The 55,709-nt window shown below is 70.7% G+C and carries 55 protein-coding genes (3 of these 55 only partly in view); 36 read left to right on the top strand and 19 right to left on the bottom strand.

The window, feature by feature from the left end; all coding sequences use genetic code 11:
* Position 1, top strand: partial view of a PIG-L deacetylase family protein gene (locus Aph01nite_RS11320; protein ID WP_204040763.1) — a 1-nt sliver only. It extends 731 nt beyond the left edge of the window; only 1 of the gene's 732 nt is visible here; its start codon lies off the left edge, out of view; only part of the stop codon is in view: it crosses the left edge, with 1 base visible at position 1.
* Positions 1–726 carry the 3' portion of a 4-carboxy-4-hydroxy-2-oxoadipate aldolase/oxaloacetate decarboxylase gene (locus tag Aph01nite_RS11315; protein WP_204040762.1) on the top strand. It extends 3 nt beyond the left edge of the window, so 726 of the gene's 729 nt are visible here — the last part of the coding sequence; its start codon lies beyond the left edge, outside the window; the stop codon is at positions 724–726. Before Aph01nite_RS11320 ends, Aph01nite_RS11315 begins: the two co-directional genes overlap by 4 nt.
* A gap of 31 nt (positions 727–757) precedes the next feature.
* The gene (desA, locus tag Aph01nite_RS11310; RefSeq protein WP_204040761.1) at positions 758–2,152 is read left to right on the top strand and encodes a syringate O-demethylase; all 1,395 of its coding nucleotides are present in this window, start codon (positions 758–760) and stop codon (positions 2,150–2,152) included.
* A 14-nt stretch (positions 2,153–2,166) separates the two neighbouring features.
* Positions 2,167–2,529: a hypothetical protein gene (locus tag Aph01nite_RS11305; RefSeq protein ID WP_204040760.1), complete on the top strand. Its 363-nt coding sequence runs from the start codon at positions 2,167–2,169 to the stop codon at positions 2,527–2,529.
* 3 nt (positions 2,530–2,532) lie between these two features.
* Positions 2,533–3,375, top strand: a complete 843-nt coding sequence (locus Aph01nite_RS11300) for a class III extradiol dioxygenase family protein (protein WP_204040759.1) — start codon at positions 2,533–2,535, stop codon at positions 3,373–3,375.
* Positions 3,372–4,079 (top strand): alpha/beta fold hydrolase, encoded by a 708-nt coding sequence (locus Aph01nite_RS11295; protein ID WP_204040758.1) that lies wholly within the window; start codon positions 3,372–3,374, stop codon positions 4,077–4,079. The genes Aph01nite_RS11300 and Aph01nite_RS11295 overlap by 4 nt, the downstream gene beginning before the upstream one ends.
* Before the next feature lie 437 nt (positions 4,080–4,516).
* Positions 4,517–5,806, top strand: coding sequence for a phenylacetate--CoA ligase family protein (locus Aph01nite_RS11290; RefSeq protein WP_204040757.1), 1,290 nt, complete (start codon positions 4,517–4,519; stop codon positions 5,804–5,806).
* A 1-nt stretch (position 5,807) separates the two neighbouring features.
* Here the strand turns inward: Aph01nite_RS11290 and Aph01nite_RS11285 are convergent, their stop codons facing one another.
* Positions 5,808–6,683: an IclR family transcriptional regulator gene (locus Aph01nite_RS11285; RefSeq protein WP_204040756.1), complete on the bottom strand. Its 876-nt coding sequence runs from the start codon at positions 6,681–6,683 to the stop codon at positions 5,808–5,810.
* A 447-nt stretch (positions 6,684–7,130) separates the two neighbouring features.
* On the opposite strand from Aph01nite_RS11285, the gene Aph01nite_RS11280 reads away from it, so the two are divergent.
* Together Aph01nite_RS11280 and Aph01nite_RS11275 are read left to right on the top strand one after the other, a co-directional pair.
* Positions 7,131–7,982, top strand: a complete 852-nt coding sequence (locus Aph01nite_RS11280; protein ID WP_204040755.1) for an SDR family NAD(P)-dependent oxidoreductase — start codon at positions 7,131–7,133, stop codon at positions 7,980–7,982.
* Between the two features lie 168 nt (positions 7,983–8,150).
* Positions 8,151–9,437 (top strand): MFS transporter, encoded by a 1,287-nt coding sequence (locus tag Aph01nite_RS11275; RefSeq protein WP_204040754.1) that lies wholly within the window; start codon positions 8,151–8,153, stop codon positions 9,435–9,437.
* 101 nt (positions 9,438–9,538) lie between these two features.
* Here the strand turns inward: Aph01nite_RS11275 and Aph01nite_RS11270 are convergent, their stop codons facing one another.
* From Aph01nite_RS11270 to Aph01nite_RS11255, 4 genes are all read right to left on the bottom strand, one after another.
* Positions 9,539–10,264: a glycoside hydrolase family 25 protein gene (locus Aph01nite_RS11270; RefSeq protein WP_204040753.1), complete on the bottom strand. Its 726-nt coding sequence runs from the start codon at positions 10,262–10,264 to the stop codon at positions 9,539–9,541.
* Between the two features lie 334 nt (positions 10,265–10,598).
* Positions 10,599–11,468 carry an LLM class F420-dependent oxidoreductase gene (locus Aph01nite_RS11265; protein WP_204040752.1) on the bottom strand — a complete coding sequence of 290 codons (870 nt, stop codon included), beginning with the start codon at positions 11,466–11,468 and terminating at the stop codon, positions 10,599–10,601.
* Between the two features lie 108 nt (positions 11,469–11,576).
* Positions 11,577–12,842: a glycosyltransferase gene (locus tag Aph01nite_RS11260; protein ID WP_204040751.1), complete on the bottom strand. Its 1,266-nt coding sequence runs from the start codon at positions 12,840–12,842 to the stop codon at positions 11,577–11,579.
* A complete protein-coding gene (locus Aph01nite_RS11255; protein ID WP_275419115.1) occupies positions 12,839–15,055 on the bottom strand; it encodes a glycoside hydrolase domain-containing protein in 2,217 nt (738 codons plus the stop codon). The genes Aph01nite_RS11260 and Aph01nite_RS11255 overlap by 4 nt, the downstream gene beginning before the upstream one ends.
* A 204-nt stretch (positions 15,056–15,259) precedes the next feature.
* Here Aph01nite_RS11255 and Aph01nite_RS11250 point away from each other — a divergent pair, with 204 nt between their 5' ends.
* From Aph01nite_RS11250 to Aph01nite_RS11240, 3 genes are read left to right on the top strand one after another with little or no spacing between them, the layout of a single operon-like run.
* Positions 15,260–15,409, top strand: coding sequence for a GPGG-motif small membrane protein (locus Aph01nite_RS11250; RefSeq protein WP_204040750.1), 150 nt, complete (start codon positions 15,260–15,262; stop codon positions 15,407–15,409).
* A gap of 58 nt (positions 15,410–15,467) precedes the next feature.
* Positions 15,468–15,872, top strand: coding sequence for an ArsR/SmtB family transcription factor (locus Aph01nite_RS11245; RefSeq protein ID WP_204040749.1), 405 nt, complete (start codon positions 15,468–15,470; stop codon positions 15,870–15,872).
* Between the two features lie 43 nt (positions 15,873–15,915).
* Positions 15,916–16,863, top strand: a complete 948-nt coding sequence (locus tag Aph01nite_RS11240) for a cation diffusion facilitator family transporter (protein WP_239161583.1) — start codon at positions 15,916–15,918, stop codon at positions 16,861–16,863.
* A 16-nt stretch (positions 16,864–16,879) separates the two neighbouring features.
* Here the strand turns inward: Aph01nite_RS11240 and Aph01nite_RS11235 are convergent, their stop codons facing one another.
* Positions 16,880–17,875 carry a cellulose binding domain-containing protein gene (locus Aph01nite_RS11235; protein WP_204040747.1) on the bottom strand — a complete coding sequence of 332 codons (996 nt, stop codon included), beginning with the start codon at positions 17,873–17,875 and terminating at the stop codon, positions 16,880–16,882.
* 116 nt (positions 17,876–17,991) lie between these two features.
* The gene (locus Aph01nite_RS11230) at positions 17,992–18,693 is read right to left on the bottom strand and encodes a hypothetical protein (RefSeq protein WP_204040746.1); all 702 of its coding nucleotides are present in this window, start codon (positions 18,691–18,693) and stop codon (positions 17,992–17,994) included.
* A 193-nt stretch (positions 18,694–18,886) separates the two neighbouring features.
* On the opposite strand from Aph01nite_RS11230, the gene Aph01nite_RS11225 reads away from it, so the two are divergent.
* The 6 genes from Aph01nite_RS11225 (at position 18,887) to Aph01nite_RS11200 (ending at position 26,564) form a co-directional block, all read left to right on the top strand.
* Entirely contained in the window at positions 18,887–20,230 is a 1,344-nt protein-coding gene (locus tag Aph01nite_RS11225; protein WP_204040745.1) for a glycoside hydrolase family 43 protein, read from the top strand.
* 21 nt (positions 20,231–20,251) lie between these two features.
* Positions 20,252–21,685, top strand: a complete 1,434-nt coding sequence (locus tag Aph01nite_RS11220; RefSeq protein ID WP_204040744.1) for a family 43 glycosylhydrolase — start codon at positions 20,252–20,254, stop codon at positions 21,683–21,685.
* A 67-nt stretch (positions 21,686–21,752) separates the two neighbouring features.
* On the top strand, positions 21,753–23,231 hold the full coding sequence (locus tag Aph01nite_RS11215) for an RCC1-like domain-containing protein (RefSeq protein WP_204040743.1): 1,479 nt from the start codon (positions 21,753–21,755) through the stop codon (positions 23,229–23,231).
* Between the two features lie 113 nt (positions 23,232–23,344).
* Positions 23,345–24,373: an L-threonine 3-dehydrogenase gene (gene tdh, locus Aph01nite_RS11210; protein WP_204040742.1), complete on the top strand. Its 1,029-nt coding sequence runs from the start codon at positions 23,345–23,347 to the stop codon at positions 24,371–24,373.
* 30 nt (positions 24,374–24,403) lie between these two features.
* Positions 24,404–25,612: a glycine C-acetyltransferase gene (locus Aph01nite_RS11205; RefSeq protein ID WP_204040741.1), complete on the top strand. Its 1,209-nt coding sequence runs from the start codon at positions 24,404–24,406 to the stop codon at positions 25,610–25,612.
* Between the two features lie 4 nt (positions 25,613–25,616).
* Positions 25,617–26,564 carry a LysR family transcriptional regulator gene (locus tag Aph01nite_RS11200; RefSeq protein ID WP_204040740.1) on the top strand — a complete coding sequence of 316 codons (948 nt, stop codon included), beginning with the start codon at positions 25,617–25,619 and terminating at the stop codon, positions 26,562–26,564.
* Between the two features lie 147 nt (positions 26,565–26,711).
* On the opposite strand, the gene Aph01nite_RS11195 is transcribed toward Aph01nite_RS11200, so the two are convergent.
* Positions 26,712–27,407: a dihydrofolate reductase family protein gene (locus Aph01nite_RS11195; protein WP_204040739.1), complete on the bottom strand. Its 696-nt coding sequence runs from the start codon at positions 27,405–27,407 to the stop codon at positions 26,712–26,714.
* A 182-nt stretch (positions 27,408–27,589) separates the two neighbouring features.
* Between Aph01nite_RS11195 and Aph01nite_RS11190 the strand changes: the two genes are divergently transcribed.
* Complete coding sequence (locus Aph01nite_RS11190; protein ID WP_204040738.1) at positions 27,590–28,777, top strand: cytochrome P450 family protein; 1,188 nt, start codon at positions 27,590–27,592, stop codon at positions 28,775–28,777.
* A gap of 133 nt (positions 28,778–28,910) precedes the next feature.
* Here Aph01nite_RS11190 and Aph01nite_RS11185 read toward each other — a convergent pair whose 3' ends face one another.
* Positions 28,911–30,830, bottom strand: a complete 1,920-nt coding sequence (locus Aph01nite_RS11185) for an aminotransferase class I/II-fold pyridoxal phosphate-dependent enzyme (protein ID WP_204040737.1) — start codon at positions 30,828–30,830, stop codon at positions 28,911–28,913.
* A gap of 47 nt (positions 30,831–30,877) precedes the next feature.
* On the opposite strand from Aph01nite_RS11185, the gene Aph01nite_RS11180 reads away from it, so the two are divergent.
* On the top strand, positions 30,878–31,426 hold the full coding sequence (locus tag Aph01nite_RS11180; protein WP_204040736.1) for a CGNR zinc finger domain-containing protein: 549 nt from the start codon (positions 30,878–30,880) through the stop codon (positions 31,424–31,426).
* A gap of 121 nt (positions 31,427–31,547) precedes the next feature.
* On the opposite strand, the gene Aph01nite_RS11175 is transcribed toward Aph01nite_RS11180, so the two are convergent.
* Positions 31,548–32,405: a PaaX family transcriptional regulator gene (locus Aph01nite_RS11175; RefSeq protein WP_239161582.1), complete on the bottom strand. Its 858-nt coding sequence runs from the start codon at positions 32,403–32,405 to the stop codon at positions 31,548–31,550.
* Positions 32,406–32,494: 89 nt separating this feature from the next.
* On the opposite strand from Aph01nite_RS11175, the gene Aph01nite_RS11170 reads away from it, so the two are divergent.
* From Aph01nite_RS11170 to Aph01nite_RS11160, 3 genes are all read left to right on the top strand, one after another.
* Positions 32,495–33,361, top strand: coding sequence for an amidohydrolase family protein (locus Aph01nite_RS11170; protein WP_204040735.1), 867 nt, complete (start codon positions 32,495–32,497; stop codon positions 33,359–33,361).
* 108 nt (positions 33,362–33,469) lie between these two features.
* A complete protein-coding gene (locus Aph01nite_RS11165) occupies positions 33,470–34,801 on the top strand; it encodes an MFS transporter (RefSeq protein WP_204040734.1) in 1,332 nt (443 codons plus the stop codon).
* A 15-nt stretch (positions 34,802–34,816) separates the two neighbouring features.
* Positions 34,817–36,367 carry an acyl-CoA synthetase gene (locus Aph01nite_RS11160; RefSeq protein ID WP_204040733.1) on the top strand — a complete coding sequence of 517 codons (1,551 nt, stop codon included), beginning with the start codon at positions 34,817–34,819 and terminating at the stop codon, positions 36,365–36,367.
* A 29-nt stretch (positions 36,368–36,396) separates the two neighbouring features.
* On the opposite strand, the gene Aph01nite_RS11155 is transcribed toward Aph01nite_RS11160, so the two are convergent.
* Positions 36,397–37,098: a hypothetical protein gene (locus tag Aph01nite_RS11155; RefSeq protein WP_204040732.1), complete on the bottom strand. Its 702-nt coding sequence runs from the start codon at positions 37,096–37,098 to the stop codon at positions 36,397–36,399.
* Between the two features lie 386 nt (positions 37,099–37,484).
* Between Aph01nite_RS11155 and Aph01nite_RS11150 the strand changes: the two genes are divergently transcribed.
* The 7 genes from Aph01nite_RS11150 to Aph01nite_RS11120 all read left to right on the top strand — a co-directional run bounded on the left by Aph01nite_RS11150 (position 37,485) and on the right by Aph01nite_RS11120 (position 43,941).
* The gene (locus Aph01nite_RS11150) at positions 37,485–38,633 is read left to right on the top strand and encodes a hypothetical protein (RefSeq protein ID WP_204040731.1); all 1,149 of its coding nucleotides are present in this window, start codon (positions 37,485–37,487) and stop codon (positions 38,631–38,633) included.
* 163 nt (positions 38,634–38,796) lie between these two features.
* Positions 38,797–38,982: a hypothetical protein gene (locus tag Aph01nite_RS11145; protein WP_204040730.1), complete on the top strand. Its 186-nt coding sequence runs from the start codon at positions 38,797–38,799 to the stop codon at positions 38,980–38,982.
* Positions 38,983–39,222: 240 nt separating this feature from the next.
* Positions 39,223–39,759 (top strand): hypothetical protein, encoded by a 537-nt coding sequence (locus Aph01nite_RS11140; RefSeq protein ID WP_204040729.1) that lies wholly within the window; start codon positions 39,223–39,225, stop codon positions 39,757–39,759.
* 202 nt (positions 39,760–39,961) lie between these two features.
* Positions 39,962–41,317 carry a PepSY-associated TM helix domain-containing protein gene (locus Aph01nite_RS11135; RefSeq protein WP_204040728.1) on the top strand — a complete coding sequence of 452 codons (1,356 nt, stop codon included), beginning with the start codon at positions 39,962–39,964 and terminating at the stop codon, positions 41,315–41,317.
* 197 nt (positions 41,318–41,514) lie between these two features.
* Positions 41,515–42,078, top strand: coding sequence for an MFS transporter (locus Aph01nite_RS11130; RefSeq protein WP_204040727.1), 564 nt, complete (start codon positions 41,515–41,517; stop codon positions 42,076–42,078).
* Positions 42,079–42,182: 104 nt separating this feature from the next.
* Entirely contained in the window at positions 42,183–42,734 is a 552-nt protein-coding gene (locus Aph01nite_RS11125) for a copper chaperone PCu(A)C (protein WP_204040726.1), read from the top strand.
* The gene (locus Aph01nite_RS11120; protein ID WP_204040725.1) at positions 42,727–43,941 is read left to right on the top strand and encodes a Dyp-type peroxidase; all 1,215 of its coding nucleotides are present in this window, start codon (positions 42,727–42,729) and stop codon (positions 43,939–43,941) included. The genes Aph01nite_RS11125 and Aph01nite_RS11120 overlap by 8 nt, the downstream gene beginning before the upstream one ends.
* Positions 43,942–43,986: 45 nt before the next feature.
* On the opposite strand, the gene Aph01nite_RS11115 is transcribed toward Aph01nite_RS11120, so the two are convergent.
* Together Aph01nite_RS11115 and Aph01nite_RS11110 are read right to left on the bottom strand one after the other, a co-directional pair.
* Complete coding sequence (locus tag Aph01nite_RS11115) at positions 43,987–44,985, bottom strand: DNA topoisomerase IB (RefSeq protein ID WP_204040724.1); 999 nt, start codon at positions 44,983–44,985, stop codon at positions 43,987–43,989.
* Position 44,986: 1 nt separating this feature from the next.
* Positions 44,987–45,850: an SDR family oxidoreductase gene (locus Aph01nite_RS11110; protein ID WP_204040723.1), complete on the bottom strand. Its 864-nt coding sequence runs from the start codon at positions 45,848–45,850 to the stop codon at positions 44,987–44,989.
* A 148-nt stretch (positions 45,851–45,998) separates the two neighbouring features.
* Here Aph01nite_RS11110 and Aph01nite_RS11105 point away from each other — a divergent pair, with 148 nt between their 5' ends.
* A complete protein-coding gene (locus tag Aph01nite_RS11105; RefSeq protein WP_204040722.1) occupies positions 45,999–46,364 on the top strand; it encodes a hypothetical protein in 366 nt (121 codons plus the stop codon).
* Between the two features lie 70 nt (positions 46,365–46,434).
* The gene (locus Aph01nite_RS11100; protein WP_204040721.1) at positions 46,435–46,602 is read left to right on the top strand and encodes a hypothetical protein; all 168 of its coding nucleotides are present in this window, start codon (positions 46,435–46,437) and stop codon (positions 46,600–46,602) included.
* A 17-nt stretch (positions 46,603–46,619) separates the two neighbouring features.
* Here Aph01nite_RS11100 and Aph01nite_RS11095 read toward each other — a convergent pair whose 3' ends face one another.
* The 5 genes from Aph01nite_RS11095 to Aph01nite_RS11075 all read right to left on the bottom strand — a co-directional run bounded on the left by Aph01nite_RS11095 (position 46,620) and on the right by Aph01nite_RS11075 (position 51,446).
* Positions 46,620–46,769, bottom strand: a complete 150-nt coding sequence (locus tag Aph01nite_RS11095; RefSeq protein ID WP_204040720.1) for a GPGG-motif small membrane protein — start codon at positions 46,767–46,769, stop codon at positions 46,620–46,622.
* Between the two features lie 39 nt (positions 46,770–46,808).
* Positions 46,809–47,129 (bottom strand): plasmid stabilization protein, encoded by a 321-nt coding sequence (locus tag Aph01nite_RS11090; protein ID WP_204040719.1) that lies wholly within the window; start codon positions 47,127–47,129, stop codon positions 46,809–46,811.
* A gap of 129 nt (positions 47,130–47,258) precedes the next feature.
* Positions 47,259–49,853 (bottom strand): lamin tail domain-containing protein, encoded by a 2,595-nt coding sequence (locus Aph01nite_RS11085; RefSeq protein ID WP_204040718.1) that lies wholly within the window; start codon positions 49,851–49,853, stop codon positions 47,259–47,261.
* A 184-nt stretch (positions 49,854–50,037) separates the two neighbouring features.
* Positions 50,038–50,697, bottom strand: a complete 660-nt coding sequence (locus Aph01nite_RS11080; RefSeq protein ID WP_204040717.1) for a phosphonatase-like hydrolase — start codon at positions 50,695–50,697, stop codon at positions 50,038–50,040.
* Positions 50,694–51,446, bottom strand: coding sequence for a GntR family transcriptional regulator (locus Aph01nite_RS11075; RefSeq protein WP_204040716.1), 753 nt, complete (start codon positions 51,444–51,446; stop codon positions 50,694–50,696). Before Aph01nite_RS11075 ends, Aph01nite_RS11080 begins: the two co-directional genes overlap by 4 nt.
* A gap of 131 nt (positions 51,447–51,577) precedes the next feature.
* On the opposite strand from Aph01nite_RS11075, the gene Aph01nite_RS11070 reads away from it, so the two are divergent.
* The 4 genes from Aph01nite_RS11070 to Aph01nite_RS11055 all read left to right on the top strand — a co-directional run bounded on the left by Aph01nite_RS11070 (position 51,578) and on the right by Aph01nite_RS11055 (position 55,673).
* The gene (locus Aph01nite_RS11070) at positions 51,578–52,693 is read left to right on the top strand and encodes a TIGR03364 family FAD-dependent oxidoreductase (protein ID WP_204040715.1); all 1,116 of its coding nucleotides are present in this window, start codon (positions 51,578–51,580) and stop codon (positions 52,691–52,693) included.
* 30 nt (positions 52,694–52,723) lie between these two features.
* The gene (locus tag Aph01nite_RS42105; RefSeq protein WP_204040790.1) at positions 52,724–53,344 is read left to right on the top strand and encodes an ATP-binding cassette domain-containing protein; all 621 of its coding nucleotides are present in this window, start codon (positions 52,724–52,726) and stop codon (positions 53,342–53,344) included.
* Between the two features lie 182 nt (positions 53,345–53,526).
* Positions 53,527–55,080, top strand: a complete 1,554-nt coding sequence (locus Aph01nite_RS11060; protein ID WP_204040714.1) for a CARDB domain-containing protein — start codon at positions 53,527–53,529, stop codon at positions 55,078–55,080.
* An 80-nt stretch (positions 55,081–55,160) separates the two neighbouring features.
* A complete protein-coding gene (locus Aph01nite_RS11055; protein ID WP_204040713.1) occupies positions 55,161–55,673 on the top strand; it encodes a hypothetical protein in 513 nt (170 codons plus the stop codon).
* A 15-nt stretch (positions 55,674–55,688) separates the two neighbouring features.
* On the opposite strand, the gene Aph01nite_RS11050 is transcribed toward Aph01nite_RS11055, so the two are convergent.
* On the bottom strand, positions 55,689–55,709 hold the final stretch of the coding sequence (locus Aph01nite_RS11050; protein ID WP_204040712.1) for a RidA family protein. 360 nt of this gene lie beyond the right edge of the window; 21 of the gene's 381 nt are visible here — the last part of the coding sequence; its start codon lies off the right edge, out of view; it ends in the stop codon at positions 55,689–55,691.

The raw sequence follows: 55,709 nt of genomic DNA, 5'->3' as shown, positions 1-55,709 counted from the left end.
AGCGGCTTCAGCGACGGGCACGTCATCGTGCGCACCAAGGCCCGCCCGGACGCGGCGGCCGTGAAAGTCCTCGCCGAGGCCGGGGTGGCCACCGCGCACGAGGCCATGGGCCGGCGCGGGCTGCTCTCGCCGGCGCTGCGCCCGATCTACTCGGGGGCGCGCATCGCCGGCCGCGCGGTCACCGTGCTCAGCCATCCCGGGGACAACCTGATGATCCACGCCGCGATCGAGCAGTGCGGCGCCGGCGACATCCTGGCCGTGGCCACCACGTCGCTGTCCCACGACGGGATGTTCGGCGAGCTGTTCGCCACCGCGCTGCGCGTCCGCGGCGTGGCCGGGCTGGTCATCGACGCGGGCGTGCGGGACGTGCGGGAGCTGACCGCGATGGGCTTCCCCGTCTGGTCGCGGGCGGTCAGCGCGCAGGGCACGGTCAAGGCGAGCCCCGGCTCGGTGAACGTGCCCGTCGTGCTCGCCGGCGCGCGCGTCTGTCCCGGCGACGTCCTGGTGGCCGACGACGACGGAGTCCTCGTGGTGGCCCGCCGGGACGCGCCCGCCGTGGCCGGGGAGGCCACCGCGCGGATGGCCGCCGAAGCCGCCAGACGCGACAAGTTCCGGGAGGGCGTCCTGGGCCTCGACCTGTACGGCCTGCGCGCCACCCTGGACCGCCTCGGCGTCCGCTACGTAGACGCCGCCGACGCAGACGCCGATGACGCGGACCGGGACTAGCAGCGCCTCGCCTATCAGCAAGGAGAGACACATGACCCGCAAGAGCCTCGAAGACGTTCTCCACGGAGTCGCGAACCCGGCGGACCATCTGCGCAATCTCCCCGCCGGGCCGAACGTCTACCCCGGGGTGCCGCCGGAGTACACCAACTGGCGCGACGAGCAGCACGCCTGGCAGCACACCTGCGTCCTGTTCAACCAGTCGTACCACATGGCGGAACTGCTGGTCGAAGGCCCGGACGCCCTCAGACTGCTGTCGTCCCTGGGGGTGAACAGCTTCGCCAGGTTCCCGGTGAACACGGCGAAGCAGTACGTGCCGTGCACGCCCGACGGCTACGTCATCGGCGACGGCATCCTCTTCCACCTGGCCGAGGACACCTTCAACCTGGTCGGCCGCATCCCGGCCCTGAACTGGGTGCGCTTCCACGCCGAGACCGGCGGCCACGACGTGCGCGTGACCCTCGACGAGCGTTCCGCGGCCCGGCCGGATCCGTTCAACCGCACGTCGTACCGGTACCAGATCCAGGGGCCGAACGCGGCCAGGGTGATCGAGAAGGCGACCGGCGGGCCGGCCCCGGACCTGAAGTTCTTCCACATGACGACGGTCACCATCGCCGGCCGACCGGTGCGCGCGCTCCGCCACGGCATGGCCGGGCAGCCCGGCTACGAGCTGTTCGGGCCGTGGACCGAAGGCGAGGAGATCCACCGCGCGCTCGTCGAGGCCGGCCGGGAGTACGGCATGCGCCTGGTGGGCGGCCGGGCGTACTCCACCAACACCCTGGAGTCCGGCTGGATCCCCTCGCCCCTGCCCGCGATCTACACGGGCGACGCGCTCAAGAGCTACCGCCAGTGGCTCCCGGCCGACGGCTACGAGGCCGCGGCCTCCATCGGCGGCAGCTTCGTGTCCGACCGCGTCGAGGACTACTACCTGACGCCGTGGGACCTCGGCTACGGCCCGTTCGTCAAGTTCGACCACGACTTCGTCGGCCGGGAGGCCCTGGAGGCCATGGCGACCCGCCCGCACCGCAGGAAGGTCACCCTCGCCCTGGACGCCCCCGATTTCCTCCAGGCCATGAACTCCCAGCTCGAACACGGGCTGCCCGCCAAATGGTTCGAGTTCCCCTCCGCGGTCTACTCGATGCATCCGTACGACCTGGTGACGGTCAACGGAGAACCCGCCGGCATCTCGACCTGGATCGGCTACAGCTGGAACGAGCGCCGGATGCTGACCCTGGCCATGCTCGACGCCGAGCACGCCGAGCCGGGCGCCCAGGTGACCCTGGTGTGGGGGGAGCCCGGCGGCGGCACCGCCAAGCTCACCGTCGAGGAGCACGCGCAGGTCGAGGTCGGCGCCACGGTGAGCCCGGTCCCGTACGCCGAGGTCGCCCGCAGGGTCTACGCGGACGGCGGCTGGCGCGCCTCGGCCTGAGGGAGGAACCCCCCATGGAAGAGATGGAAGAGATGGAAGAGCCGGACCGCATTCCGGACACGCCCCTCCTGGACCGGCCACGCCAGCTCCGCGGCTACCGCCTCAACAAGATGGCCATGGGCCTGGGCGACCCCGCCAACCGCGCGGCCTTCCGCACCGACGAGCCCGCCTACCTGGACCGGTACGGCCTGACCGAGGAGGAGAAGGCGGCGGTGCTGGCCCGCGACTGGCGGGAGATGGTCCGCCTCGGCGGCAACCTCTTCTTCATCCTGAAGATCTCCGCGGTGGACCCGATCCGCATCACCGAGATCGGCGCCCACCAGGCCGGCATGGACCACGAGTCGTTCCTGCGGGACCGGCTCGGGAAGAAGGAGTGATCCGTGGCGAGAATCGTCGGCGGGCTGGGCACCTCCCACGTCCCCTCGATCGGCGCGGCGCTCGACAAGGGCCTGCGCGACACGCCGGAGTGGAAGCCGTTCTTCGACGGCTACCTGCCCGCCCGGGAGTGGGTCCGCGAGCACCGGCCCGACGTCGCCGTGGTGGTCTTCAACGACCACTACAACGCCCTCTTCCTGGACCGCGTCCCCACCTTCGCGGTCGGCTGCGCCCCCGAGTACCACCCGGTGGACGAGGGCTGGGGGCCGCGGCCCATCCCGCCGTTCGAAGGCGCGACCGAGTTCGCCTGGCACCTGCTCGACAGCCTGGTGGAGAACCGCTTCGACCCGGAGATCATCCAGGAGATCAAGGTCGACCACGGCCTGCAGGTGCCGATGGAGCTGTTCTGGGGCCGGCCGTCCGGCTCGTGGCCGGTCCGGGTGGTGCCCATCTTCGTGAACGTGCTCCAGTACCCGATCCCGCTCCCGGCCCGCCTGTACGAACTCGGCCAGGCCCTGGGCCGGGCCATCGAGAGCTACGACAGCGACGAGCGGTTCGTCGTGCTCGGCACCGGCGGCCTGTCCCACCAGCTCCAGGGAGCCCGCGCCGGCTTCCTGAACCGGGAGGCCGACCAGCGGTTCCTCACGGAGATCGCCGAGGAGCCCGGGAAACTCGCGGGCTGGAGCCGGCAGCGGTACATCGACACCTTCGGCGGGGAGGGGGCGGAGGTCATCATGTGGCTCGTCATGCGGGGCGCGCTCAACCCCGAGGTCGTGGTCAGGCACCGGCACTACTTCGCGCCCGCCTCGATGACCGGCGCCGGGATGATCGTCATGGAGAACGCGTGAGCACGTTCGTACTGGTCCACGGGGCGTGGCATGGCGGCTGGGTGTGGCAGCGGGTGGCTCCGCTGCTGCGCGCGGCCGGCCACGAGGTGCACGCCCCGACGCTGACCGGGGTCAGCGACCGAGCCCACCTGCTCACCCCGCAGGTCGGGCTCGGCACCCACATCCAGGACGTGGTGGCGCTCATCGAGGCGCACGACGCCCGGGACGTGGTGCTGGTCGGGCACAGCTACGCCGGTCAGGTCGTCACCGGCGCGGCCGACCGGATCGGGGACCGCCTGACCAGACGCGTCCACCTCGACGCCTTCGTCGGCGACGACGGGGAGCCCGCCATCGATATGCTGCCCGCCGACGTCGCCGGGCACTACCGGGAGTCGGTGGCGGGCCCGGGGTTCGGCTGGCTCATCCCCGTACGCTCGCTGAGCGTGCTGGGCGTCACCGAGCGCGCCGACGTCGACTGGCTGACCCCGCGGCTCACCCCGCATCCGTGGCTGTCCTACACCGAGCCGCTCCGGCTGACCGGCAAGGGGGACGGCGTGCCCGCGGCGTTCATCGAGTGCACCGACTGGATGCGGGTGTTCACCCCGCACGCGGAACGGGCGGCCGCGCGGGGCTGGCCGGTGTACGAGATCACCACCGGCCACGAGGCGATGGTCACCGCGCCAGACGCGCTCGCGGACCTGCTCCTGGAGATCGCCGCGTCCTGAGAGCCTGACCGTGCCGCGGTCCGCCGGGCGCCCTCGCGGGCCTTCTGGAGATCGCCGCAGCCTGCAAGGCTGACCGTGTCTCCGTCGCCGCCCCGCCGGGCGGACCTGTTTTCTGGAGATCGCGCGGCCCGAATGCTGGACCGTGTCCCCATTGCCGTCCATTGTCGCGGGTTCACGGCCGGGAAACGCCGTGCCTTTCGTGTCACGGTAAACAATCGCATTCGGGGCATTTCGGTTTCCGCGCCATGAAAGTCATATGGCTGGCCGGTTCGCGTCCTGGGCATAGTGAGGCACCGCCGACAACCACCGAGGCTCTGCCGGACGCGGCGCCGGCAGGCAACCACCGCGCCGTGGCCGCCGTTATTGGCCGATTTGTTGAGATTTGGCCGCGTCGATCGCTTGACGAGCAGTCCCCGCTCCCCCCGGAAGGACGATTCGTGATCACACCCGGCTTCGTCGCGCCTGAGGACCGAGACGCCGTCACCGCGATGCTCCGTACCCAGCTCGCCGGGCTGCCCGCGCGCTCTCCCTTCTACGCCCGCCTGTTCGCCGAGCACGGCGCCGATCCGGCGGCGCTGGTGTCCCTGGGGGACATCCGCAAACTGCCCTTCACGGACAAGCAGCTGCTGCGCGACTCCCAGGCCGCCGCTCCCCCGCTGGGCCTGCACGCGGCCGTGGACATGACCGAGGTGATCCGTGTCCACGCCTCCACCGGGACCACCGGCAGGCCGAGCTGGGTGGGCGTGACCCGGCGCGACGCCGAGGCGTGGACCGAGATGGTGGCGCGGGCGTTCCTCACCATGGGCGCGACGCGCGAGGACGTGGTGCTGCACGGCGCCGGGCTGACCCTGTTCGTGGGCGGGCTGCCGATCCGGGACGCGCTGGAGCGCATCGGCTCCACCCTGGTCCCGATCGGCACCGGCGCGTCGGAGAAGGCGGTGCAGGCGCTGGACACCCTGGGCGTCACCGCGCTGCACGCCACCCCGTCGTATGTGCGCTACCTGGCCGAGTACGTACGCGAACGGGGCCGGGACCCGCGGGAGTTCGGCATCCGCAAGATCTTCGTCGGCGGCGAGCCCGGCGGGGGCGAGCCGGCGTTCCAGCGGCACATGGACCGGGAGTGGGGCGCGCTCGTCACCGAGGGCCTGGGGAACGCCGACATGGCGCCGGTGCTGTTCGCCGAGCCGCCGGGCGCGGGCGGCATGCGCTTCACCGGCGGCCGGCACGTGCTGGTGGAGCTGATCGACCCGGACGGCGGCGAGCCCGTCGACCCCGAGCCCGGCGTCTCCGGCGAACTCGTCTACACCTCGGTGGACCGCGAGTGCTGCCCCCTGGTCCGGTTCCGCACGCGGGACCGGGTGCTGGTCACCGGGCTCGCCGGGGACGGCGCGCCGCTCATCCGCTGCGTGGGCCGCACCGACGACATGCTGATCGTGCTCGGGGTGAACGTGTTCCCCACGGCGATCCGCGACCTGGTGCAGACCCTCCATCCCCGGACGAACGGAGCGATGCAGATCGTGCTGCCGAGTCCCGGCCCGGGAGTGGAGCCGCCGCTGCGCGTCGAGGTGGAGCCCGGCGACGAGCCCGGCGACCGGGAGCTGCTGCGCCGGGAGATCGAGGGCCTGATCCGGGCCCGGCTGACCGTGCCGGCGGCGGTCACCCTCGTGCCGCCCGGATCGCTGGAGCGCACCGAGATGAAGTCCCGCCTGACCCGGATCTCCGGCTGACCTATCCGCCGACCAGGCCCGGCTCCCGCTGTGCCACCGAGGTGGAGTACTTGACCTCGCGTACCTGCCAGTGGGCGGGCCGCCGGGGCGGCCCACCGGCCGCGGCCGAGGGAGCGCCGAGCGCCCGCGAGATGCTCCGGGCGCTCGCGGACAGCGCGGGCACCAGCGACCGGGGGGACACGGAGCCGCTGGGCACGGTGATGCCGACCGCCGCCACCACATGGTCCCGGGGGCCGCGGATCGGCACCGCGACGGCCATCACGTCGCGGGTGAGCTGGCTCTCCACGACGGCGACGCCCGCCTTGCGCACCTCGGCCAGGAAGTGCCGGAGCGCGTCGGGGTCCGTCAGCGTGTTCTCGGTGTACCGGCGCAGCTTGGAGGCGAGCACCTCCTCCTGGAACTCCTGCGAGGAGTGCGCGAGCAGCACCAGTCCGGTGCCCGTCGCGTGCATCGGCCACCGCCCGCCGAGCCTGCTCGGCACCGGCACGGTGTCCCGGGCGCGCAGCGACTCGATGTACACGATGTCATGCCCCTGCGGCACGCCCAGATGGATGTTCGCCCTGGTGGCGTGCTGCAGATCGTGCAGGTACGGCAGCGCGATCTCGCGCAGCTGGCCGCCCTGCGGGGTCAGGGTGCCGAGTTCCAGGATGCGCAGGCCGATGCTGTACTTGCCGTCGCCGCTGCGGGACAGCGCGCCCCAGCAGCGGAGTTCGTTGACGAGGCGGTGGGTCGTACTGAGCGTGAGGCCGGTCCTGCGGCTGATCTCGCTGAGTGAGAGCGACAGGTTCTCGGTGTCGAACACGCCGAGGATTGAGAGCACGCGCTGGGCCGATGTCAGGCGAGGGGATTCCAGGGAATCGCCCGTCGGGACGGCCATCACTTCACCTGCCCGTCCATATTCGTGAACAGAAATCACATGAGTGTCAACCCAGGTTACACAGAATGGACGGCCATTCAATAGCATCCCATACCAGCCGAAATACCCTTCCGCTCCGTGGAATTCGGCTTCCCTCACAGGCGTTCATCGGCGTTGTGAGACTAGCCCTTCCACGTCGCGAAAGTCCTGATTCCTTCGCCGTCGCCGAGTTCTACATTGCTCTGAGCAGGGCCTCAGCGGCCCGGAAGTGAGGCGAAAAGATGCGCGACGAGGCACAGCCGGAGCGGGCGCGTCCGCCCTGACCCCACGACGGCCACGCACGGGCGCCGAGGCCGCGAAACGGGACCTGACACACCCGCGCTCGGGATCATGGGGCATCGGGGTGAACGCCCCCGTCCTGAGCCGCCCTTCCCTTCCGGGGACGCGGCCTGACCGTGGAGGAGCCCCATGCCCGAAGATCCCCTGAGCGATCCCTTCGCCGACGCCGGCCCGCGGTGGATGGCCGGCCGGGCCGCGCTCGTCACCGGAGCCGGACAGAACGGCGCGCTGCCCGGGGTCGGCTACGCCGTCAGCCGGGTGCTGGCCGCGCACGGCGCGCGGGTCGCCGTACTCGACCGGGACGCGGACGCCGCCGAGCGGACCGTGGCGTCGATCGTCGCGGCCGGCGGGGAGGCGAGCGCCGTGGTCGCCGACGTGACCTCGGACCGGCAGTGCGCGGACGCCGTCGCCGCGGCCGTGGATCGGCTGGGCGGGCTGGACGCGCTGGTGAACAACGTCGCGTCCGGGGATCCGGCCGGGTTGTTCGACGTGACGCCGGAACGGTTCGCCGAGCTGATGAACGTGAACCTGACCTCGGCGTGGCAGGTGACCAGGCATGCCGTACCGGTGCTGCCGCGGGGTGGGGCGATCGTGAACATCTCCTCGGTGACGGTGGGGACGCGCGGGCCCGGCATGGTCTACTCCGTGGCCAAGGCCGGTCTGGAGAACCTCACCGACGGCGCGGCCGCCACCCTGGGGCCCAGGGGCATCCGGGTCAACTGCGTACGGGTCGGCATGATCTGGGGCGCGTTCGCGGCGGCGAACATGCCCGAGGAGAGGCGCGAGCCCCGGCGGCTGAGCACCGGGCTGCGGACCGAGGGCACGGCGTGGGACGTCGCGCACGCCTGCCTGTTCCTGCTCAGCGACCGCGCCCGGTGGATCTCCGGCCACACCCTCACCGTGGACGGCGGGCCACCCGGCACGCCACCGCCCGTCGCGTCACCCCCGGGTGACCGCGACACGTCACACCGCGACACATGACGTAGTCCGGGTGCGGCAGAAGACCCGCGACCCGCGCCGCCCGCGGGACTACGTTCCGTACAACCCCCGCAACCTGGGATCGCCTGCTCGCGGACGGTCCCGGAAACGTCCACCCCCGTTGTGAGGAGAGCGCTTGTGGCCCAGCATGGCACGTCCAAGCCTCCGTCGATGAAGGGCCTCTTCGCGGCCAGCTTCATCGGGACTTCGATCGAATGGTACGACTACTTCATCTTCGGCACCGCCGCCGCGCTGGTGTTCCCCACGCTCTTCTTCCCCGAGGCGTCCCCCGAGGCCGCCACGCTCGCGTCGCTGTCGGCGTTCGCCGCCGGGTTCCTCATCCGCCCGTTCGGCGCGGCGATCGTCGGCCACTTCGGCGACCGGATCGGCCGCAAGTCGATGCTCGTCCTCACCCTGATCCTGACCGGCGGGTCCACGTTCCTCATCGGCGTGCTGCCCACGTACGCGGCCATCGGCATCGGCGCGCCGCTGCTGCTGGTCTCCCTGCGCCTCATCCAGGGCTTCGGCGTGGCCGGCGAATGGGGCGGCGCGCTGCTCATCTCCACCGAGAACGCGAAACCACGCCAGCGCGCCGTCTACGGAAGCTTCGCCCAGTTCGGCGTCCCGGTCGGCGTGCTCACCTCGAACCTCGCGTTCCTCGCCCTCTCGGGCCTCGACGACGACGCCTTCTTCTCGTACGGCTGGCGCATCCCCTTCCTGCTCAGCGCCGTCCTCGTGGTCGTCGGCCTCATCATCCGCATGCGCCTGTCCGAGCCCCCGGAGTTCGCGAAGGCCAAACGCGAGAAGACGGTCATCAAGGTCCCCTTCGCCGAGCTGGTCCGCCGCCACCCCCGCAACCTGATCCTCGGCGCCCTGGCCGCCATCGCCCCGCCCGCGATCGGCTACGCGGTGACCGTCTACATGCTCACGTACGGCACCCGGGTCGTCGGCTTCGACCGCACCACCCTGCTCACCCTGATCCTGGCCTCCACCTCGGTCTGGATCCTCGCGATCATCGGTTCCGCGATCCTCTCCGACCGGTTCGACCCCAAACTGCTCTACGCCATCGGCGCGGTCACCGCCGTCATCTGGCCGCTCCCGATGTTCGCCCTGGTCAACACCGGCAGCACCGGCCTGGCCCTGGTCGCCTTCCTGGTCGCCGCGATAGTCCAGGGCATCATGGCCGGCGCGCAGGGCGGCCTCTTCACCGACATGTTCGACCTCAAGGTCCGCTACAGCGGCATCGCCGTCGCCTACGCGGTCGGCGCCACCGTCGCCGGCGCCGTCACCCCCGTCTTCCCCGCCCTCTACGCCGCCTACGACTCCTCGACTCCGATCGCCCTCTTCCTGACCGCGCTCGGCCTCGTCAGCCTCGTAGCCGTCCTCGGCGTCCGCCGCGTCGCCACCGCCCAGGACACCGAACCGGCCACCGTCCCCGCCGGCGCCCCCGAACGCTGAGACCCCGCGTGGGCCGGTACGGCCCCCCGGCCCACGCGGCGAATCCACGTCCTGATCTCCCGGCCTTCACCGGGTCCGCCCCAGGGCTGAGGCTGTGACTGTCAGCGGCGGCCCAGGACGCGGAGTTGCTGGGTGGTCAGGGAGGAGACGTTCTGGTCGACCGGGGTGTCGCTGTACTGGTGGATGGTCCAGGTCTTCCAGTCGGCGGGTGGGGTGACCTGACCCCGGGTCTTGCCGTAGTCGGCCACCCAGAGGGGGTAGGCGGACAGGCCGTGGCCGTAGGTGTCGGCGAAGCTCCAGCTGCTGTAGAACAGCGGGGTGATGCCGGTCTTGGCCTTCACGTGCGCGAGCCAGGTCTTGGCCCAGGCGTTGACGTGGGCGACGGACTGGCCGGCGGCGGTCTCCAGGTCCAGGGCGAGCAGGTCACCGCGCTTGGCGGGCTGCGAGTTGACCACGGACAGGAAGTGGTTGGCCTCGGCGATCGGGTCGTCGTCCGGGTGCCCGTAGTGGTAGGCGCCGCGGACGATCCCCTTCTTGGCCAGTTCGTGCCATTGGCGGGCGAAGCTGGAGTCGCGGAAGGTCAGTCCTTCGGTGGCTTTGACCAGGCCGAACTGCGCGGGGCTGGAGTGCCAGTCGTAGGACGCCTGGTAGGCGGAGATGTCCTGGCCGTAGGTGAACTCGGGTTCGGCCGCCCGCATCGGAGCGGCGTGGGCCGTGCTCGCCGGGCTGACGGCGGTGGCGACGGACATGGCCGCGCACAGCCCGGCGAGGGCGTAGCGCAGACGCGTACGAGTAGGTGCGCTCCAGGAGCGCCGATGGGTAGGCATAGATGAGTTGACTCCGAATTGGTCCGGGCAACGAAACCGGCAGCGGAGGCCACAACAGGGCCAGAGTCACGTCTGCCGTCACCCCCAAAGGTACACAAAGCACCATAAGATAACAAATCGGACACAACTTCGGGTCAGCCGAAGCCCATCAGGCCATCCAGGGACGGGCATGGCGCGACGCCCCGGCGATTCCGCAGACGGAAGGGCTCCGCCTCCGGACCCGTGGTCAGAGTCCGGCCAAGCCGAAGGCGTCCGCAGCGCTTTCAGGACAGCCCAACCCGTTCGCCGAGCCGGTGCTCAGGGCTTGCCCATGAACCAGTTTCCGAGCCGGTCGTCAAGGCTTGCCGAGGCCGAGGGCCTCTGCGGCGGTTTCGAGGGCGGCCAGGTGGGCGTCGACGCCGGTGAGGCCTGCCTTCATGGTGTTCACGCTGACGTGGGTCGCGCCGAACTCGCGCCACTGCCCGGCCAGGGCGGCGAGGGCGTCCGGGTCGCCCTGCCAGGCCATGCGGCCCTCCATGCCGAGGCTGGCGGGGTCACGGCCCGCCCGGGCGGCGGCCTGGTCGACGGCCGCCTTGGCCTCGGCCAGGTCGGGGCCGGGGGCCATCTGCGGGAACCACCCGTCGGCGAGCCGCCCGGCCCGCCGGTACGCGGGCGGCGACTGGGCGCCGAACCAGATCGGGATCGGCCGCTGCACCGGCAGGGGCGCGAGCCCGGCCCCGGTGATCCGGTCGAACTCGCCCTCGAACCCGAACGACCGCTCGGTCCAGAGCCGGCGCATCAGCGTGACCTGCTCCTCGATCCGCCGCCCCCGGGTGGTGAAGTCCTGGCCGAGCGCCTCGAACTCCACCCGGTTCCAGCCCAGCCCGACGCCCATCCGGAACCGCCCGCCGGTGAGCAGGTCGATCTCGGCCGCCTGCTTGGCCGCCAGCACCGTCTGCCGCTGCGGCAGGATGATGATCCCGGTCACCATCTCCAGCGAGGTCAGCGCGGCGAGGTACCCGAACAGCACCATCGGCTCGTGGAAGGTGGACCCCACGTCGTACGGCCCGCTCCACCCCCGGTGGACCTCCGGGTCCGCGCCGATCACGTGGTCGAACGCCATCACGTGCCGGAACCCGAGTTCCTCCACGCGCTGCCCGTAGGCGCGCACCGCTCCCGCGTCCGCGCCGATCTCGGTCTGGGGAAAGACGACGCCGATCCGCATACCCGGCTCCTCCCGAAGGCTCTCACCGGACATCATTCCGTGTCCGCCGCCGATCAATCCGCTTTGACGCTCAGGCCACCGGTTCCACGCGAAAGATCTAACCGGAGGCTAGACGGCGAGCGCCTCCCGCGTGAACAGGGCGTCGAACACGGCGGCCCGGTCGAACGTCATCGCGCGGGCCCGGGCGCGGTGCTCCATCTCCTGCCGCTCGGCGGCGGGCATGTCCAGAACCACCCGGTCCACCGCCGCGGCCAGCCCGCCGATCTCGCCGGGCTCGACGATGACGGCGGTGTCGCCGACCGCCTCCAGCGTGCCGCCCGTCATGGTGGTGACGATCGGCCCGCCGCCGGCCAGCATCTTCTCGGCCAGCGCGATGCCGAACGTCTCGACGAAGTCGGGCTCCGGCTTGGTCGGCAGGGCGTAGGCGGCGCAGCCGTTCATGAGCAGCGCCTTCTCCTGGTCGTCCACGTCGGTGAGCACGACCACCCGGCCGTCCTCCTTCGCCAGCGCCTGGATCTGCGGCAGCTCCGGCCCGGTGCCCGCGACGACGAGTTTCACCCGCGACCGGCAGCGCATCTCGCCGTACGCGGCCAGGAGTTCGTAGATGCCCTTGGCCCGGGTCACCCGGGACAGGAACAGGATGTACCCGTCCCGCTCCAGGCCGCGCCGCGCGAGCGCGGCGTCCACCCGCGCCGGTTCCGGGTCGAGGAAGGCGCTCGCGTCGATCGGCGGGTAGCTGACGGTCACCCGGCGCCGGCACTGCTCGGCGAAGGTGGTGCCGCAGTGCGCGTCCACCTGCTCGGCCGAGGCGATGATCTCGTCCCGGGTGTACTCGGAGACCGCGACGACCTCGTCGTTGGCCAGGAACGTGGTGAACAGCACGGTGGCCGCGCCGAACCGGCCCTCCCGCAGGCACGACCGGATCACGTTGGTCACGTCGGAGCCGACCGCCTTCACGACGGTGTGCACGTTGGGCGCGTACCCGGCCGCGCGGGCGGACGCGACCGCGTCCACGACGACCGAGGCGTGCGGCACGATGTACATGGACAGGCAGGTCGTGGGCACCGGCTCGGCGAGCAGTTCGACGAGGCGGCCGGTGAGGCCGGCCTGGTAGCGCCCGTCCGGCACCCGGTAGTCGCCGACCGCGTCCGGGCGCTCCACGGTGATCCCCTCGCTGTACGGCAACAGCCGGTCCAGCGGCTTGAGCGGAAGCCCGGCCGCCTGCAACGCGGGAATGGGCCAGGTCAGCAGCCGTACGTCGTCGAAACCGCGGGTCAGCGCCACCTCGGCGAGGTTACGGGCCTCGCCGGAGTGGCCGCAGATCACCGGGTCGGCCCTGACCACGATCACGAGACGGCGACGGGGGTGGGTCATCGGGCTTCCTCCGAGGTCGCGGACTGGTCGGAAAGAGAAGGCGGGCGGACCTCCCGCCCCCACGACGACGGCTCCGGGCCAAGCCGCAGGTGCAGCACGCCGCCGCGGTGCACGGCGGCGGCGCTCAGGTGAGCCGCGTGCAGGGGTTTGCCGTTGAGGGTAGCCGACTGCACGTACTGCGCCGGCGGGTCGCGATCGACGCCGTCGACGCCGATGGGCGTCTCGCGGTGCCCGCTGGTCTCGATGACGAACTCGCCTCCTCCTACCCGGATCGCGGCCCGGCCGAACGCGGGCGCGTTGACCAGGAACAGGTTCTGCCCGGCGACGGGGAACAGGCCGAGCGACGCCCACACGTACCAGGAGCTGAGGCCGCCGGAGTCGTCGTTGCCGGGGAGCCCGCCGGGTCCCGTGCCGAACTGCCAGGTCAGCGCCGCGTGCACGATCTCGGCCGTACGGTCGGGACGGCCCGCGTAGTGGTAGGCCCAGGGCGCCTCCATGTCGGGCTCGTTGTTGAGCCCCTCGAAGCGGTTGAGGGCGTATCCGGCGGCCATCTCCTCCGGCTGGGGGCGGCGGCCGGGCTGTTTCACCGGGGCCGCGCCGAAGCCGAAGAATCTGTCCAGTTTGCCGACGAAGGCGCGGTCGCCGCCGGCCAGCGCGATGCGGGCGGCCATGTCGTGCAGCAGCCGGAACGAGTAGTTCCACTTGCCGCCCTCGTAGAACTCCGAGTCGCGCAGCAGTCCCGTCTCCGGGTCGAAGGCGTTGGACCACTGTCGGCCGCGGTTCTCCAGGTCGTCGGCGAGGCCCACGTCGTTGAGGGCGCGGGCGACCTGGGCGGTGCAGTGGTGGCCGTAGGCGAGATCGAGGGTGTGGGTGATCGGGTGCACGACGCCGTGCTCCCAGAAGTCCTCGCCGTACATGCGGCGCAGGTCGTCGACCATGTGCACGAGCGCCCAGTTCCAGTCGAGGCCGGCCCGGCCGAGGGCGTGGGCGTCCGCCAGCGCGGTGTGCACGAGCGCGCTGGCCTGGCGGAAGAACCGGTCGGCGCCGCGGGCCATGCGGTACCCGATCGGGAAGTTGCCCTCCTCCTCGCAGACCCGGATGAGCGACTCCAGCAGCGCCACGGCCCGGTCCGGGACGATGGCCGCGAGCAGCGGCAGCTGGGTCTTGTAGATGTCCCACATGGTGCAGACGTCGAACGCGTACGGCCCCGGGGTCGGCCAGAACGGGCTCTCGTCGTCGGCGAAGCACGGCTTGATCAGCGAGTGGTAGAGCGCCGTGGCGAACACGCCGCGGCGGGCCGGGGTGCCGCCCTCGACCTGGACCCGGTCCAGGTGCTCGCTCCAGCGGGCCTGGGTCCCCGACTTCACCGGGTCGAACGCCGGCTGCCCGTGGCCGCACTCGCGCTCCAGGTTCTGCCGCGCCTGGTCGCACCCGCGCAGCGAGAACCCGAGCCGGACCTCGATGGTCTGCCCGGCGGTGGTCGGGCCCATGAAGAGCATGCCGAAGGGCCGCAGCGTGGTGTGGCGGATGCTGTCGAAGTCCAGGCGGGTGCCGCCGTCGACGAGCCGCCGGTCGTACCAGAGCATCTGCCGCCAGCCGGGGCTGTCCACCTCCACGTAGACGGAGAGCGGCACGCCCTCCATCCACACGGTGCCCTGGGCGCGGCCGTGGCCCATGCTCTGCACCTGCGCCCGCAGCGGCACCGTACGGCCGAGCTCGATGGCCAGGCCGCCGCAGGACATGTCCACCACCACCCGGGCGCTGCCGTGCTCGGGGAAGGTGTACCGGTGCACGGCGACCTTGGTGCCGACGGTCAGCTCGCAGCGGATGCCGGTGTCGAGGGTGGCCGCGTAGTAGCCGGCCTCCGCCACCTCGTCGCGGAGCGGCCAGGCCTCGCCCAGGTCGTCCAGCGGCTGCACCATCGGGGTGACCCGGACGTAGTTGTAGTACTTGCGGATCGCGCCGGTGCCGGACTGCTGGAAATGGGTGAATCCGGACGCCTGGAGCTGCTCGAACATCTCCTCGGGCACGCCCTCGGTGTTCTTCGCGTACCGCCCGTACCCGGTCGGGTAGGCGCCGGAGTAGGCGCAGGCCGAAACCATGCCCAGCGGGGACGTGGCGCCCGGGTGGGTGTTGCCCACCTGGGGTTTCGGCCACCACCAGGTGGCGGCCAGACCGCGTGCCCCGGGCAGGTCGGTGGCCGCGATGCCGATGAATGGATCAACGTTGTGAAGGATGGCGTGACTCTACCCAGCGACGGTCACCGCTTAGGTTTCGGAGAGGTGAAATCCTGCGCTGGGCCGTACAAAGGGAGCGTCGGGGTCTCCGGGGCCGGCCTAGTCTCCCGACACCACCTCTGGAGAGCAAAATCCCTGTATGTCCTGTTAGTGCCGATTTCGCAGGGGCACGGGGAATACATGGCTACTTTGCTATGGCTCATCGCCGTGGTGCTGGTCATCGCCGGGATCTACGTCATCGTGGCCCGCCGGGACATCCTCTGGGGGATCGTCCTGATCATCGTGGGCCTGCTCGTGGGACCGGGCGGCGTCAGCATCTTCCATCCGTAGACGGGCGTGTGCGCGGGAGGTGTTGACAGGCCGCACCCCCGCCCACACACTCCGATATATGAACAATGATTCAAACGTTGTGGTGTCCCTGTCTCCCGACGCGTGTACGACCTCCGTCGTGGACGGCGAGCGGGTGGCCGCCGTCCGTCAGGTGATGCCCGCCGACGAGGTCGTGCAAGACCTCGCCGACGTCTTCTCCCTCCTGTCCGACCCTGGCCGTCTGCGGCTGATGGCCGCGCTCCTGGAAGGCGGGGAGATGTGCGTGTGCGACCTGGCCGCCGCCACCGGGCAGAGCATGTCGGCCGCCTCCCACGCGCTGCGCCTGCTGCGCACCCACCGGGTGGTCAAGGTCCGGCGGTCGGGCCGTATGGCGTACTACCAGCTGGCCGACTCCCATGTGCGCATGCTCTTCGACCTGGCTCTGGCGCACATCGGGCACAGCGAGGAACGCGGCGATGGGTGATCACGGGCACGGCCACGGACATGGGCATGGACATGGGCACGGGGTGAGCGCGGAAGCCGACCGCCGCTACCTGACCGGCGCCCTCATCCTGATCGCCGGCTTCATGGCGATCGAGGTGGTCATCGGGTTCCTCGCCCAGTCGCTGGCATTGATCACCGACGCCGGGCACATGCTCACCGACGCCATCGCGATCGTCTTCGCCCTCACCGCCATGCGCATCGCCGCCCGCCCCCCGCGCGGCGGCTTCACCTACGGCCTCAAACGCGCCGAGATCATCTCCGCGCAGCTCAACGGCATCACCCTGCTACTGCTGGCCGTGTACTTCATCGTCGAGGGCGTACGCCGGATCGTCGAACCCCCCGAGGTCGCCGGCCTGTACGTGGTCGTGACCGGCCTGGCCGGCATCGCCGTCAACCTGCTGGCCGCCCGCCTGATCGCCAAGGCCAACCGGCGCAGCCTCAACGTCGAAGGCGCCTACCAGCACATCCTCAACGACCTGTTCGCCTTCATCGCCACCACCGTCGCCGGCGCGATCGTCTGGCTCACCGGCTGGGGCCGCGCCGACGCCATCGCCGCCCTGGTCGTGGCCGCCCTCATGCTCAAGGCCGGCTGGGGCCTGGTCCGCGACGCCGGCCGCGTCTTCATGGAAGCCGCCCCCGCCGGCATGAACCCCGCCGAGATCGGCACCAGAACCGCCGCCCTGGACAAAGTCGTCGAAGTCCACGACCTGCACATCTGGGAGGTCACCTCCGGCTACCCCGCGATGTCCGCCCACATCCTCGTCCAGCCCGGCGCCGACTGCCACGCCGTCCGCGTCGCCGCCGAACGCCTCGTCCACGACGAGTACGGCATCGACCACACCACCCTTCAGGTCGACCACGCCCCCGCCGACACCCTGACCATCGGCGCGACCGCCACCGAGGGCCACTGCGCCGACCCCCACGGCCCCGCCCACAAACCCGGCCCCCCGGCGCGAGAGGCCGTCTCCTGAACGCGGCGGACCGATCTCAGATAACGCGGGCGGTGAAGATGCCGGGCTGGTAGCCGGGGGCGGTCGAGAAGAACTGGGCGGTGTCGCCGGCCGTGGCGGTCGCGGCGGCGGCGACCGTCACGTTCTGGGGGACGTTCCAGTTGGCGGGGGTGAAGACCAGGGTCGCGCCGGACTGGAGGGTCAGGTCGGGGTCGCCGCTGACGCGCGTGGTCGTCACGGTGGTGGCGATCGGGGGAGGTCCGGAGAGGCGGACGGAGACGGTGGCCGGGCCGCCGACGGCGACGTTCACGGAGGCCGGGTTGACCACGACGAAGGGCTCGGCCACGACGCCGGTCACCGTGACGGTGGCGGAGTTGGAGAGGTAGGCCACGCCGCTGCTGTCGAGGGCCCTGGCCGAGAGCGTGTACCGGCCCGCGGGGACGGCGGACCAGGTGAACGTGTAGGGCGCGGTGGTGTCGCTGCCGAGCAGGGTCGCGCCCGAGTAGAAGTCGACCCTGGCGGCCCAGCCGGCGGGGGTCGTGGTCGCGGCCAGGCCGATGGTGGCGGGCGCGGCGAAGTTCTGGCCGTGCGCCGGGGCGGTCAGCGTGACCGAGCGCGGCACGCTCCCCGTGCAGGGCACGTTGTTGAGCGTGTACGCCGCCGGCTGCGTGTTCACGCCGGTGTACGTCCCGTAGAAGCCGACGGTGGCGGTCCCCCCGGTGGCCAGGCCCGGCGCGTACGACGGCGCGGTCACGGTCACGTTCTGCCCCGACTGCGTCCACGTGCCGCCCCAGCCGTGGGTGACCTGCTGCGTTCCCGGCCACGTGTAGCGCAGGGTCCACGGGCTCACCGGATCACCCAGGTTGGTGATCGTGATGTTCGCCCCGAAGCCTCCGCCGCTGTCCCAGACCGGTGTGTACGTCACCGAGCAGGCGATATCCGCGTGTGCGGCGGTCTGGGTGGCGGTGACGAGTCCCATCGCCGCCAGCAGTGCGGTGACGGTGGACAACGCCCATGCGCGCAGGATTCTCATGGCCTTCTCCGAGCCGAGAGGGGCCCTCAGATTCGACTCGTTTCCGGCGGATGTACAGAACGGCCGGTGCGCTGTGCCGCTGACCTGCCGCGAAATCCCCCGCGTAACTGAAAGCTTCAGGCCGGGCTTTTCGCGCGCACGTTCTCGTAGAGGCGGGACAGATAACGCGGATAGTCGTCGCCGAGGTCGCGGAAGGTCCGCGCGTACACGTCGAAGTAGATTGATTCGACCAGGCGCAGACAGCCCGGTCCCGACAGGGCGGCGAGGGCGTCGGGGCTGGTCGCGACGTACAGGTCGGCGGGTTGTTCGGTGGTGGCCCGGTGGTCCATGTCGGGCTGGATGTAATCGATGGGCGCTTTCGCGGTGGCCATGCCGCGCAGGCGGCCGTATTCGGTGAACAATCTCGCCTTCGCGTTCGATCGGGCCGATTCGGCGACGGGCGGCGCGATTTCGAAAATCAGCGTGAACGGCGACGACAACGTGTCCGCGTGATCATTCCAGGCGGTTTCGAGGAGTTTCCAGCTCGCGCCCGCCGGGGACGGCAGAACGCCCAGATAGGCGAGGAGGGCGTAGTTGCGTTCGGCGAAGACGAGCAGGTTCAGGAAGCCGACCACGCGGTCACCCTGGATCGCGAGATAGAGGGAGTAGTCCATCGGCGCGTCGTCGTCCGCGAAGCCTTGGAGCCGCCCGTCGGCGGCACGGTCGAGGATGGTAGCCGGCGCCATCTGCTGGTTCTCGGGGATGAGGCGGCGGAAGAGGTCGCGGAACTGGTCCGCGTATCGATGGGTGCCGGGATTTCCGTACCGCATGACGTCCATTCGGGTCGCCTATCGCCGCATGACGGGGACGGTCGCGATCGACGCTAGCCCTCCGAACCGACCGGCGCGCGGCCGGACCGGGGATTGACAGCCCGGGTCACGTCGCGTTACGAATACGCGCGAACCTCCAAAAATCACCACGGCAAGCCCGCGGTGGTGAATGTTAACGCAAACATTCCCTAAGGACGGTCTCATGCGTGCTCCCCGGAGGACCCTCGCCGCCGCCCTCGCGCTGCTGGCCGCCGTCGCCGCCGGCATGCTCCAGCCCACCGCCGCCCACGCGGCCGGCCCGGTCCCGCACTACCTGATGACCGCCTTCACCAACAGCAGCGAGTCCAACATGTACGTCTACGACTCGTTCAACGCCACGAACTACAACCTGATCAGGGCCAACGCGTACACCCCGCCGTCCGGGCTGATCCGCGACCCCAGCGTGATCCGGCACACCGACGGCTACTACTACCTCGTCCACACCACCAACTGGACGGGCAACACGATCGGCTTCGCCCGCAGCGCCGACTCCGTCAGCTGGACGTTCCTGCGCACCGTGGCCGTCGGGCTCAACGGCTCCACCGGCAGCACCTGGGCGCCCGAGTGGTTCAAGGACTCCGACGGCAGCGTGCACGTGATCTTCTCCGCGTCCACGACGGGCACCGCCGGGCAGTTCCGGCCGTACCGGATCACGGCCACGAACACCGCGCTGTCGGCCTGGACCGCGCCGGTCGCGCTGGGCATCCCGGCCAACTACATCGACAGTTTCCTGGTCAAGGTCGGCTCGACGTACCACAACTTCCTCAAGAACGAGACGAGCAAGTACATCGAGCACGCCACCGCCACCTCGCTCAACGGGCCGTGGCAGTTCGTCGGGACCGGGAACTGGGCGGGCTGGGGCTCCGGGCTGGAGGGTCCGGCGCTGACGCGGCTGCCCGACGGACGGTGGCGGCTGTACTTCGACAACTACACGGGCGGCCGGTACTACTACGCCGACAGCTCCACCCTGTCCTCCTTCGGCGCCAAGGTCGAACTGGCCGGGCTCTCCGGCGTGGCCAGGCACTTCACGGTCCTGCGGGAGGACGTGGGCGACACCACGGCCGTCCCGACCGGCAACCGGTCGCTGCGCTCGGCCAACTTCCCCGACCGGTACGTACGCCACCGGAGCGGACCCGCGTACATCGACCCGCTCAGCTCCGCCAGCTCCCTCGCGGACCGCCAGAGCGGCACGTTCACCGTGGTCGCGGGGCTGGCCAACGCCGGCTGCCACTCGTTCCAGTCGGTGAACACGCCCGGCTCGTACCTGCGCCACTTCAACATGGCGCTCACGCTCCAGCGCGACGACGGCTCGGCGATCTTCAAGGGCGACGCCACCTTCTGCGGCCGGGCCGGGCTCGCGGGCGGCGGCACGGTCTCCTTCGAGTCCTACAACCTGCCCGGCCGCTACCTGCGCCACTACAACTACGCGATGCGGCTCGACCTGAGGGAGTCCACCTCGGTGTTCGCCTCCGACGCCTCGTTCACGGTGACCTCACCGCTGGCCTGACCCCAGCAGAAAGGACGGCCGATGTCCCTCCGCCGCCGCCTGGCCGCCGCACTGGCCGGAGCTCTCCTGCTCCCGCTGCTGCCCGTGGCCGCGCACGCCTCGCCGCCCGCGCAGTACACCAACCCGATCGCCGCCCAGCGGGCGGACCCGCACATCTTCCGCCACACCGACGGCTACTACTACTTCACCGCGACCGTCCCGCAGTACGACCGCATCGTGCTGCGCCGCGCGACCACGATCCAGGGTCTGGCGAGCGCCGCCGAGACCGTCATCTGGCGCAAGCACACCAGCGGCGAGATGGGCGCCCACATCTGGGCCCCCGAGATCCACTTCATCAACGGCAAGTGGTACGTCTACTTCGCCGCCGGCCGGACCGACGACATCTGGCGCATCCGCATGTACGTCCTGGAGAGTTCGGCGGCCAACCCCCTGACCGGCGCCTGGACCGAGCGCGGCCGGATCGTCACCCCGTGGGACACCTTCTCCCTGGACGCCTCCACCTTCGTGGCCGGCGGCGTGCGCTACCTCATCTGGGCCCAGCAGGAGCCCGGCATCTCCACCAACTCCAACCTCTACATCGCCAGGATGGGCGCGAACCCGTGGACGATCACCGGGTCCACGACCCGGCTGACCGTGCCTACCCTGGCGTGGGAGACCCGCGGCTACCGGGTCGCCGAGGGCCCGGCCGTCATCCAGCGCAACGGCCGCCTGTTCATGACCTACTCCGCCAGCGCCACCGACGCCAACTACTGCCTCGGCCTGCTCACCGCCCAGGCCGGCGCCGACCCGCTCCAGGCCTCCTCCTGGGTCAAGAGCGCCAACCCCGTCTTCGTCTCCAACGCCTCGACCGGTCAGTACGGCCCCGGCCACAACTCCTTCACCGTCTCCGAGGACGGCCAGAGCGACGTCCTCGTCTACCACGACCGCAACTACCGGGACATCTCCGGTGATCCGCTCAACGACCCCAACCGGCGCACCCGCGTACAGAAGATCTACTGGCGGGCCGACGGGACCCCCGACTTCGGCATTCCGGTGCCGGACGGCGCCACGCCGGTGCGGCTGATGTCGTACGACCAGCCGGGCCGGGCCGTACGGCACTGGGAGTACCGGGCGCGGCTGGAGGCGAACGTCGCTCCGCTGGCGGACTCGCAGTTCCGGATCGTGACGGGATTGTCCGGGAGTGGGACGGTCTCGCTGGAGTCGACCAACTTCCCCGGGTACTACCTGCGGCATCGCAACTACGAAGCCTGGGTGGAGCGCAACGACGGCTCGGCGCTGTTCCGCGCGGACGCGTCCTTCACCCGGCGTACGGGCCTGGCCGGGTCGGGCACCGTGTCCTTCGAGGCGGCGAACCTCGCGGGCTACTACCTCCGGCACCGCGCCGGCTCCGTCTGGGTCGAACGCGACGACGGGACCACCGCTTTCCGGGGGAGCGCCGCTTTCATCCTGGAGTGACACCGCCTGGAACGTGATGTCACACCTTTCCCGATGTAGGTGACACAACTCTGCATCGGGAATCAGGATGAGATTTATCCGACTTGTCGGCATCGCCATGGTGGCGGTGTCCTTATCGGCGGCACCGGCGCGGGCGAGCGTGCTCGCGCCGGTTTCGTCGCACGCGGTGGGCTGGGGCTGGAACAAGCACGGCCAGCTCGGCAACGGCGCGACCGCGATCGCGCAGACCACGTTCGTCGAGGCGGGCGCGCTCCCCCAGCGGTTCACCAAGGTCGCCGCCGGGCAGACGCACAGCCTGGCCGTCGCGGCCGACCGCACGGTGTGGAGCTGGGGCCGCAACAGCTCCGGCCAGCTCGGCGACGGCACCACGACCCCGCGGCTGAGCCCCGGACCCGTGCCGGGATTGTCCGACGTCGTGGAGGTGGAGGCGGGCTCGGGCTTCAGCCTGGCGCTGCGCGCCGACGGCTCGGTGTGGGCCTGGGGCAACAACAGCCGGGGCCAGCTGGGTCAGGGCGACGCCGGGATCAACCGGCCGACGCCGGTCCAGGTGCCGGGACTGTGGAACGTCGTGGACATCGAGGCCGCCACGGCGCACGTCCTGGCGGTGAAGTCCGACGCCACGGTCTGGGCCTGGGGTGACAACGAGCACGGCCAGCTCGGCCTCGGCTCGTACGGGGACTTCCTGCCGGACCCCCGCTCGGTGCCCGGGATGGACGCGGTGACGGGAGCCGCCGCCGGCGAGGGGCACAGCCTGGTGGTGCGCTCCGACGGCAGGGTCTGGGCGTGGGGGAACAACAGCTCGGGGCAGCTGGGCGACCACACCGACATCCGGCGTACCCGGCCGATCCTCGTGCCCGGAGTCAGCGGGTTCGTCCAGGTGGCGGCGGGCGCCTCGCACAGCCTGGCGCTGCTCTGGGACGGCACGGTCTGGTCCTGGGGAGCCAACTGGGCGGGACAGCTGGGCACCGGCGACTTCGCCGACCGCCCCGCCATGGACCGCGTACGGCTGGGCGGCGTCACCAGGATCGACGCGGGAGAGGACTTCAGCCTCGCCCGGCGGGAGCCCGGCCAGGCCTGGTCCTGGGGCGCCAACGGGATCGGCCAGCTGGGCGACGGCACCCAGACCGACCGTGCCGTGCCGGTACGCGTGACCGGGCTGGAGAACGTCCTGGCGGTCGCCGCGAGCGCCGCGTCCAGCCACGCGCTGGCCGTACGCTCGGTGCCGCCGCCGGCTCCGCCGCAGGTCAGGATCGACCTCGACACGGAAGGCGGCGTGGTGCCCGCGGGCGGCTCCCTGACCGTCAACGTGGGGACCACGGCGATCAACGGCCCAACCAAGATCGTCATGTCGGTCTCGGGCCTGCCGCACGGGGTGACGGCGGCGTTCAACCCGGGCGTGCTGATCAGCGGCGGCTCCTCCGCGCTCACCCTGACGGCCGGCCCGCAGGCGTCCACCGGCTGGTTCACCCTCACCGTCACCGCCACCGCGGCGAGTCACACGGCCACGGCCACGTACGAGCTGAACGTCACCGACCCGGCCGGGTGACGCGTGAAGCTGCGCTGCTGGGGCGGTTAAGAAAGTCTCGATGGACTCGGCCGCCGCGCGGGGGGCAGGGTGTGGAGGCTGGGTCCATCGCTTGGGGGAAGGTCGAGGACGTCATGAAAGCGCTGGTCAAGGCCAAGGAGGAAGCCGGCCTCTGGCTCATGGACGTGCCGGAGCCCGAGCTGGGGCCGGGCGAGGTGCTGATCAAGGTGCTGCGCACCGGCATCTGCGGGACCGACCTGCACATCCGGACCTACGACGCGTGGGCCCGCCAGGCCGTACGGACGCCGCGGGTGCTGGGGCACGAGTTCGTCGGCGAGGTCGTCGAGGTCGCCCCCGGCGTGCAGGACGTCGCGGCGGGCGACCTGGTCAGCGGCGAAGGGCACCTGGTCTGCGGGAAGTGCCGCAACTGCCTGGCCGGTCGGCGCCACCTCTGCCGGAGCACGATCGGGCTGGGCATCGGCAGGGACGGCGCGTTCGCCGAGTACCTGACGCTGCCCGCCTCGAACGTCTGGGTGCACCGGGTCCCGGTGGACCTGGACGTCGCCGCGATCTTCGATCCGTTCGGGAACGCGGTGCACACCGCGCTGTCGTTCCCCGTGGTGGGCGAGGACGTGCTGGTCACGGGCGCGGGGCCGATCGGGATCATGGCCGCGGCGGTGGCCAGGCACGCGGGGGCGCGGCATGTGATGATCACGGACGTCAGTCCGTACCGGCTGGGGCTGGCGGAGCGCATGGGGGTGAGCCTGGCGCTGGACGTGCGCACGGCCACCATCGAGGAGGGCAAGCGGCGGCTCGGGCTGCGGGAGGGCTTCGACGTCGGACTGGAGATGTCCGGCCGCCCCGAGGCGCTCCGCGACATGATCGCCAACATGACGCACGGCGGCAGGATCGCCATGCTCGGCCTGCCCGCCGAGGAGTTCCCGATCGACTTCGCCCGGGTCGTCACGTCGATGATCACCCTCAAGGGCATCTACGGGCGGGAGATGTTCGAGACCTGGTACTCCATGTCGGTGCTGCTGGAGGGCGGCCTGAACCTGCGCCCGGTCATCACCGGCCGCTACTCCTACCGGGACTTCGACGCCGCGTTCGACGAGGCGGCGGGCGGCCGCTGCGGCAAGATCATCCTCGACTGGACCGCCTGACCACCCCATCCACCGATCCGAGGAACCCCGATGTTCGACTCCGTACGCGCCGACCTGCGCACCACCCTCGACGAGATCCGGGCCGCCGGCCTGCACAAGCCGGAGCGGGTGATCGGCACCCCGCAGAGCTCCCTGGTCGGCGTCACCGCCGGCGGCCGCCCCGGCGAGGTGCTGAACTTCTGCGCCAACAACTACCTCGGCCTCGCCGACGATCCCGAGATCGTCGCCGCCGCCAAGGAGTCGCTGGACCGCTGGGGCTACGGCATGGCCTCGGTCCGCTTCATCTGCGGCACCCAGGAAGTACACAAGGAACTCGAAGCACGTCTCTCCGCCTTCCTGGGGAGCGAGGACACGATCCTCTACAGCTCCTGCTTCGACGCCAACGGCGGCGTCTTCGAGACGCTGCTCGACGAACGCGACGCGGTCATCTCCGACAGCCTCAACCACGCCAGCATCATCGACGGCGTCCGCCTGTCCAAGGCCCGCCGCCTCCGGTACGCCAACCGCGACATGGCCGACCTGGAGAAGCAGCTCAAGGACGCCTCCGGCGCCCGCCGCCGGCTGATCGTCACCGACGGCGTCTTCTCCATGGACGGCTACATCGCCCCCCTCGACGAGATCTGCGACCTGGCCGAACGCCACGACGCCATGGTCATGGTGGACGACTCCCACGCCGTCGGCTTCGTCGGCGAGAACGGCCGCGGCACCCACGAACTGCACGGCGTGATGGACCGCGTCGACATCGTCACCGGCACGCTCGGCAAGGCGCTCGGCGGCGCGTCCGGCGGCTACGTCGCCGCCCGCGCCGAGATCGTGGCGCTGCTGCGGCAGCGCTCGCGGCCCTACCTGTTCAGCAACTCGCTGGCCCCCGTCATCGCGGCCGGCTCGCTGAAGGTCCTGGACCTGCTCACCGACGAGACCACCGGCCGGGGCCGGGCCCTGCGCGACCGGCTGCGGGCCAACACCGCCCTGTTCCGCACCCGGATGACCGCCGCGGGCTTCGACCTGCTGCCCGGCGAGCACCCCATCGTCCCCGTCATGATCGGCGACGCCGAACGGGCCGGGCGCATCGCTGACCTGCTGCTGGAGTACGGTGTGTACGCGATCGGCTTCTCGTACCCGGTCGTGCCGCGCGACCGGGCGCGCATCCGCGTGCAGCTGTCGGCGGGCCACAGCACCGACGACGTCGAGCGTGCCGTGGCGGCCTTCACCGCCGCCAGAGACGCGCTGGAGGACTGACTGGATGATCGACTCCCGCAGACTGCGCACCCTGCGGGCCGTGGCGGACCACGGCACGGTGACGGCCGCCGCCGCCGCGCTGTACCTGACGCCGTCCGCCGTCTCCCAGCAGCTGGTGGCCCTCGAACACGAGGTCGGCCACCAGCTGCTGCTGCGTGACGGCCGGGGCGTCACGCTGACGGCGGCCGGGCAGATCCTCGTCGTCCACGGGAACATGATCCTCGCCCAGATCGAACGCGCCGAGGCGGAACTGGCCGCCTACAGCGGCGGCGAAGCGGGCGAGGTCACCCTCGCCTCCTTCCCGACCGGCATCGCCACCGTGGTCGCGCCCGCCATGGCCGGGCTGGCCGACACCGCGCCCCTCATCCGGCTGCGGGTCAGGGACTCGGAGGGCGACGCCAGCCTGGTGATGGTCCTGGACGGGCAGGCCGACATCGCGGTCGCGGTCGAGTACCGGGGCGCGCCTCCCCAGGACGACCAGCGGCTGACCCGCGTCCCCCTCTACGCCGAGCCGTTCGACGCCGTCCTGCCGCGCGGGCACCGCCTGGCGGAGGCCGCCGAGGTCGACCTCCGTGACCTCGCCGAGGAGTCCTGGATCGGCCCGTACGCGAACAACCCCTGCCACGACGTGGTCGCGCTCGCCTGCGAATCCGCCGGATTCCAGCTCAAGGTCGCCCACTTCTCCGACGACTTCCGCGCCGTCGCCGCCCTGGCCGGAGCCGGCGCGGGCGTCGCCCTCGTCCCCCGCTCCGCCCTCCGCGGCGTCGACCTGCCCGCCGTCGTCATGCTCCCCGTCGCCGGCGCCCCCGCCTCCCGCCGCGTCTTCGCCGCCGTACGCCGGGGCGCCGACGAACACCCCCTCATCCGCCGCGTCCTCACCGGCCTCCGCGCCGCCGCCGACCACGCCCGCCCTGCCTCCCCCGTCGCGGGGGCCTTCTCGACGACGGGCTGACACCGCTTGCCCGCCTGCGTGCCACGGACCAGCCCCGCCCGGCCCCGCCCATGGCAGCGGCTTTCTCCGGGACGGCTGTCGGACTGGGCCTGCTTCTCTTGGCACCGGTGTGGCGAGAAGCGACCGGATTCTTCAGGCGCCCCTGAGTTACGGCGTGCCGGAGCCGCTGCCGCGGTCGTCGAGGAGGAGGGCGGCGCGGCCGTTGACGGCGTAGCGGATGTGGGTGGCCTGGGAGGTGTGGATCACTCTGATGGGGGTGAGTTCGATGGCTTCCTTGTCGGCGAGGTCGAGGTCGGCGTCGAGCAGGCGCATGCCTGTGCCGAGCACGACCGGGACGATGTGCAGTTCCAGTTCGTCCAGCAATCCCGCTTTGAGCACGTGGCGGAGGAGTTCGCCGCCGCCGGCGATCGCCACGTTCTTGCCGCCCGCGACGGATCGCGCCTGCTCGATGGCGCTGGCGACGCCGTCGGTCACGTAGGTGAAGCTGGTGCCGCCCCGGCGTACGAGGGTGTCGCGGGAGCGGTGGGTGACGACGAAGACCGGCGCGCGGAAGGGCGGCTCGTCGCCCCAGGGGATCTCGCCGCCGTCCGCCATGCGCCGTCCCATCACGTACGCCCCCGCGGCGGCGAACGTCTCCGCGATGATCTCCGATGCGGTGTCCTGCTCGCCGCCCGCGAAGCCCTGCCGTTCCCGCCAGGCCATGGCGTCGATCACCCATCGGGTGACCCGGAAGAAGCCCGCGCTCTCCGCCGACTCCAGCCAGTCCCCCGGCTCGCCGCCGAACCGCGGGCCCGCGTAGAAGCCGTCCAGGGACACCGACATCTGTGCCGTCACCTTGGTCATGTCCTCACTCCTGTTCCGGCGGCCCCGGAGTGGGGTCGCTCAGGAATGAGTCGGAGCCGTCAACCGGATTTCTACCTGACAGCGCCGACAACTTGTGCGGCTGCCGTCCGTCTGGCGTGCCCCGGGGAACTCGCCGAAACTGAGATCACCTCGGCCACCACGTGAACGGGTAGGTGTTCCGGTTGACCACGACCCCCCACGACCTCGGACCCGACTTCCTCCAGGACCAGCACCGGGCCTTCGCGCTGCTGCGCGAGACCGGCCCGGTACGGCAGATCCTCACCCCCCAAGGCCAGCGCATGTGGATGGTGACCCGCTACCAGGAAGCCCGCGACGCCCTGACCGACCCGGCCCTCAGCAAGGACATCCACACCGCCCGCGCCCGCTTCGACCCGTACACGCTGGCCGTGGCCGGGCTCGAACTCGGCGGCGCGCTGTCGGAGCACATGCTCAACACCGACCCGCCCGAGCACACCCGGCTGCGCCGCCAGATCGGCCGTGCCTTCACGAGCCGCCGCGTACGCGAACTCCGCCCCCGGATCGAGCAGATCGCCGCCACCCTCCTCGACGACCTGGCCGCCCTCGGCGAAGCCGACCTCCTCTCCGTGTACGCGTTCCCGCTGCCGATCACCGTCATCTGCGAGCTGCTCGGCGTACCCAAGGAAGACCAGGACGACTTCCGGTCGTGGTCGACCGCGATGGCCAGGCTGAACTCCGAGCAGGCCGGCGCGGCGGCCATGGCGATCGCGGGCTACCTCGGACAGCTCATCGCCGCCAAACGCGCCGCCCCATCCGACGACCTGCTCAGCGACCTGATCACAGCCGAAGACGACCCTCTGAACGACCGCGAGATGCTGGCCATGGCCTTCCTGCTGCTGGTGGCCGGACACGAAACAACGGTCAACCTCATCGGCAACGCCGTACTCGCCCTGGACCAGAACCCCGGCCAACGGGACCTGCTACGAACCCGTCCAGAACTCCTGCCCTCCGCCATCGAGGAGTTCCTCCGCTACGACGGCCCCATCACGCTCGCCACCGTCCGCTTCGCCCTGCGCGCCACCGAGATCGGCGGCACCCCCATCCCCGAGAACGACTTCGTCCTCATCTCCCTGGCCGGCGCCAACCGCGACGACCGCCGCTTCCCCCACGGCGAACACCTCCGCGTCGACCAGGACGCCACCGGCCACCTCGCCTTCGGCCACGGCGCCCACCACTGCGTAGGCGCCCCCCTCGCCCGCCTGGAAGCCGAAATCGCCCTCCGCGCCCTCTTCACCCGCTTCCCCCACCTGACCGTCTCCCCCGCCTCCACCCTCCATTGGCGCGGCGCCATGCTCCTCCACGGCCTCGAAACCCTCCCCGTACGCGTCTAGCGCGGGCTATCAGACGGGCCAAAGCCGACTTCTCGCCGTTGTCCGGCGCCGTTAACGCGCGTGGTCAGTTCTCGCCGTACCGGCGCCGAGCGCGGCCGACTCGTCAGGGCTTCTTGGCCTCTTCGCCGTTCACTCACCTCGTGGCCGGTGAGCTTTGGCTTGTCCGGTGGAGGTGCAGTGCGGCGGCCATCTGATCGAGGATCAGGTCGAGCACCTCGCGGGTGGTGGCGAAGTTCAGGCGGGCGCGGGACTCGTCGACGGATCCGAGGTCGCCGGATCCGAATTCGCTGCCGGTGCTGAGTTCGACGCGGGCGTGGCGGCGGAACCAGGCGGCGGCCTCCTCGCCGAGGTCGGCGGTCCGGCAGTCGAGCCACGCCAGATAGCCGGCGTCTGGCGTGACCGTGTCCAGGCCAGGCATGGCGGCGATCCGGGCGGCGACGTGGTCGCGCTGGTGCCGGAGGTGGGCGGCGATGGCGGTGAGCCATTCGTCGCCGTGGGTCCACGCCGCGAGGGTGGCTTCGACGCCGAGCACGTTGGTGGCGCCGAACAGGTCGGGCGGCTGGGCGTCCCATGCCTCTCGCAGCGCGGCCGGGCCGACGTGGGCGACCGCGGTGCGCAGGCCGGCGATGTTGAACGCCTTCGACGCCGACGTCACGGTGACCGTGCGGGCTGCCGTGCGCTCGTCCAGGGCGGCGAACGGGCGGTGCCGGTGCGGGGCGTGGGCGAGGTCGGCGTGGATCTCGTCACTGATCACGACGAGGTCGTACCGGCCGGCCAGATCGGCCACGCGCTCGAGTTCGGCGGTGGTGAAGACCTTGCCGGTGGGGTTGTGCGGGTTCACCAGCAGCAACACTTTCGCGCCCCGCGTTCGTACGCGCTGTTCCAGCAGGTCGTGGTCCCACGTCCAGAGGCCGTCGGCACCGATTTCGAGGGGTGCCGCGATGAGCGGGCGCCGCATCGTCTCCAGGGTCCGCAGGAACGGCGGATAGTTGGGCGTGAACGCGACCACGCCGTCACCGGGTTCGGTGAGCAGCGTCAGGGTCAGCTGGAGGCTTTGGATGAGGTCGGTGACGCCCCGCACCTGACCGGGGTCCGGCTGCCAGCCGAAACGCTGGTGCATGCGCCCGGCGAACGCCTCGGCCAGGGGGTGGCCGTCCCAGTCGGGGTAGCCGACGTCGCCTCGGGCAAGGCTCTCCCGAATCGCGTCAACGATCACCGGGGCGAGCGGGAAGTCCATGTCGGCGACCCACGCGGGCAGCAGCAGGGGTCCGGGGCGATGCCACTTCACGCCGCGCTTGGAGCGCAGCCAGTCAATGGGCGCGTCGATTGGATTGGGACGCTCTGCCCGCTCTGCGCTCGATGGGTCAAGCGGACTTGTGTTGGGAGGGCTCGACACGAGCGACAGACGTGGTGACGAGTTCGGCGGGCTCGCGGGATTCAGCGGACCTGCGCTCGACGGGCTCGACACGGGCGACGGACTTGGCGGCAAGCGCTGCGGGCTCGGTGCGAGCGGTCGGCTGGGTGGGTGGCTGGGGTGGCCGGGGTGACTTGGTGGGGTGGGCGGGTGGGTTGTGAGGAGGGTGTCGCGCATGATCTGCATTTGGCCGTGGTGCTGGGCCAGTTCCTCGTAGAGGTGTTGCAGGGCGGAGTCGCGGGTGAGTTCGCGGAGGGGGCCGAGCACTGCGGGGTCGGGCTGCTCGTGCAGGGGTGCGAACGGCTGGGAGGAGTGGATGTCGGCCCGGAGGGTGGCCAGGGCTTGGGTGGCTCGGGCTTGGAGGGCGTTGACGGGACCGGTGGCGTGGAATTCGGCTGCGCGGTCACGTACGACGGTGCGGCCGGCCACCAGGTGGCCGCCCCAGTACTCCATGACCCCGAGGCAGTGGGTGAGCAGGGCGAAGGGGGTGTTGGCGCCGGGCAGGGCGGGCCGGGTGTTGGCCAGTTCGTCGCCCAGTTCGCCGAGGATCTCACTCATTCCCGTCACCGCGCGCTCGGCGAAGAAGAGGAAATCTTCGCAGGTGAGCGTCACTTCGGCGGCTCCGTAACCATCTAGCATGGTTACCATGCTTGCATGCCGAACCAGTAACCTGTCAAGCTAGTTACATGGGATTTGTCTTCGTCAGCGGGCGCCCCTGCCTCGATTACGTCGGGACGCGGAAGTGGCGCCGCAGCGCCGTACCGGAGGAGCAGTTGCTTTCTCCCGCGAGCCTGGCCGAATGGACGCGGGCCGCCGGACTGCTGGATGAGACGCCCGAGTTCACCGCGCGGGATCTCGCCGAGGCGGTCGAGGTGCGGGAGGCCGTCTACCGCACCGTGTGGGCCCGCCTGGAGGACCGGCCCCCGACGGAAGCGGACGTGGACCTGCTCAACGCGCACGCGACGCGCCCCCGGCTCGTGCCCACGCTGCTACCCGACGGGAGCACCCGCCGCGAGGGCACCTTGTCCGGCCTGCTCGCGACACTCGCCGCCGACCTGCTCGACCTGCTCGGCGACCCCGACTTCGGCCGGATCAAACGATGCGCCAACACCGACTGCACCCGCCTCTACATCGACTCCTCACGCGGCGGGAACCGCCAGTGGTGCGGCATGTCGGAATGCGGCAACCGCGCCAAGGTCAAAGCCTTCCGCCGAAGACACCGCGAACCGCACTGACCCGAGGCACCGGCTCTCGCCGATATCCGGCGCCGTCAACGCGGGTGACGCTTCTCGCCGCACCGGCGCCAAAAGTGACCGGCTTCATTCTGCAGGGGCCATTTCCGAGACCGCCGCCGACTCAGCCCCGGCCCGGTTCGCCCGCGCCACCGGGTAGTTCATCCAGGACGGTGTCGGCCAACTCTCTGGCGGGGCGCTCGTATTGCTCGGCGCGCGCGTGGAAGACCTGCTCGGCCCGGATGGCCGGCCAGTCGGGAGGCAGATGCTCGGCGGGCAAATGGGGATCCTGCCGGACGAGCTGGAGCCAGTCGGTGTGCAGGAGCAGCTGCCTGGCGAGGTCGTCCGGCGCGGAGGGAAGCGGCCGGGCGACGTCCCAGCGGGCGAGGAACGCCCGGTAGCGCAGGGCGATCTGTTCGATGTCGAAGGCTTTCCTGACGAGGTCGGCGGCTTCGGTGGGTTTGAATGCCTTGGCGGTCAGCACGGTGACGTGCTCCCCCAGTTCCAGCGAGTCGAGCACCCCGGTGACGTCCTTCGCGCCTGGCGCGATCCACAACCCGCTCTGCAACGGCCCGAATCCCGCCCAGATGAGCCGGGACCGCAGATCGTGCCGCGCGCTGCGCCGGCTGTCCGGCAGCGAGAACCCCACGAGCGTCCAGGTTCCGTCCCAGTCGCGGTTGACCGCGCCGGTCTCCCAGATCCGCCTGCGCCCGTCCTTGAGCACCTGTTCGGCCCGCGAGGTCAGCCCGAGGTACGCCTTCCGCCCCCGCCGATACCGCGCCAGCAGATTCCGCTTCACCATCCGCGCGATCGTGGACCGCACCGCCTCCTCGGAGACGCCGAGCCGGGCGAACACGTCGATGACGCTCCCCGAGTAGACGGCCGTGCCGCGGTCCAGCGCGTAGATGCCGAGGAAGCTGAACATCAGGGACTGCGGGCGCGCGGACGGCGCCATCTGGTCGTCTTCGCCGCCGATCGTCACGGCAAAAGCCTAGACGGACCCGGACATCATGCAAATATTTAACGACAGTCATACAAGTGCCACACTTGACGCGTCCGCGAGGAGAGCCCATGAACGTCGACGAACTGGTCGCCATCGACGTGCACACCCACGCCGAGGTCTCCGCCGACGGGCACACCTCGCTGAGCGCGGACCTGCTCGGCGCCTCGGCGAAGTACTTCAAGGAGCACCCGCGACCGACCATCCCCGAGATGGCCGCCTACTACCGCGAACGGAGGATGGCCGCCGTGGTGTTCACCGTCGACGCGGAACACGCCACCGGACATCCGCGCATCTCCAACGAGGAGATCGCCGAAAGCTGCGCCGCGCACGCGGACGTGCTCATCCCCTTCGCCAGCGTCGACCCGTGGAAGGGCGGAGCCGGCGTCCGCGAGGCGCGCAGACTCGTCGGCGAGTACGGCGTGCGCGGTTTCAAGTTCCACCCCAGCCTCCAGGGCATGTCCCCCGGCAACCGCGCGGCCTACCCCCTCTACGAGGCCATCCAGGACCTGGGCGTACCGGCGCTGTTCCACACCGGCCAGACCGGCATCGGCGCCGGCGTGCCGGGCGGCGGCGGAATCAGGCTGAAGTACTCCAACCCCATGCTGATCGACGACCTCGCCGTGGACTTCCCCGACCTGCGGATCATCCTCGCCCATCCGTCGTTCCCCTGGCAGGACGAGGCCCTGGCGGTCGCCACCCACAAGCCGAACGTCTTCATCGACCTGTCCGGATGGTCGCCGAAGTACTTCCCGCCCCAGCTCGTCCGGTACGCGAACACGCTGCTGAAGGAGAAGGTGCTCTTCGGCTCCGACTACCCGGTGATCACACCGGACCGCTGGCTGGCCGACTTCGACGCCCTCGACATCAAGCCGGAGGTCCGCCCGAAGATCCTCAAGGACAACGCGGTACGCCTGCTCGGCCTCACCAAAGCCTGATATTGGGCAATGTATTGACGTCCGTTACAGATATGCCTAACCTCCGGGGCAGCAAGGGCAGCGTCCGCTCGCACGCGGACTCTCGTACCCGGACTGAGGAGCTCAGTCATGCCGGATCAGTCGGTCACACCCCCCAACCAGGTACAGCTCCGCCGCGCGGTGACCTCCAGCTTCCTGGGCAGCGTCATCGAGTACTACGACTTCCTGCTCTACGCGACCGCCTCGGCGGTGGTCTTCAGCAAGGTCTTCTTCTCCTCCCTCGACCCGCTCACCGCGACCGTCGCGAGCTTCGGCACCTTCGCCACCGGCTACCTGGCCAGACCGCTCGGCGGTGTGATCTTCGGGCATTTCGGCGACCGGCTGGGACGCAAGCGCATGCTCGTCCTGACCATGACCCTGATGGGCTCCGCCAGCTTCCTCATCGGCCTCATCCCCACGTACGAGCAGATCGGCGTGCTCGCCCCCGTCGTGCTCGTCGCGCTCCGCGTCCTGCAGGGTGTCGCCATCGGCGGCGAATGGGGTGGCGCCGTGCTGATGTCCACCGAGCACGCGACCAGCCGGCGCGGCCTGTGGGGCAGCTTCACCAACGCCGGGGCGCCCTTCGGCATGGTGCTCTCCACCGGCGTGCTCAGCGGCACCGCGGCCGTCCTGAACGAGCAGGCGTTCCTCAGCTGGGGCTGGCGGGTGCCGTTCCTGCTCAGCATCCTGCTGCTGGCGGTCGGCCTGTTCGTCCGCCTGAAGGTCGAGGAGACGCCTGTCTTCGAAGCCGTCAAGGACCGGCCCACCCGGGCGCCGCTGCTGGAGGTGCTGCGCGACCATCCGAGGGCGCTGGCGCTCGGGGTGGGTGTCGGGCTGTCGGCGTTCGTGGCGCAGGGCACGCTCACCACGTACCTGATCGCCTATGGCGTGCGGACCGGGTTCACTCGGCAGGCCGTACTGAACGGGCTGACGCTGTCCTCGGCGCTGGCGGTCGTGAGCATCATCGGGTGGTCGGCGTTGTCGGACCGCGTCGGGCGCCGGCCGGTCGTGCTGGTGGGCGCGGTGCTCATGGCCGCCTTCGCCTTCGTGCTCTTCCCGCTGGTGGACGCCGGCAGCGTCCCCCTGCTCGTCCTCGCGCTCGTGCTCGGCCAGGCGATCATCCATCCGCTCATGTACGGCCCGCTCGCCGCCCTGTACGCGGAGCTGTTCGCCACCAGGAGCCGCTACACGGGCGCCTCGCTCGGCTACCAGCTGGCGGGACTCGGGGCAGGTCTGGGCCCGCTGCTGTTCGCCCAGCTGGACGCCTCGGCCGGGGGAAGCGGGACGACGATGATCTCGGTGGTCATCGCCGGCTGCTGCCTGCTGACCGTGGTCTGCGTACTGGCGCTGCGCGAGACCAGCCACCACGACCTCGCCTCGGGCGCCCCGGCGGCTCCCGTGGTGGGATCGTCCGCGACGTGACGGAGGCCGGCCGCGATGCGTAACGCCGGACTCGGCGGCTGGCCCGCGCGCAGGGCCCAGATGAGCCCGCACCGTACCGCGTTCGTGTTCGCGGACCGGGAGGTCAGCTACGCCGAGGTCCACGAGCGGACGGCGCGGCTCGCCTCGCGGCTGCGCGAGGCCGGGGTCGGGGCCGGGGACCGGGTCGCCTATCTCGGCCCCAACCACGTCGCCTTCGCCGAGACGATGTTCGCCACCCACCTGCTCGGCGGGGTGTTCGTCCCGCTCAACTTCCGGCTGGCCGCGCCGGAGATCGCCTACATGCTGGGCGACTCCGGCGCGGGGGTCCTCGTGTACGCGCCGGAATGCGCCGGGGTCGTGCGCGACCAGCCGTACCTGCCCGGACTGCGCACGGTCGTGGCGTTGCGGTCGCCGGGGGCGGAGGAGCGGGACTTCGAGAGCTGGCTGTCGGAGGGTGATCCCGCGCCCGTCGACGTTCCGGTGGCGCTCGACGACATCGCGCTCATTCTGTACACCTCCGGGACCACCGGGCGGCCCAAGGGTGCCATGCTCAGTCACGCCAACCTGGTGTGGAACTGCCTCAACATGATGGTCGGCGTGGACGTGACGAGCACCGAGGTGACGCTGATCAGCGCGCCCCTCTTCCACGTGGCGGCGCTCAACCAGACGCTGCTGCCGACCTTCCTCAAAGGCGGCACGTCAGTGATCATGCCGTCCTGGAACGCCGGGGCCTGCTACGACCTGATCGAGAAGCACCGCGTCACCTGGATGTTCGGGGTCACCGCGATGTTCGCCGAGTTCGCGCGCTCGCCGCGGTGGGCCGACGCCGACCTGTCCTCGCTGCGCACCCTCATGTCCGGGGGCGCGGCGATCCCGGTCCAGCTGATCCGCACCTACCAGGAGCGCGGCCTGGTCTTCTGCCAGGGTTACGGCCTGACCGAGACCGCGCCGGGCGCGACCTTCCTCGAAGCGGGCGAGAGCGTACGCAAGGTCGGCTCCGCGGGGGTGCCGGTCTTCTTCGCCGACGTCCGTGTCGTACGGCCCGACCTCACCCCCGTGGCGATCGGCGAACCGGGCGAAGTGCACATCCAGGGCCCGAACGTCACGCCCGGATACTGGGGCAACCCGGAGGCCACGGCCGCCGCGTTCACCGGGGACGGCTGGTTCCGCTCCGGCGACATCGCGACCGTGGACGGGGAAGGGCATCTCACCATCGTCGACCGGGTCAAGGACATGTACATCTCCGGCGGGGAGAACGTCTACCCGGCGGAGGTGGAGAGCGTGCTCTTCGAGCATCCGTCGGTGGCGGAGGCCGCCGTGGTCGGAGTGCCCGACCGGACGTGGGGCGAGGTGGGCCGGGCCTTCGTCGTGCCCCGCGCCGGCGCCACCGTCACCCCCGGCGGCCTGGGAGAGTTCCTCCGTACCCGGCTCGCCAAATACAAGATCCCCGTGTACTACGACATCGTGGACGCCCTGCCGAGAACCGGCTCCGGCAAGATCCGCAAACCCGAACTCCGCACACGACCGCTGCCGGACGGCTCCCACCAGGCACGAGGAGAGGGGTGAGGCTCCGGTTCACGGCCGGCATCGCCCGACTATGAGTACGTCGTCAGTTTCGGTGTGGCGGTCGCGGACAGGCTGGCGAACAGCACGTGCACGTCGTCCGGGCCGCCGGACCAGTACTGGTAGCACTCCATGACGATCGAGCCGGGCTGGGTCAGCGTGACGGCGTCCTGGAAGGCCATCGCGCCGTAGAACTCCCCGGGGGTGTGCACCTGTCCGTGCTGGCCGGCTCCGCCGTCCCGCAGGTAGACCGTGCCGTTGGTGACCTGGAGGTCGCATCGCACGCCGTACTTCTCGTCGCCGCCGTTGTAGCGGAGATCGCCCTGGACGAGGTAGTCGCCGGCGGGGAGTGGGTCCAGGCGAGCGATCTCCTCCACGCCCGCGAGGACCCCTTCTCCCGTGTCGTAGTAGACCTGACCGGAGGCGGGACCGGGGTCTCCCTTCGGGCCTCGTACGCCTTGCGGTCCTTGCGGCCCTTGGGGGCCTGCCGGGCCGGTGGCGCCCGCCGGGCCCGTCTGGTTCCACCACAGGAACGTCTCGTCGGACTTGCATTCGCCCGGCTTGGCGGCCCCGGGGGTGGGTGTACCGGTGTCGGTGAGGATCCGTACGCCGCCGGTGGAGTTCACACACGCCTTGATCGGCACGGTGTCGACCGCCGCCACCGCCATCCCCGACGCGCCGGCGACCAGCCCGATCAGCACTCCTGCCGCCAGGACGCGCTTCCTGCCGTTCATGTTCTTCCCTTTCGAAGGTGAATCGCGACAGGAAAAAGATCCCGGTGAGCACTGGTAACCGGGTTGGCGGCGACTTAGGACCCGGCACGGATCACTTGGAGATTACTTAGAACAAGACCCGCCGGTGACGCATTTCCGAGGGGGGCACACATTTTCTCATGCCGTCACAAGCCCGCCGCAAGGCCGCCACATGACCGCCGCAAGGCCGCCACAAGGCCATTCGCCGATGGTGCATTTATTGCCGCATTCGCATACGTGCGCATGCGGCGGCGTTCACCATCGACACATTCACCATCGAAAGAAGGGGGACCGTCATGCGTGTACACGCCGGGCGGTTACATCGCGGGGACCCGACCGCGAAACTCACCGACACGAGGGGCTCGCGCGTGCGCGCGGGTGTCGGACGGGCGTCGGCGATCATTTTCGCCGCCGTGCTGATGCTGCTCACCGGCGTCACCACACCGGCTCACGCCACCGTCCTGGGGTTCCAGAACGTGCAGAGCAGCGCCGCCTGGATCGACTCCAACAGCGACGGCCTCGCCGACGGCTGCCGGATCTGGGCCGACATGGCGATCGAGTGCACGCTCTCCACCGGCACCGGTTTCTCGAGCACGTTCATCGAGATAGGAGACCTCGGGTACGGCGCCGGGCGCGCCTGGGCCGACTTCAACGGGGATCGGGCGGCCGACTACTGCCGCATCGTCGGCACCGGAAGTCTGATGCTTCAGTGCACGGTCTCGGCGCACAACGATTTCGGGCAGACCTTCACCTCGGGCGCCGTCGACGCCGGCTGGGACGCCGGCCGGGCCTGGGTGGACTTCAACGGCGACGGCAAGGCCGACTACTGCCGGGTCGTCGGGCTCAGCAGCAAGTCGGTGCAGTGCACCGTCTCGGGCGGGGACGGGTGGGACGACACCTTCCAGTCCGCCCCGCTGGACGCGGGCTACGACGCCGGCCGATCCTGGGTCGACGCCAACGGCGACGGCAAGTCTGACTTCTGCCGCATCGTCGGGTTCTGGGACAAGAGCGTGCAGTGCACCTTCTCCACCGGCACCGGCACCGGATTCGGCCGGACCGTGACGTCCGCGCCCCTGGACCCGGGCTACGACGACAGCCGGCGCTGGGGCGACGTCAACGGCGACAGCAAGGCCGACTACTGCCGCATCGTCGGCAGCGTCAACTACAGCTCCACCACGGTTCGATGCACCCTGGCCACGGGGAACGGCTTCGGCAGCAGCTTCACCTCCGCGACGATGGACGCCGGCTACGGCGGAACGGGTACGTGGGCCGACGTCAACGCCGACGGCAAGGACGACTACTGCCGGGACACCGGCGGCAACCGCGGCACCTGCACCCTGTCCACCGGCGGCGGCTTCGGCACCACCTTCTCCGGGACCGGCCCGGGCGGGACAACCCGGTGGGCCGACTTCAACGCGGACGGCAGGGCCGACTTCTGCCAGTTCATCAACGAGAACGACCTCGCCTGCAGGGTGTCCCTGGGCACCTCGTTCGGGGCGACATTCCGCAATAACTGACAACACGAGCAGTCCCATCCTCTTAAGGGTGGGACTGCTCGCCGTCAATAACTCGGACTACCCACGGGCCCGCCCCATTCAGGCGACGCTATATCGCGCCCTGAAAATAATCGGTCCCGCCGAGATCCGAGAACGCACGAGTTCGGTTTCAGGGTCGTAATAGGTGACTGGTCGCGGTGGCGGTGGCGATCACGCCCAGGAGCAGGGTCAGGGCACGTTCCCGGGTCCGGCGGGCGACGGCGGCTCCCAGCAGAGCTCCGGCGATGCCGCCCACGCCGGTGGCCACCCCGATGTGCCGACGGGTGCCGCCGGCCTGGCCCCGTTACCGGCGGCCTCCCGCGTGCTGTAGGCGATCAGGCCGGTCAGGACGCGGACAGTGTCGCGGCCAGGGCCGGGGGTGCGGCGTACCGCAGGTCCGGAGCGTCGAGGAACTTCGAAGGGTCGATCCGGAAAGATTCAGCGGATCGGGAAGGTTCAATCGTCCGCAGCGGGCTGATCCCGCTGCTCCCGGCGTCCGCGCGGGCGGCGGCGACCGGGAAATCGACTCGTTGGGCTCGGCACGGCCGACGATCTCTGTCAGGATATGCGCGTGCCGGTGTTACGCCTGTTGCGCTCGACCGCCTTCGCGGTCGTGTGCGTGACCGTGTCGCTCGGCATGCACGTGTTCGCCGGAGGCGCTGCCGTCGGCCTGACCACTCTGGCCGGGGCCTCGGCCCTGGTCTCGGCCGGAGCGTTCGTGCTGGCCCGGCGGCGGCGGGGCATGGGCGCCCTGCTCACCGCCGCCTTCGCCGCCCAGTACGGCCTGCACCACCTGTTCACCGCCGCCGCACCGCAGCCGCCGATCCCCGGTCACGATCACGGCGGCCTGGCCGTGGGCCTCACGATGCTGCTGGCCCACGCCGTGACCGCCCTCCTGTCGGCCTACTGGCTGGAGCGCGGGGAGACCGCGCTGGCCACGGTGCTGCACCTGCTCGTCGCGGCCGTGTTCACGCTGCTGCTGTGGCGGATCCCGGCCGTACGGCCGGTGGTCTCGCGGCCCGCCGTGGAAACCGGGCCTTCGTTCGCCAGCCGACTGCTGGCCGCCGCCGTCTCCTGGCGTGGGCCGCCCGTGGGGTCGTTCGTCTGATCCGGGCCGTGTGCCCGTGAATCCTCTTCCGCCGGTGCCGGCCGTCCTGGGCCGCACCGTGTCACCGCATGCCCCCGTCCGTACGCCGTCCCGCCGCCATGGCCGCGGGACGCGCTGACCGGCTCGGCCATCGCGGCCGCGTCGACTCTGCGTCGACTCGACGAACCCCTCGCTGGGCGTACCCCCGTGAACGGAGAACCCCATGACCTCTGATGTACGCGAGCTTCAGCCTGCCCCCGAAAAGTCCCGGCCCGCCACGTGGCCCGCGCTGCGCGCCCTCCTGCTGCGCCTGCACTTCTACGCCGGCATCCTCGTCGCCCCCTTCCTGCTGGTGGCCGCCACCACCGGCCTGCTGTACGCCGCCTCCTTCCAGATCGAGAAGATCGTCTACTCCGACGTGCTGACCACGGCGCCCGCCCAGCCCGGACAGGCGGCGCTTCCCCTGGCCCAGCAGATCGACGCGGCCCGGACCGCCCATCCCCAGGGCTCCATCAGCGCCGTACGCCCCGCCGCCGAACCGGGGCAGACCACCCAGGTCCTGCTGAACGTGGACGGCCTGCCGGAATCCACGCGGTTAGCCGTCTTCGTCGATCCGGCCACCGGCAAGGTGCTCGGCGCGGAGCACAGTTACGGGAGTTCGGGCGCGCTGCCCGTCCGTACCTGGATCTCGACCCTCCACCGCCACCTGCACCTGGGCGAACCCGGCCGTCTCTACAGCGAGCTGGCCGCCAGTTGGCTGTGGCTGGTCGCCCTCGGTGGCGTCGTGCTGTGGCTGAGCCACCGCCTCCGTACGCTGCGGCCCGACCGCAAGGCGACGGGGCTGCGGCGGACGCTGTCCTGGCACGGGTCCGTGGGCATCTGGATCGTGGTCGGCCTGCTCTTCCTCTCGGCGACCGGCCTGACGTGGTCCACCTACGCGGGCGCGAACGTCGACAAGGTCCAGACGGCGCTCGGCTGGACCACGCCGTCGCTGCCCTCCTCCGGCGGCGACCACGCCGGTCACTCCGGCACCTCCGCGCAGCCCGCCTCCGGGGCCGACGCCGACCGGATCGCGGGGGCGGCGGCCGGGAGCGGTCTGTCCGGCCCGCTGGAGATCGTCTGGCCCGCCGAAGCGGGCGCCGCGTACACGGTCAAGGAGATGGACCGGGAGATTCCCCAGCGAAACGACCAGGTCGCCGTCGACCCGGCGACCGGTCAGGTGACCGCGGAGCTGCGCTTCGACGACTTCCCGCTGGCGGCCAAGCTGGTCCGGTGGGGCATCGACGGCCACATGGGCGTGCTGTTCGGCCTGCCCAACCAGATCCTGCTGGCCGCCCTCGCCGCCGGGCTCATCACCATGATCGTCTGGGGTTACCGGATGTGGTGGCTGCGGCGGCCCACCCGCGGCTTCGCCGCGCCGTACGAGCGGGGCGGCTGGCGGGCGGTGCCCAAGGCGGTGCTCCTGCCCGTGGCGGCGGTGGCGGTCGCGGTGGGCGTGTTCATCCCGCTGCTCGGCATCTCCCTGCTCGCCTTCCTGGTCGTCGACGTCGTGCTCGGCCGTGTCAGCAGGTCGCGCTGAGGTCCTTCGTGACGTCCTGCGCAGCTCGGGAGCCAAGAGCCTCGGGGCCGGTCGGCTGCAAGGCCGGCTCCCGGGCTGGGCCGGGAGCCGGCCCTCCCTGTCCTCGCCGTTGGGGGTCCACCAGGGCTGTGCTGGGGGCGATCGGTGGTGAGGGCGGGAGGGGGAGCGGCCTGTTCCCGTGCGATGATGGCGGCGCCATGTCAGCCACGATGTTCCTGAGAGCCGTCCGGGCCGCCGCGTTCGCCGTGGTCTCGGTCGTCCTGGGCCTCGGGGCGCACGTCTTCGCGGGCGGGGCCGTCTCCGCGCGTACCCTGCTGGTCGCGATGGCCGGCTCCTTCCTGCTCGCCTTCGCCGTGGCCGGGCGCGAACGATCCAGAGGCGTGATCTTCCTGGCGCTCGCGGCCTCGCAGGCGGCGCTCCACGTGCTCTTCTCGGTCGCGCACACGGTCGAGCCGCTGGCCGCCGCGCACTCCGGGCACGTGCATTCGGGGCTGGTGCCCGGTCTCGGGATGCTGGTCACGCACGCGTGGGCGGCGGGCATGACCGCGTTGTGGCTGTCGCGCGGCGAGGCCCTGGTGTGGGCGCTGCTGCGTCGGCTGGAGAGCCGGTTGCGGCTCATCGTCGTGGCCGCCGTCGATCCGGCGTACGTCTCGTTCGTTCTTCCGCTGGTGGAGTCGGCGCCGACGCCGCGCTCCGCCATGCTCGGCCACCAGGTGGGGCGACGCGGCCCACCTCCCGCCGCCGGCACTGTCACTGCCTGATCCCCGAGGTCGGCGCAGCCTTCTCGGTTTCTCTTCGCACCCCTGACCAGGGGTGTCGTCGGCGTACGCGCCGATTCCACCAGTGCTTGCGGAAGGGCATTCCCATGTCTTCGCGTCATGTCTTCGTCACACTCGCCATCGCCGCCGTCGCGACCGTCTCCGCCTGCGGTGCGCGGCAGACCGCGTCTCCGGCCGCCGTCGTCGCGCCGGCCGCGGTGGCCTCGCCGTCCGCCGCGGCTCCCGCGCTCACCATCACCGACCCCTGGGTCAAGACCACCAAGGAGGGCATGACCGCCGCCTTCGGCACCCTCGTCAACAACTCCGCCGCCGACATCGCCGTGGTGTCGGCGAGCACGCCGCTGGCCCCGATGGTCGAACTCCACGAGGTCGTGGAGGCCAAGGGGAAGATGGTCATGCAGCCCAAGGAGGGCGGCTTCGTGATCCCCGCGCACGGCTCGCACACCCTGGAGCCGGGCGGCGACCACATCATGCTCATGAAGGTCGCGGAAGAGGTGAAGCCCGGCGCGGAGATCCCCTTCACGCTCACCCTCAAGGACGGCGGCACGTTCGCGTTCACCGCGCTGGGCAAGGATTTCGCGGGGGCCAAGGAGGACTACCAGCCCGGCATGGACATGGGGAGTGACTCCGATGGCTGACCCGCGCGATGAGCCGGGCCCCCGCCCCGGGGTCCGGCTCACCCGCCGGGGCCTGTTCGCGGGCGGAGCCGTGGCCGCCGCCGGCGCGGTGGCGGGCACGGCCATGGCGATGACCCGGGCACCGGAGACCGTCCCGGCGGCGTCACCGGCGGCGGTTCCCGTCCTCGGCGCGGCCGTGGAGCCCTTCCACGGCGTACGCCAGGCGGGCATCGCCACGCCCGCCCAGGCGCACGCGGTGTTCGCCGCCTTCGACCTGCGCGCCGGCGCCGACCGGGACGGCCTGGCCCGCCTGATGCGGCTGCTCACCGACGACGCCCGCCGCCTCACCCAGGGGCGGGCGGCCCTGGCCGACACCGAACCGGAGCTGGCGGCGCTGCCCGCCCGCCTCACCGTGACCTTCGGCTTCGGCCCCGGCCTGTTCAAGGCGGCCGGCCTTCCCGCGCCGGTCGAGCCCCTGCCGGCGTTCTCCATCGACAGGCTCCAGGAGCGCTGGAACGGCGGCGACCTGCTCGCGCAGATCTGCGCCGACGATCCGCTCACGGTCAGCCACGCCCTCCGGATGATCGTCAAGGACGCCCGGTCGTTCGCCACGGTCAGATGGACCCAGCGGGGGTTCCGGCGCGCCGCCCACACGCAGGAGCCGACCCACACCCAGCGCAACGTGATGGGCCAGCTCGACGGAACCGTCAACCCCGTCCCCGGAGACGCCGACTTCGAGCGTGCCGTCTGGTCGGGCGACGGCACCACGCTGGTCCTGCGCCGGATCCACACCGACATGGAGACCTGGGACGCCGCCGACACCGTGGCCAAGGAGTTCACCATCGGCCGCCGCCTGTCCGACGGCGCTCCCCTGACCGGCTCGCGCGAACACGACGAACCGGACTTCGAGCGGCTCACCCCCGCCGGATTCCCCGTCATCTCCGAGTACGCCCACATCCGCCGCGCCAGGGTCGAGGACCCGAACCTGCGGATCCTGCGGCGGGTCTACAACTACGACGACGGCCTCGCCCAGGACGGCGTACCCGACACGGGACTGCTGTTCGCCTCCTATCAGGCCGACGTCGCCCGGCAGTTCGTCCCCTTGCAGCGGCGTCTGGCCGAGGCCGACCTGCTCAACGAGTGGACGACCCCGATCGGGTCGGCCGTGTTCCACATCCCGCCGGGCTGCGGCCCCGGCGGCTGGATCGGGGAGGCGCTCCTGGCCTGAACCTTCCCCGCCGACCCGGGCCTCTTCGACCTGCCCGTGTGCGTTCTAGCGCGGCGCGCGTTTGAGGAGGGCGACGACCGCGCGTTCGGCCGGGCCGTGGGTGGCCGGGCCGTCGTCCCGGCCCAGGTCGGCGAGGGCGCGCTCGATCGTCTTCCCCCGCTCGTACGCGGCGGTCACGCGCGGGTCCACGTACGAGGCCCGCGCGACCGCCGGAGTGTTGCCGAGATACTCGGCCACCTCCTTCATGACCCGGGTGACGGCCCTGCGCCGGCCGGTCCTGGTACGCACCCGCTTCGAAACCGCCAGCCCGACGGCGGCGTACACGGTGGCGTGCCAGGTACGGAAGTCCTTGGCCGTCACCTCGGCGTCGAATCGTTCCCGCAGGTACGCGTTGATGTCGTCACTCCTGACGTCGATCCACGCGCCGTCCCGCTCGTAGCGGAGCAACTCGCCCTCGTCATGCGCCTCGCACAGGGCGGCGACGACCTCGCGGACGTCCGGATCGGTGATCTCGACCTCGCGCGGCTTGCCGCCCTTGGCCGGGTAGGAGCACGTCACCCGGTCCGCCGTACAGCTCACGTGCTCCACGCGCAGGGTGGCCAGGCCGACGGACTCGTACGCCTCGCCGCCGACCCGGAACAGGCCGAGGTCGAGCATCCTCGCGGCAGCGGCCAGGACCCGATCCCTGGTCAGGCCCTTCTCGTCGAGGTCGGCCCGGACCTTCTCCCGGAAATCGGGCAGCCGTTCGGCCAGTTTCCCCACCCGCTCGAACTTGGCCCGGTCCTGCTCCTCGCGCCAGACGTCGTGGTAGCGGTACTGCCGCCGCCCGTCGGCGTCGGTGCCCACGGCCTGGATGTGGCCGTCGGGGTCGCGGCAGATCCAGACGTCCCGCCAGGCCGGCGGGAGAACCAGCGCCCTGATCCGCTTGAGGGTGCGCCGGTCCTTCACGGGGCGGCCGTCGGCGTAGGCGTACGAGAAGGAACGCCCTCGGCGGCGGCGCGTGATCCCGGGTTCGGCGGGATCGCTGGGCCGCAGTTCCCCCATGTCAGCCCGGCAGCGTTTCGCCGCCGACGGGCGCCAGCACCTCGCCCGTGTAGTACGACGAGAGCCGCCCGGCGGCGAAGAACACATACGACGGCGCGATCTCATCCGGATCCGCGGCCCGTTTCATCGGCGCCTGCTTGCCGAACTCGTCGACCCTCTCCGGCGGGAAGGTGGCCGGAATCAGCGGCGTCCACACCGGCCCCGGCGCGACCGCATTGACCCGGATCCCCCGCTCCATCAGGTTCTGCGCCATCGACTGGGTGAACGCGTTGATCGCGCCCTTGGTCGCGGCATAGTCGATCAGGGTCTTGTTACCGCGCAACCCGTTGATCGAGGAGGTGTTGACGATGGCGGCGCCCTCGCCCATATGCCGCAGCGCCGCCCTGGTCACCCGGAAGTAGCTGTGAATGTTGACGGCGAACGTGTGCTCCCACTGCTCATCGCTGAGCTCGTCGAGAGAGTCCACCGGTTGCTGATACGCGACATTGTTGACGAGAATCTCCAGCCCGCCCAGCTCACGCACCGTCTCCTCGACCACCTCCGCGCAGTGATCGGCCTGCCCGAGATCCCCCGGCAGCAGCACGCACCGCCGCCCGGCCTGCTCCACCAGCTTGCGGGTGTGCTCCGCGTCCTCATGCTCGGTCAGGTACGCGATCGCGACATCCGCCCCCTCCTTCGCGAACGCCACCGCGACCGCCCGCCCGATCCCCGAATCCCCTCCAGTGATCAGCGCCCGCCTGCCCTCAAGCAGCCCACGCCCCTCGTAGTCACGCATCTCATCCCGCGGCTCGGGAGTCATCTCCCCGCTGCTCCCCGGATACCTCTGCGTCTGCGCCGGCGGCGTCTGGTTCGGTTTATCGGACATTCCCCTCCAGTGCCCCTCGATCTGATCACCTAACGAACGCGTGCCCATCGGCGAAGCGGGTAAGCCCCCGCCCACGTAAAGACGACACGAGCGGGCCGTCAGACCTCCACGGGCTGTTTGGGTGTGTGTAGGCGGGCAGGGGTTTGTTATGACTGTTACGCGATTCCAGAATCTGCCCCTGGCCGATCGTTCCCGTGAGTGGGACGGGGACGCGGCCGACGATCGTGTCCGCAAGTGGGCCGGAGCGGAGGAGGCCCCGGACGCGGCCTACCGTGACGCGCACGTCTGGTACGACGGCGACGAACCCCAGAACTTCGGGAGCTACAAGCTCCTCATCGCCGACGTGGTCGACGGGAAGCTGAAGGCCGTGCCGCGCGCGGTGATGGCGGCCGGAGGGATCATGCAGGGGGCGCGGGGCGGGGTGGACATTCCGCAGGGCGAGGTCGGGCGGGTCAAGGCCCACCTGGCCAAGTACTACGACAAGATGGGCGAGACCGCCCCCTGGGACCGGTAGCCCGTACGATCCGACCGGAATCGAGTGGCTGGCGTGGCTTCCGAAGATACTCGCCGCGCTGGCGGTGGCCGTGCTGGGCGTGTGGGACGGCCGGGTGCCGGACCTGGCAGTACGTGCCAGGACCGGCACCCGGCCGATCAGGGATGCATTGCACACCGTGCATTCAGGGCATGTCGGCGATTGCGTGGCCTGGTTGATGGCCGGAATCGTCGTGTTCGCCCAGCTTGAGATTGCTTGACGCCCTCCCCGGGGCGGCTAGACGTTGAAGATGCTTACGCCGCCCGGTCCGACGAGCAGGCCGACGACGATGAGGACGATCCCCCAGAGGATGTCCCGGCGGGCCAGGATGACGTAGATCCCGGCGATGACCAGCACTACGGCGATGAGCCAAAGCAGAGTAACCATGAGCACCCGACTGCCCGGAGGAACGCCTCCCTAACGCGGTCAGCCGAGCGCCTTCTCCAGTTGCGCCTTCGTCATGGCGGAACGGCCCTTGATGTTCCGGCGCTGCGCCTCCGAGTAGAGCTGCTGCTTGGTGCGGCCGCCCGCGCCCGTGTGGGAGCGGAGCCCGCCGCGCCGGGAGGAGGAGATGTCCTTGAGCGAGGTACGGCTCGCCGTCTTGGCCTCACCCGATCGGGCACGCTCCTTGTTGACCGTCCTGGCCGCGATCTCCTCGGCCCGCTTCTCGCTCTCCCCGCGCTTCTTGACGCTGTCCTTGATGTGCTTGTACTGCCGTTCCCGCTTGGGACTGGAACCTCGTGGCATGGTCCTCACCTCACTGCGTTCGCTGTGCCGTTGTCGACTGCCACGCTGTTCCCCTACCCGTGCGGCAGGCACCGACACGCCAACGACAGAGCCCGTGACCTGCGCGAGCAGGCCACGGGCTGGTCAGGCTCAGAACGTCTCGCAGCCCTCGCCGACGTTCGTGTTCGCGCCACGGCCCGGCCGCGCCACGTCCACGCCCGCCCCGCAGTCCACGCTGTCGTCGCCGTTCCCGGCGGTGACGGTGTCGTCGCCGCCGCCCGCGGTCACCACGTTGTTCCCGTTGCCCGCGTCGATCCAGTCGCCGCCGCCGGCCGTGACGATCTCGTCGTCGCCGCCCTGGGTCGCGACGCAGTCGTCACCGCCGTTCCCGTTGACGCGGTCGTCGCCGGACCGGCCGATGATCAGGTCGTTGCCGCCGGTGCCGGAGATCACGCTGGTGGCGCTGGTGGCGACCATGACGTTCTGGACGTCGATGCCGGCGCAGGCGGCAGCGGGCAGGCCGTTCGCGCGGAGGGTGACGGCGCCCGTGCGCCGGATGCCGGTCAGACCGGCGACCGTGCCGTTGCCCGGCACTTCGGTGAAGGTGAGGGACGCGCCCGCGCCGACGGTCTGGGTGATCGGCGTGCCGTTCACGGTGACGGTGACGACCGCCTGCTCGCCGGTGACCGTCGTGATCGTGGCCGTCTTGCCGGAGGCGGTGAGCTTGTAGGAGCCCTGCCCCAGGTCGATCGTGCCGAAGTGGTCGGCCAGCTGGATCCGTGCCGGGAGCGAGCCCGGACCGGTGGCCACCAGGACCCCGGCGGGGGCGGCGGCGTCGGAGACCGCCAGCGTACGGCCGTCGCGGTCGAGGATCTTGCCCGACGTGGTGCCGCCGCGGAGCCGGTCGGAGAACGTCTCGTTGGCCGGGTTGTTCGCCTGCGAGGTGCCCGGCGGGAACGTCACGTCCACGTCGTCGTTGACGCCGTCGTCGTCCGCGTCGAGATCGAGGACGGTGCAGTTGATCGTGCCGCTGCGCAGCGCGTGGCCGCCGGTGTTGCTGTCGTCGGTCCAGAAGACGGGCTTGTGGCCGTCCACGCACTCCTGCTGCGGCGCGATGGCGAAGCCCTCGTTGTTGAGGTTGGGCATCGAGGCCGGGCGCTCGTACCGGTTGCCGGCGGTGAACCTGCCGGTGGCGTCGATGTCGAAGGTGGCGGTGCGGCCGGTGCAGGTGTCGTCGCAGACCACCCAGAAGTGCTTCGACTCGGGCTCGAACTCGAGGTCCATCACGCCGGGGAAGCCGCTCACGATCGTCGCGATCCTGGTGAACGCGCCGCCGTTCTGGTCGAGCGCGTACGCGTAGACGCTGCCGTTGCCCTCGAGCCCGACGAAGAACAGCCCGTCGCCGTGGCCGGGGTAGTCGGCCGGCTGGTAGGCCGCGCCGGTGCGCTCGTCGCGGAAGCCCTTCGAGGTCAGGAACGAGTCGGGGATCCAGGAGATCGCCTCAAGACCGGCGTTGGCGCCGACCGCGGGCAGGTCCGCGGTGAGGTTCCACTCCTTCGTGGCGGTGAGGGTGGTGGCCGTACCGGACGGGTCGAAGCGGAGGATGGCGGGGCGGCTGACGCCGCTGACGCCGTTGTCGCGTTCGGTCGAGACGAACACGCCGCCGGCGAGACCGGCCGAGGTCAGGGTCACGCCCTCGGCGTCGGGGTCGCCGGCGCCCGACGGGTAGCGCAGCGTCTTGCCGGCGTTCCAGCCGTCGGTCGTGGCGGGCGCCCACGTGGCGCCGTTCCACTCCAGGCGGTACAGCATGCCGGGGCCGTTCTTGACCGCCCAGAGCACGCCGGGGGCGGCGTCGCCGGAGGGCTGGTAGGCGAGGCCGCTCATGTTGCCGCCGAACACGCCGGCGTCGTCGGCGGTGGCGACGGCCGCTCCGCCGGGCCACGGCGAGGCGGGGACCTGCCCGGCGCACGTGTTGGCCGCGCCCTTGCTCGGCGTGGTGGTCTCCGCGAACTCGCCCGTGCCGTCGGGGCAGCGGCCGTACGTGGTCGTGGCGTGGGCGGTCCAGGTGTGGGAGTCCCGGAGGGTCAGGCCGTCCGGCAGGAAGAGCCGGGCGGAGTCGGCGGCGCCGAGCCCGTAGGCCGTCTCCACGTCCACGGGCAGGAACGCGCCGGGAGCGATGGAGGTGCCCGGGGCGATCGTGTAGATGTGGGTGTCGTCGTTGTCCTTGACGATCCAGCCGGACACGTCGGCGGCGGTCGTCCCCGTGTTGACCAGCTCCACCCAGTCGCCCGGCGTGCCGCCGTTGGACTCGATCTCGTTGATCTTCACCGCGGACGCGGGCGCGCCGCAGTCGTTGGCCGCGCCCTTGGTCGACGTGGTGGTGGCGGCGAACGCGCCCACCCCGTTCGGGCAGCGGCCGTACGTGATCGGCGCGTGCGCGGTCCAGCTGTACGAATCGGCGAGCGTCACGCCGTCCGGCAGGAACAGCCGGGCCGAGTCGGCGCCGCCCAGGCCGTAGGCCGTCTCCACGTCCACCGGCAGGAACGCGCCGGGAGCGATCGACGTGCCCGGGGCGATCGTGAAGACGTGCGTGTCGTCGTTGTCCTTCACGAGCCAGCCCGACAGGTCCACGGCCGTCGTCCCCGTGTTGACCAGCTCCACCCAGTCGCCGGGTGTGCCGCCGTTGGACTCGACCTCGTTGACCTTGATGGAGGGAACCGGTTCCGCCGCGGAGGCGGGCGACACGAGAAGCGGAGCAGCGGTCAGGAACGCGACTAACAGGGTGGCTGTCCCACGCCATTTCTTAAGCAATTCAGGCCCTTTTGACAGGTCGCCGCAGCAGACGGCTCGAAGTAACGTTCCAGCAGCCTTGTGTATCCCGGCGACCAGCAGGCGAATACCGGGCGAACAGCGGGCGAGCGACCCCCGGTCAGGCCGCCTGCGCGGTGAGAAAGCCGGGAATGTCGGCCACACCGGCCAGCAGGTGGGTGTGGGGAGCGGTGCCGAGCACGGCGGCGTCCTGGCTGCCCGTCAGCACGCCGATGACGAACCGGGCTCCCGCGTTCGTCCCCGCTTCGAGGTCCCTGGCGGTGTCGCCCGCCGTGAGGACGCGCCGGACGTCGCGCACCCCGGCGGCCTCCATCGCCCGGAAGATCATGTACGGCGCGGGGCGTCCCGCCGGCACGTCGTCCACGCAGACGACCGCGTCGAGCACGTCCTTGTCCCAGCCGACCGAAGCCAGCAGGGCGTCGGTGACGTCACGGTCGAATCCGGTGGTCAGGACGACCTTCGTCCCGGACGCGCGGAGGGCGGCGAGCGCTTCCGGCACACCGGGGAGCGGGACGGGCGGGTTCTCGGCGTACAGTCGGTCGAGGCGGGCGCGGAAGTCGGCGTAGACCTCGTCGGTCCGGCCGGAGGAGCCGAGCAGGGCGGTGATGGCCTCGTGCTTGTCGGCGCCCATCCAGGCTTCGATGTCCGTACGGGCCGGGGTGGCGCCCGCGGCGCGGACGGCCTGTTCGAGGGCCACGTAGACCGAACCGTGCTCTTCGATGGTGGTCCCGGCGATGTCCAGGACGGCCAGTTCGATCATGAGGTGAGTCCTTGGGTGCGCAGCAGGGCGGGGCGGACCGCCTGCTGGGAGTTCTCGATGGTGAAGGAGACCAGGTCGGGGCGGTAGCGGTCGTCGGAGTACTCCAGGGGGTCGCCGGCGGCCGAGGAGGTGTGGCGGCGTTCGCGGAGCAGCGCCGCGCCGGCGGGGATCTCCAAAAGCTCGGAGTCGGTGGAGTCGGCGTTGACGGCGTCGAAAACGTGCCGGCCCCGGGAGAGGTCGACGCCCTGGGAACTGAGGTAGGCGAAGATCGAGCCGGAGTCGCAGTCGTGGTCGAACAGCAGGCGGCCGACGGACCAGACGAACGCCGTGCGTTCGATCATGGCGGGGATGCCGTCCAGCAGGCGCACCCGCAGCAGTTCGACGACCGGCTCCCCCTCGGCGAGGCCGAGGGCGTCCGCGGCCTCGGGCGAGGCGGGGCGTTTCGCGATCTCCAGGGTGCGCTGGCCGGGCGTGCGGCCCAGGTCCTGCGCCCAGCGGGAGAAGGACAGGAACGTCTCGAACGACTGGGTGACGGCCTGGGAGCGGACCACGGGCGGTTTGCCCTGCCCGCCGCCGATGAGTCCCTCGGCGCGGAGGGCGGCCAGCGCCTGCCGCACCGGGGCGCGGGAGGCCCCCCAGTGTTCGCAGAGCTGCGACTCCGACGGGAGCGCCGCGCCCACCGGCAGGTTGCCCGAGGCGATCTGGTGGCGGATCTCGGCGGCGATGCGCTCGTACAGGGGGCCGTCCATGTGACTTGACATTACAGGTGGCCAGGTCATTCCAGGAAGTTATCCGAGCCGGGTGACAGGCAGGAAAACATGTAGTGACATATGCCCACGCTCTGTTGACGATGCGTGGCGACGGTTGCACCGTACTTGTCATGACAAGTTCTCTGGGCTCGGCCGACCTGGTGGTCGTGGGGGCGGGGATCGTCGGGCTGGCGCACGCGGTGGACGCCGTGGCGCGCGGGCTCTCGGTCGCCGTCGTCGAACGTGACGGCCACGCCACCGGGGCCTCGGTGCGCAACTTCGGGCACGGCTGCTTCACCGCGCAGTCCGGCGAGGCCCTCGGGTACGCGCTGGAGGCCAGGACCGCCTGGCTCAAGCTGGCCAAGGAGGCCGGGTTCTGGCTGCGCGACGCCGGGACCGTCCTGGTCGCCAGGGCCGACGACGAGATGGCCGTGCTGGCCGAACTCCAGGCCGAACGCGGCGACCAGGTCGTGCTGCTCGACCGGGCGGGCGTCACCGCCCGGGTTCCGGCGGGACCCGAGGCCGTCGGCGGCGCGTGGTTCCCGCTGGACGTGCGGGTGGACGCCCGCGAGGCGGTGCACGCGATCGCCGCCTGGCTGGCCGGCCAGGGCGTACGGTTCCACTGGGGCACCACCGCGCACACCATCGAGCCCGGCCTGGTCGGCACCAGCCGGGGCCGGATCACCGCCGGACGCGTGGTGGTCGCGGTCGGCCACGACGTCGACCGGCACTTCCCCGGCCTGGCCGAGGCCAACGGGGTACGCCGGTGCGTCCTGCACATGCTCCGCGTCGCCGACCCGCACCGGCGCGAGATCGAACCGGCCGTGCTGACCGGCTTCTCGCTGCTGCGCTACGACGGCTTCGCGGCCTGCCCGAGCCTGCCCGCCGTACGGGGCCGGCTGGCAGCCGAGAGCGCCGAACTCGTCGGGATCGGGATGAACCTCATGTTCACCCAGCGCCCCGACGGGGACCTCACCATCGGCGACACCCACGCGTACGCCACCACCGTCGACCCCTTCAACGCCGACGCGCTCGACCGGCACGTGCTGGCCGAGACCGCGCGACTGCTCGGGGTGCCCCGCCTGGACGTCCGCGAACGCTGGCGCGGCGTGTACGCCTCCGCGGAGCGCCCGTTCCTCAACGCCGCCCCGATGCCCGGCGTCCGCGTGGTCGCGGTGACCTCCGGCATCGGCATGACCACGGCGCTTGGGCTGGCCCCGCGCGTCCTGGACGACCTGCACGACTGAACCGGCTCGGCCGAACCCCGCTCGACTCGAATCTGGAGAGTCCGATATGCACGCACGACGACTGGCCGCCGCGGCGGCAAGTCGACCGCGCTGCGGTGCGCCGCCGGACTGGAGACGCCGGACGCCGGCACGGTCCGCGTGGACGGCCGCCCCGCCATGGTGTTCCAGCAGATCCACCTGGTGAAGCGGCGCAGCGCGATCGACAACGTGTGCGCGGGGGCGCTCGGGCGGCTGCCCCTGCGCCACTCGCTCACACCCGCGCTGTACCCGCGCGAACTGCGCGAGGAGGCGATGACCTGCCTGGACCGGGTGGGCCTGGCCGACCGGGCCGCCGAACGGGCCGGACGGCTGTCGGGTGGCCAGCAGCGGGTCGCGATCGCGCGGGCGCTCTGCCAGCGGGCCACGGTGGTCCTCGCCGCGGTCGTCCCCCAGTTCGTCGGCCTCCTCCTCTACCGCTTCGACGTGAACGTCCGCGCGTCCCTCGTCCTCGGCCTCGTCGGCGCGGGCGGCATCGGCTTCCTCATCAACCAGTCCATCAAGCTCTTCCGCTTCGACGAAATGGCCACCCACATCCTCGTGGTCCTCGTCCTGGTCGTGGCCGTCGACCAGCTGTCCGCGTCCGTACGGCGGCGGCTCGCCGCCTCAGCCTGATCCGGCGGCCCGGGCACGGGGCAGTGATCAGAGCACACGATCGTGATCAGGTACCCCGAATTACGTTCTGCCCGATCTGGATTTCGACACATTTCGCCCGATAAACGATACAAATCGCCGTGCCCCTTCTGCCGGGTCGCTCGTAATAATCGAGGCCCGAATACCGATGGAAGGCGCATCCCATGGCTCTTCGATTACGCCGAATGTTCATCACCGCATTGGCACTCCCCGGGCTGCTCTCCCTAGTGGGCGGAGCCGCCCGGGCCGCGGCCGATTGCGCCCAGGTGGGCTTTCTGGGAGTACGCGGCTCGGGCGAAGACCCTCTCGACGCGCAGGTGAAGATGGGCACACCCGTCCACAAGACCTACACGGTGCTCAAAACACTTCTCGACGAGGCCGATCCCCCGGTCACGATGACGCCGCACGAGGTCGACTATCCGGCGGTCGGCGTCCCGGAACTCTTCGACCAGATCATCGACTCGGTGTCCTTCACCCCGCCCAGCGTCCAGAGCGGAATCACCTCCCTACGCGCAGCGCTCGACCACACCTGCGAGGAGAAACTCGTCCTGGTCGGCTACTCCCAGGGCGCCTGGGTGATCAAACAGGCCATGCTGGCCCCGGATTTCCAGGCGGCGTACGGATCCAAAATCAAAGCCGTCGTTCTGTTCGGCGATCCGTCCTTCGACCGCGACGATCCGTTCGCCGCGAAGAACTACAGCAACATGGTCGAAGGACTCATGAGCCTGATGTACGACAAGGCGGCCGACCTGGCCGGCGTTCGGGACGCTCTGCTGATCAAGTCGCGCCTGCCGGGCTGGCTGCCTTACGGGCAGTCGTACTGCCACGGCGGCGACCCCGTCTGCGGCCGGGCCCAGGCGAACAGGATCCAGGCGTGTATCGACGTGCTTCTCAACGGCAGCAACGACGGCAACGCCTTCTGCAGCCGTACGCACGAGGACTACCATGCCGGCACAGCCGACGGGGCCGCCTACGACCTGGCGCATCTCCTGATTCCGAGGCCCTTCGATCCCGAGCCGAATCCGGGGCCGCGCCCTGACATCAACGTCACCAAGGTGACCGAGACGTCGGGCGATCCGATCTGCGCAGGAGATTCACCGACCGTCCGGGCCACCGTCCACAACAGCGGGCAGGCTCCCACCGGCGTGTTCCCGTACCGCTGGGAGGTCGACGACGACATCGCCGAGACCTCCACGCACACCGCCATTCCGACAGGCGGATCGACCTTGGTGGATTTCGTCCTCCCGGACATCTCCCAGGGCACGCACATCGTCAAGTTCGCCGCCGACCACAACCGGGAAATCAAGGAATCCGTCGAGAGCAACAACACCGCGACCGTGAAACTGGTCGTGAAATCCTGCGGGCCGACCGGGCCCCGGCCCGACATGGCGGTCACCTCGATGTCGATCCTGCCGGGAGAGCCGCTCTGCGCGGGCAACTCCCCGACCGTACGCGCAATGATCAAGAACAGGGGCACGGTCGAGACGGGGTTCTTCGGCATTCGCTGGGTGGACGACGCCGGGACCGTCTTCGACGGCGGCCACTTCAGCATCCCGGCCGGAACCGCCGACAGCCACGACCACATCTGGCACGACATCACGGCGGGCGTGCACTCGGTCTCGTTCACCGCCGACTTCGACGACGGCATCCCCGAGGTCAACGAGAACAACAACAGCCGGACCTTCACGTTCACGGTGGCCGACTGCGGCGGCAGCTGACCTGCATTCCCCAAAGCCCGAGGGTGTAGGGTTCATGGAAATCCGCACCCTCGGGTCCTCGTTCAGAGAAATGAGGAAAAGTGGAAAACGTCGACGTGCTCAGCGCGCCATTCCTGCAGCTAGCGAGAATATTAACCGTCGAGAGAATCCTGGCCCGCTCCCCCGGGATCACCATCACCCTCCCGCTGATGCGCGTATACCGGGATTCGGTGGTGGTAGAGCTTGAAATCGCGCAGAACTCCGCCCTGCTCAGCGGGCAGGCCAACGCAGCCGCGTCCGACCTGTTCCGAAACCACTCCATCATTCCGGACGGCGGCCTCAAGATCGCGATCCGATTCGCCGACGGCGTCGTGGACCCGACCCAGGAAACCGAAGGCAGCACCCGACTCAGCTACACCTGGATGCCTCGATCCTCCTCAGGGTACGCATCCATACGCACCTACGAGGCGGCCTTCGCGATCCATCCCCTTCCTCCGCCCGAGAAATTCGAAATCCTCGTCGAGTGGAGCGAGGTTGGCATTGACGTGACGGCAACAGGACTGGATGGCTCAGCGATCTCCGCCAAGGCACAGCAAGTCGACGACCTCTGGTGAGATCACACGTAGACCTCAGTCCGTAACGGCTGTCAT

It is taken from the genome of Acrocarpospora phusangensis, from assembly GCF_016862995.1.
In the GTDB taxonomy this organism is placed as follows: domain Bacteria; phylum Actinomycetota; class Actinomycetes; order Streptosporangiales; family Streptosporangiaceae; genus Acrocarpospora; species Acrocarpospora phusangensis.
This window is presented reverse-complemented; position numbering and strand designations above follow the sequence as displayed.

Bases quoted from the DNA above. Each gene is read 5' to 3' on its own strand.
- Aph01nite_RS11220 (WP_204040744.1), top strand. From the start codon at position 20,252: ATGTCCCTCCGCCGCCGCCTGGCCGCCGCACTGGCCGGAGCTCTCCTG.
- Aph01nite_RS11185 (WP_204040737.1), bottom strand. From the start codon at position 30,830: ATGCTAGATGGTTACGGAGCCGCCGAAGTGACGCTCACCTGCGAAGAT.
- Aph01nite_RS11060 (WP_204040714.1), top strand. From the start codon at position 53,527: ATGGCTCTTCGATTACGCCGAATGTTCATCACCGCATTGGCACTCCCC.
- Aph01nite_RS11095 (WP_204040720.1), bottom strand. From the start codon at position 46,769: ATGGTTACTCTGCTTTGGCTCATCGCCGTAGTGCTGGTCATCGCCGGG.
- Aph01nite_RS11110 (WP_204040723.1), bottom strand. From the start codon at position 45,850: ATGTCCGATAAACCGAACCAGACGCCGCCGGCGCAGACGCAGAGGTAT.
- Aph01nite_RS11155 (WP_204040732.1), bottom strand. From the start codon at position 37,098: ATGAACGGCAGGAAGCGCGTCCTGGCGGCAGGAGTGCTGATCGGGCTG.
- Aph01nite_RS11245 (WP_204040749.1), top strand. From the start codon at position 15,468: ATGAACAATGATTCAAACGTTGTGGTGTCCCTGTCTCCCGACGCGTGT.
- Aph01nite_RS11250 (WP_204040750.1), top strand. From the start codon at position 15,260: ATGGCTACTTTGCTATGGCTCATCGCCGTGGTGCTGGTCATCGCCGGG.
- Aph01nite_RS11275 (WP_204040754.1), top strand. From the start codon at position 8,151: ATGAAGGGCCTCTTCGCGGCCAGCTTCATCGGGACTTCGATCGAATGG.
- Aph01nite_RS11205 (WP_204040741.1), top strand. From the start codon at position 24,404: ATGTTCGACTCCGTACGCGCCGACCTGCGCACCACCCTCGACGAGATC.
- Aph01nite_RS11120 (WP_204040725.1), top strand. From the start codon at position 42,727: ATGGCTGACCCGCGCGATGAGCCGGGCCCCCGCCCCGGGGTCCGGCTC.
- Aph01nite_RS11115 (WP_204040724.1), bottom strand. From the start codon at position 44,985: ATGGGGGAACTGCGGCCCAGCGATCCCGCCGAACCCGGGATCACGCGC.
- Aph01nite_RS11160 (WP_204040733.1), top strand. From the start codon at position 34,817: ATGCGTAACGCCGGACTCGGCGGCTGGCCCGCGCGCAGGGCCCAGATG.
- desA (WP_204040761.1), top strand. From the start codon at position 758: ATGACCCGCAAGAGCCTCGAAGACGTTCTCCACGGAGTCGCGAACCCG.
- Aph01nite_RS11265 (WP_204040752.1), bottom strand. From the start codon at position 11,468: ATGCGGATCGGCGTCGTCTTTCCCCAGACCGAGATCGGCGCGGACGCG.
- Aph01nite_RS11125 (WP_204040726.1), top strand. From the start codon at position 42,183: ATGTCTTCGCGTCATGTCTTCGTCACACTCGCCATCGCCGCCGTCGCG.
- Aph01nite_RS11285 (WP_204040756.1), bottom strand. From the start codon at position 6,683: ATGGCCGTCCCGACGGGCGATTCCCTGGAATCCCCTCGCCTGACATCG.
- Aph01nite_RS11090 (WP_204040719.1), bottom strand. From the start codon at position 47,129: ATGCCACGAGGTTCCAGTCCCAAGCGGGAACGGCAGTACAAGCACATC.
- Aph01nite_RS11165 (WP_204040734.1), top strand. From the start codon at position 33,470: ATGCCGGATCAGTCGGTCACACCCCCCAACCAGGTACAGCTCCGCCGC.
- Aph01nite_RS11180 (WP_204040736.1), top strand. From the start codon at position 30,878: ATGGGATTTGTCTTCGTCAGCGGGCGCCCCTGCCTCGATTACGTCGGG.
- Aph01nite_RS11260 (WP_204040751.1), bottom strand. From the start codon at position 12,842: ATGACCCACCCCCGTCGCCGTCTCGTGATCGTGGTCAGGGCCGACCCG.
- Aph01nite_RS11230 (WP_204040746.1), bottom strand. From the start codon at position 18,693: ATGGACGTCATGCGGTACGGAAATCCCGGCACCCATCGATACGCGGAC.
- Aph01nite_RS11075 (WP_204040716.1), bottom strand. From the start codon at position 51,446: ATGGACGGCCCCCTGTACGAGCGCATCGCCGCCGAGATCCGCCACCAG.
- Aph01nite_RS11130 (WP_204040727.1), top strand. From the start codon at position 41,515: ATGTCAGCCACGATGTTCCTGAGAGCCGTCCGGGCCGCCGCGTTCGCC.
- Aph01nite_RS11280 (WP_204040755.1), top strand. From the start codon at position 7,131: ATGCCCGAAGATCCCCTGAGCGATCCCTTCGCCGACGCCGGCCCGCGG.
- Aph01nite_RS11170 (WP_204040735.1), top strand. From the start codon at position 32,495: ATGAACGTCGACGAACTGGTCGCCATCGACGTGCACACCCACGCCGAG.
- Aph01nite_RS11105 (WP_204040722.1), top strand. From the start codon at position 45,999: ATGACTGTTACGCGATTCCAGAATCTGCCCCTGGCCGATCGTTCCCGT.
- Aph01nite_RS11080 (WP_204040717.1), bottom strand. From the start codon at position 50,697: ATGATCGAACTGGCCGTCCTGGACATCGCCGGGACCACCATCGAAGAG.
- tdh (WP_204040742.1), top strand. From the start codon at position 23,345: ATGAAAGCGCTGGTCAAGGCCAAGGAGGAAGCCGGCCTCTGGCTCATG.
- Aph01nite_RS11070 (WP_204040715.1), top strand. From the start codon at position 51,578: ATGACAAGTTCTCTGGGCTCGGCCGACCTGGTGGTCGTGGGGGCGGGG.
- Aph01nite_RS11135 (WP_204040728.1), top strand. From the start codon at position 39,962: ATGACCTCTGATGTACGCGAGCTTCAGCCTGCCCCCGAAAAGTCCCGG.
- Aph01nite_RS11195 (WP_204040739.1), bottom strand. From the start codon at position 27,407: ATGACCAAGGTGACGGCACAGATGTCGGTGTCCCTGGACGGCTTCTAC.
- Aph01nite_RS11225 (WP_204040745.1), top strand. From the start codon at position 18,887: ATGCGTGCTCCCCGGAGGACCCTCGCCGCCGCCCTCGCGCTGCTGGCC.
- Aph01nite_RS11305 (WP_204040760.1), top strand. From the start codon at position 2,167: ATGGAAGAGATGGAAGAGATGGAAGAGCCGGACCGCATTCCGGACACG.
- Aph01nite_RS11200 (WP_204040740.1), top strand. From the start codon at position 25,617: ATGATCGACTCCCGCAGACTGCGCACCCTGCGGGCCGTGGCGGACCAC.
- Aph01nite_RS11270 (WP_204040753.1), bottom strand. From the start codon at position 10,264: ATGCCTACCCATCGGCGCTCCTGGAGCGCACCTACTCGTACGCGTCTG.
- Aph01nite_RS11215 (WP_204040743.1), top strand. From the start codon at position 21,753: ATGAGATTTATCCGACTTGTCGGCATCGCCATGGTGGCGGTGTCCTTA.
- Aph01nite_RS11235 (WP_204040747.1), bottom strand. From the start codon at position 17,875: ATGAGAATCCTGCGCGCATGGGCGTTGTCCACCGTCACCGCACTGCTG.